The sequence below is a fragment of the Seohaeicola saemankumensis genome (assembly GCF_042678485.1).
In the GTDB taxonomy this organism is placed as follows: Bacteria; Pseudomonadota; Alphaproteobacteria; order Rhodobacterales; family Rhodobacteraceae; genus Seohaeicola; species Seohaeicola saemankumensis.
Map to the genome: position 1 here is coordinate 114,646 of NZ_JBHTKR010000002.1, position 57,067 is coordinate 171,712.

A 57,067-nucleotide genomic window follows, 5' to 3' on the forward strand; every position below is an offset into this window, starting at 1 on the left:
TGCGCGGCAAGCCCCGATGACAGCAGGCGCAGGCCCTGCACATCCTCGATCCCGGCCAGGGCCGTGCGGAACCATCCGCCAGCCTGGGGGCCGGTGTCGCCGCACAGAAACGCCTGAACGCCGAAGCTGTCATGCACCGCATCCCTGACGGCGTTGCCGCCCAGCCGGTCCAGCCAGCTTGCCATTTCCATCGCGGTCAACCCGTAGGGCATGCCCGCGAAGAATGGCAGGGCCCCTGCGCGCGATTGCCAGGCCTGCACGGGGCCGTGGCCCATGTCGGCCTGGCCCGCGATCACGGCATCCAGCGCCACGGCCTGTTGTGCCGCGCCGTTCGCCGGGACCGCCTCGACCGTCAGAAGGCCATCGCTGAGGGTGTTGATCCGCGCGGCCAGCCGCGCCGCGTCGAGGGCGGTCTCGGCCGGGCCCGTGACGGGGCTGGTCTGCATCCGCCAGAGGGTGCGGCCCTGCGCCAGGGCGGGTGCGGCCAGCGCGGGTGCAGCCGCAGCCACCGCGCCAAGCGCCGCTGTTTTCAGGAATGACCGTCTGTGCATGGGCGTTCTTTCGCTGCGGGCTGGTCCTGTGCCAGGTCTGTGCCAGGTCTGTGCCGGTGTGCAACCTTATAGGTTGCGCGCGGCGGCCAGGCAATTCCACGCCCCGCCCTTGACCGTGCCGGGCATCAGCCCTCCAGAAGCCGACGCAGCAGGGGATGCGGAAAACTGCGCCGCGCGGTGACGGCGTAGAAGCCTTCGATGATATCCAGCTCATAGGGGGCGGCTTGCAGCAGGCCCGCCCTGATTTCATCGGTCAGGACGACGGCGGGCGCGATAGCCAGCCCCATGTTTTCGCGCGCCAGCAGGCGGACCATGGCCATGTCATCGACCTCGGCCGCGATGCGGGGGGTCACGTCCAGCCGGGCGACAAGGCTGTCGAAACCGCTGCGGATCGTGCTTTCGGTGGGCAGGATCACCGGTTCGTTACGCAGCAGATCGGCCAGTGTCGCATGCGGGGCCATGCGCGCGGCGGTGCCGTAAAGCCCGATGGGCTGTTCCGAGATGCGATGCGTCACCAGATCGGCCCCGCCGTCACGATGCGGCGGCTCGTTGGTCAGTACCACATCCAGCGCAAGGGCTGTCAGTGCCTCGATCAGAACGGTGCTGCTGCCCGAGCGCAGGATGATCTCGGTCTCGCCGCCGGTCAGGACAGGGCGCAGAAACGCCAGCTGGAAGTTGCGCGACAGCGTCGATTGCGCCCCTACGCGAAGGGGCTGCTGCACCTCGCCGGTCTGGCGCAGGGTCGCGATCAACTCCTCGCCCGCGCCGAAGATGCGATCGGCATGATCCAGCGCGATGCGTCCGGCTTCGGTCAGGATCAGACGGCGCCCGCTGCGGGTGAACAGCGGATGTCCCAGCCGTTCCTCAAGTTGGCGCAACTGGATCGACAGGGCCGATTGCGACAGGTTCAGCCGTTCCGCCGCGCGGGTCAGGTTGCCCATATGGGCAATCTCGCGGAAATACCGCAGGTGATGATAGTTCAGATCAGCCATGGATTTATAAAACAGAACGTTTTTATAAAAACAATGAATTTTTTAGTGTTCTGTTGCAGTGCTACCTGACCACCAGTTCTGACAGGAGAGCCCGCGATGACCCTTCTTGCCTATCTTCCGCCTCTGGCGCTGGCCCTTGTGGCCCTCGATCTGACCCTCAGGCCGGTGGGCCGCGCCCATGCCCGTCTTCACCTGCCCGAATGGGCCGCCTTGCTGGCGATGGTCTGCGCCTTCGGCGCGGCTGTCCTGCTGGCGGTTGTCGGGCCGGTCACGCTGAGCCTGCCGGGGGTGCTGGCCCTGGCCTTTGCCGCAAGGATCGACATCGTGTCGGTCGCGATGCTGTTGACCGTGTCCTTCGTGGGCTGGATCGTGCTGCGCTTTTCGCGCAAGGCGCTGGATGGCGAGGCGGGCCAGGCCGGGTTCATGGCGATGATGGCGGCCACGCTGGCGTCGGTGTTGCTGCTGGTCAGCGCGGGCAATCTGGTGCAGCTGGTGCTGGCCTGGGCCATGGTGGGGCTTGGGTTGCACCGTCTGATCCTGTTCTATCCCGACCGCCCGCGCGCCCAGCGGGCCGCGCGCAAGAAGACCCTCAGCGGGATTGCCGGCACTGCGTCGCTGCTGCTGGCGGCCATGCTGCTGATCCAGGGGTATGGCACCGCCGATATCGCGACCATCGCACAGGCGGTGCACGCGGGCCAGACCCCCGCGACATTGTGGCTGGCGGCGCTGCTGCTGGCAGTGGCGGCGGTGTTCAAATCCGCGCTGATCCCCGCCCACGGCTGGCTGACCGAGGTGATGGAGGCGCCGACGCCGGTATCGGCCCTGCTCCATGCAGGCGTGGTCAACGCGGGTGGTTTCCTGCTGATCCGCTTTGCCGATGTGCTGCTGGCCACGCCCGGCGTACTGGCCTTGCTGGCGCTGATCGGTGGCTTCAGCGCCTTGGTGGGCGCGGCGGTGGCGCTGACGCAACCTTCGGTCAAGACGGCGCTGGCCTGGTCGACCTGCGCGCAGATGGGCTTCATGGTGCTGCAGATCGGGCTGGCGCTGTTTCCGCTGGCGCTGCTGCATATCGTGGCGCATTCGCTATACAAGGCGCATGCTTTCCTGGCCTCGGGCGGGGCGGTCGAACAGGTGGCCCGGATCCGGCGCCCCGGTCCGGTGGCCATCCCGGACCTGCGGGCGGTCTGGCGTGCCTTCGGCCTGGCGCTGGTGATCTATGCGCTGGTTGGCCTGATGTTCGGGATCCTCGACAAGCCGGTGCAGACCGTGGCCCTTGGCGCGATCCTGATTTTCGGCGTGGCCTATCTGATCGCGCAGGGACTTGCGGACATGGCGCCATGGCCGCTGACGATCCGCACGGTGGCCATGTCGGGCGCGGCCACGCTGGCTTATTTCGCGTTGCAGGCCGGTGTCACGGCCCTGTCGGTGGGCACGCTGCCCGCGCCGCCCGCAGCTGACGGGCTGATCTGGGCGACCTTGGTGCTTGCGGTCGGCAGTTTCGGGCTGGCCTCGGTGGCGCAGGCGACTTTTCCGCTCTGGGCCGGGCACCCCGCCGCGATGGGGCTGCGCGTACACCTGATGAATGGACTTTACCTCAATGCGCTGACGGACCGGATGATCGGTCAGTGGCGCGCATCGAAAGGATGATGCCGTGAACGCTCCTTCCCTGACCTTTACCGGACCTGAACTGGAACTCTTTGCGGTGGCGCGGAAGGCGGCCGGGATGATCCCGCCGGCCTTTCCGCTGGCAGCGACCGTGGCCGTCAATCCCTTTCTGGGCCAGGCGGGCCAGGACCGGGCGCAGACCGCCGCGATCCTGGCCCGTGTCGGCGGGCTGCGGATTTTCCGCGACCGCGCCGGTTTTGCCCAGAGCATGGCCGAAGGACGGATCGACCCGGCCGCGATGCAGGCGGCGGCACGGGCGCGTGGCCTGAAGACCGCCGATCTGGAGCAGGCCGTAACCAGGCCGACGCCGCAGCCGCGGGCATTCGCAACCGCAGCCGATCTGGCCGGAGATGCGGCGGCGCGCGCGTGGGCCGATCTGGCCCGCGACCGGATTGCCACATGGGCGGCGGCGCATTTCGATCAGGGGCAGGCGCTCTGGCCCGCGCTGGAAGGGTCGGCCTATGCATCCTGGCGGGCCTTTGCCAGCCGTGATCTGGTGCCCGGCATCGCCGGTCTGGGCGACAGTTGCCAGCGCGTGTCCGGCTTGCCCCATGATCCGCGTGCCGCCTTTGCCGAGGCGTGCCAGGTGCTGGGGGTGACCACGACAAGCGCGCCGGACTATTTCCATCGCCTGTTGATGGATCTGGAAGGCTGGGGCCAATATGCGCGGCATCTGGACTGGTTGGCGCAGCGGGACGGGGCGCGGGACGGGGTTCTGTTCGAATGCCTGACCATCCGGCTGCTGTGGGACATGATCCTGTTCGAGGCGCATCGCGACCTGATCGCCGCGTCATGGGCAGATACGCTGGCGGCCTATGCCGTGCCCGCGCAACCTTCCCATGACGATCTGGTCGATGCAGCCCTGCAAGACGCGTTGGAGCGGTCCGAGGAGCGTCGGCTTGTGTCACGGCTGGCCGCCGCGGCGACCCAGGCGCCTGAGACGCATGCCAATCACACACCGGCGATCCAGGCGGCGTTCTGCATCGACGTGCGGTCAGAAGTGCTGCGCCGCGCGTTGGAGGCGACGGACGCCGGCATCCGCACCATCGGTTTTGCGGGCTTTTTCGGTCTGGCCGTCGCGCATCGGGGCTTTGCCTCGGACGTGGTCGAGGCGCGCGCGCCCGTGCTGTTGCAGCCGGGTGTCGAAAGCCGGTCCTCGGGGGCGTCCGATGACGATCTGGCCGCCCGCATCGCGGCCCGGGCGACCCGCGCCTGGGGGCGGTTCCGCATGGCATCCGTCTCGGCCTTCGCCTTCGTCGAGGCCGCGGGCCCGCTTTATGTGGGCAAGCTGCTGAAAGATACGGGCACACGCGCCAAGGCGGCGCCTGGCGGACCCGCGCCCACCACCGATCTGCCGCTCGAGGCGCGGATCGGGGCGGCGGCCACGATCCTGTCGGCCATGTCGCTGACCCGCGATTTCGCACGGCTGGTTCTGATTGCCGGGCATGGCGCGGGCGTGACGAACGCGCCGCACGCCAGCGCGCTGCAATGCGGGGCCTGCGGGGGGCATGCGGGCGATGTGAACGCGCGGCTGCTGGCCGGGGTGCTGAATGACAGCGCCGTGCGCGCGGGGCTGGTGGCCAAGGGGATCGAGATCCCGGCCGACACGCGTTTTGTCGCGGGTCTGCATGACACCGTGTCGGACCGGGTCACGCTTTACGAGGATCAGGCCATTCCCGATCACGCGGCTGACCTGGCGCGGCTGCGCGCGGCGCTGGATCAGGCCGGAACGCTGGCCCGCGCCGAACGGGCCGCGCGTCTGCCGCGCGCGGATACGCCCGAGGCGCTGGCCCTGCGTGGCGGCGACTGGTCCGAGCTACGCCCCGAATGGGGGCTTGCCGGTTGCGCGGCCTTCATCGCGGCCCCGCGCGGGCATAGTGCGGGTGTGGACCTGGGCGGGCGGGCCTTCCTCCATGATTACGCCTGGCAGGCGGATAAGGGCTTTGGCGTGCTTGAGCTGATCCTGACCGCGCCTGTGGTGGTGGCAAGCTGGATTTCGCTGCAATATTACGGGTCATCCGTGGCGCCGCAGGCCTATGGGGCCGGCAACAAGCTGCTGCATAACGTCACCGGCGGGATCGGCGTGATCGAGGGCAATGGCGGCATGCTGCGCGCGGGCCTGCCCTGGCAATCGGTCCATGATGGCGACGCCCTGCAGCATGATCCGGTACGCCTGACCGTGATGATCGAAGCGCCGACGCAAGCGATCTCGGACATACTTGATCGTCATGACGGGGTGCGGGCGCTGTTTGACAACGGATGGCTGGCGCTGCTGGCCACCGATGCGGCAAAGGGTCAGGTGCTGCGCTATGAGGCAGGGACCTGGGTCAATCTGACGATCGAGGAGCGGGTGTCGCGCGCGGCCTGACGCCCGGACCACCGGACAGAAAAAAGGGCGGCCCGCGCATGTCGGGCCGCCCTTTGTCTTGAGCCGTCTGTCTTGCGCCGTCTGTCTTGCGCCGCTGTCAGTCGTAGCGCAGGTCGCGCGCCTTGCCGCGGAAGATGTAATAGGCCAGTGCCGAATAGCCCGCGATGACCGGGATCACGATCAGCGCGCCGACAAGGATGATCATCAGGCTTTCGGGCGCAGAGGCCGCCGCATAGATCGTCAGCTTTTCCGGCACCACATAGGGGTAGAAGGAATAGGCCAGACCCGTGAAGGCCAGCACGAACAGGGCGCTCGCCCCGGCAAAGGGCAGCCAGGCGAAGCTGTCATTGGCCGTGGGCAGCCGCCGCAGCACGACCCAGATCCCAAGGATCAGCGCGGCGGACATCAGCGGCAGCGGCGCCAGCAGGAAGAACTCGGGGATCGAGAACCACCGCTCCCAGATGCGGGTGCTGACAAGGGGCGTCGCAAGCGAAATCGCACCCACACCCAGCACCACGCCCCAGATTCCGCCACGCGCCCATCGGACCGCTTTCAGCTGCAATTCACCTTCGGCTTTCAGGATCAGCCAGCAGGCGCCGATGAAGCTGTAGCCCACGGTCAGGAAGACCGCCGTCAGCAGGGCGAAGGCCTGCGAGGTCCAGCTGTTGTCCAGCCCCATGACGTAAAGGCCCAGCATGTAGCCCTGCGCCATCGACGTCATGATCGAGCCTGCGAAAAACGCGACATTCCAGGCATTTTTCTTCGGCAGGGCCACCTTGGCGCGAAACTCGAACGCAGTGCCGCGCAGGATCAGACCGATCAGCATGATCGCGACCGGCAGGTAGAGCGCGGTCAGGATCGTGCCATGCGCCGCCGGAAAGGCGACCAGCAGCAGGCCGACCGCCATCACCAGCCAGGTTTCGTTCGCATCCCAGAAGGGCCCGATCGAGGCGACCATGCGATCCTTCTCGGCCTCGTTGCCCAGGGGCGTCAGGATGCCGACGCCCAGGTCAAACCCGTCCAGCACGACATAGATCAGGATCGACAGGCCCATGAGCGCCGCAAAGACCACGGGCAGCCAGACGGCGGGATCACCAAAGAGGGTCATCATGGCATTCACTCCGCCGGGATCGACTGGATCGCGCCGCTGACCGGGCGGCCTGCGACAGGTGCCGTGCCGCCCTTGGCCTTGCGCCGGGCCAGGTAGACCAGCACGCTGACATAGGCGACAAGCAGCGCGCCATAGATCATCAGATAGGCCACCAGGGTCGAGGCCACCAGCGCCGGCGCCACATCACCCACCGCGGCATCGGTGCTCAGCACACCGGTCACCAGCCAGGGCTGACGGCCGATTTCGGTCGTGTACCAACCCGCCAGCGTCGCCAGCCAGCCCGAGAAGGCCATCGGCATGAACGCCCACAGGACAGGGCGCGGCAAGCCTTCGATCCCGCGGCCACGGCGCATCAGGAACAGGGCCGCCCAGGACAGGGCCAGCATCGCCATGCCCGTGCCCACCATCACGCGGAACGACCAGAACACGGCGTTCACGGGCGGGTGCAGGATGGTGCCATCCTCGGCCACGAAATCGTTCAGGCCCGGCACCTCGCCATCCAGGCGATGGGTCAGGATCAGGCTGGCGCCCGACGGAATGCCGATTTCGAATCGGTTCTCGCGCGCGTCCTCATCGGGCAGGGCGAACAGCAGCAGCGGCACATTGCCTTGCGTCTCCCAGTTGCCCTCCATCGCGGCCACCTTGGCAGGCTGGTATTCCAGTGTGTTCAGCCCGTGCATGTCTCCGGCATAGATCTGCACCGGGATGATCGCGGCACCCATGATCACGCCCAGCCGCAGCGATTTTCGCACCTCGGCGCTGCGTTCACCCATGACCCAGCGCAGGGCGGACATGCCCGCGATCAGAAAGCCCACGGTCAGGCCCGAGGCCAGCAGCACATGGGCAAGCCGATAGGGCATCGAGGGGTTGAAGATGATCGCGAACCAGTCGGTGGCATAGGCCACGCCGTCGCGCATCTCGAAGCCCTGGGGCGTGTGCATCCAGCTGTTCAGCACAAGGATCCAGAATGTCGACATGGTCGTGCCCACGGCCACCAGAACGGTGGCACCCGTATGCGCCCAACCGGGTACGCGGCTGAAGCCGAACAGCATGATGCCAAGGAACACGGCCTCCATGAAGAAGGCGGTCATAATCTCGTAGGCCAGCAGCGGCCCCGCGATATTGCCGACGCTTTCCATGAAGCCGGGCCAGTTCGTGCCGAACTGGAAGGACATGGTGATGCCCGACACGACACCCATGGCAAAGGACAGGGCGAAGACCTTGACCCAGAAGAAATAGGCATCCATCCAGACCTGATCACTGGTCCGGGCGTAGCGCCACTTGAAGAACACCAGCACCCAGCCCAGGGCAATGGTGATCGTCGGAAAAAGGATATGGAACGAGATATTTGCCGCGAACTGGATCCGCGACAGCAACAGGGTGTCCATCATCTCCATCTGTCTGCCATTCGGCCTTGCAGGCCGCCTTTCGTTTCAAAAAAGGGGCCTAGCGGTCAAAGCCCCGAAATCGTTCACTCTTTCCCGCTGCGTCATGTCGAATATGGTCGCGCGTGGGCCAGACCGGACCGCAAGCCCGGGTTTGGAAAGGTACATATGGCGCGAAGCTTTGCGCGGTATGCGGCAGGAGCGCGCAGTCCCGCCGAAACACGCCACGAAAGGGCGTGCCACTGTGCCGTCATGGCTGAAGCGGCATGGCTGTCGTGACTGTCTGCGTCACTGCGTGGCGGCGATAAGGCGAGATTATAATTATGATCACAAAATGCAACTTAAACTGATCGCTCTGGTTTGTTAGAACGATTCCAGTATAGCTTGGGTCGATCTGTGGGGATGCGGCAGGCAGCGAAAGCCTGCGCGCCCCCCTTACTGTCCCAAGCGGCAGCCCCCGCGCCCGTTTGAGGGCACGATATCAACAAGAATCGGAGAGTAACATGGACGGAAATGACATCGGCAAATGCCCGGTCATGCATGGCGCGATCAACCCGAACGCGACGCAGAAGGGCCGCACGAATCGCGAGTGGTGGCCGAATGCGCTGAACCTCAAGATCCTCAGCCAGCATTCGTCCAAGGTCGACCCGATGGGCGAGGCCTTTTCCTACGCGCAGGAATTCAAGAAGCTGGACCTCAAGGCCCTGAAAAAGGACCTGGCCGCCCTGATGACCGACAGCAAGGATTGGTGGCCGGCGGACTGGGGCCATTACGGCGGTCTGTTCATCCGCATGGCATGGCACAGCGCCGGCACCTACCGCACCGCGGATGGTCGCGGGGGCGGCGGCACCGGATCGCAGCGTTTCGCACCGACCAGCAGCTGGCCGGACAACGCCAACCTGGACAAGGCGCGCCGCCTGCTGTGGCCGATCAAGCAGAAATACGGCAACAAGATCTCCTGGGCGGACCTGTATATCCTGGCGGGCAACGTCGCGATGGAGACCATGGGCTTCAAGACCTTCGGTTTCGGCGGCGGTCGCGCGGATATCTGGGAGCCCGAGGAAGACATCTACTGGGGCAAGGAAGACAGCTGGCTGGGCGATATGCGCTACAGCGGCGAGCGTGAGCTGGAAAACCCGCTGGCCGCCGTGCAGATGGGCCTGATCTACGTCAACCCCGAAGGCCCCAACGGCAACCCCGATCCGCTGGCCTCGGGGCGCGACGTGCGCGAAACCTTCGGCCGCATGGCGATGAACGACTATGAGACCGTGGCACTGGTGGCAGGCGGTCACACCTTCGGCAAGGCGCATGGTGCGGGCGATGCAGCCCTTGTCGGCCCCGAGCCGGAAGCGGCCCCGATGCATGAGATGGGCCTGGGCTGGATCAGCACCCATGGGTCGGGCAAGGGCGGCGACACCATCACCAGCGGCATTGAAGGTGCGTGGAAGCCGAACCCGACGACCTGGGACATGGGCTATTTCAAGGTGCTGTTCAAATATGACTGGCAGCTGTCCAAAAGCGCGGCGGGCGCGCATCAGTGGCACCCGATCAACTGCGAGGACGAGGACATGGTCGTGGACGCGCACGATCCGTCCAAGAAGCACCCGCCGATGATGACGACCGCCGACATGTCGCTGAAGATGGACCCGATCTATGGGCCGATCTCGCGGCATTTCCTGGAAAACCCGGATGAATTCGCCGATGCCTATGCCCGCGCCTGGTTCAAGCTGACCCACCGCGACATGGGCCCCAAGGCGCGCTACCTGGGCGAGGAAGTGCCGGCCGAGGATCTGATCTGGCAAGATCCGATCCCCGCCGTCGATCACCCGCTGGTCGATGCCGCCGATATCGCGGCGCTGAAGGCCAAGCTGCTGGGCGCGCTGTCGGTGGCGCAACTGGTGCAGACGGCATGGGCCTCGGCCTCGTCTTTCCGTGGGTCCGACATGCGCGGCGGTGCCAATGGCGCGCGCGTTCGTCTGGCGCCGCAGAAGGATTGGGCGGTGAACCAGCCTGAAGCTCTGGCCAAGGCGCTGGGCGTGCTGGAAGGCATCCAGGCCGATTTCAACGCCTCTGCCAAGGGTGGCAAGAAGGTCTCGCTGGCCGATCTGATCGTGCTGGGTGGCTGTGCTGCGATCGAGAAGGCCGCGAAGGATGGCGGTTTCACCATCGAGGTGCCCTTTACCCCCGGCCGGATGGACGCCAGCCAGGAGCAGACCGACGTGGACAGCTTCGAGGTGATGGAACCCATCGCCGACGGGTTCCGCAACTACGCAAAGGATGTCTATTCGGTTCCCGCCGAGGGCCTTCTGATCGACAAGGCGCAGCTGCTGACGCTGACGGCCCCCGAAATGACCGCCCTGGTCGGCGGGATGCGGGTTCTGGGCGCCAACCATGGCGGCACGGCGCATGGCGTGTTCACAACCCGTCCGGGAACGCTGAGCAATGACTTCTTCGTCAACCTGGTGGACATGGGCACCGAATGGAAGCCGGTCGACAAGGACGAGCAGATGTTCGAGGGTCGCGACCGCAAGACCGGCGCCGTGAAATGGACAGGTACCCGGGTCGATCTGGCCTTTGGCGCCAATTCCCAGCTGCGCGCCCTGTCCGAGCTTTACGCGCAGGATGACGCCAAGGAGAAGTTCGTCCGCGATTTCGTGGCGGCCTGGACCAAGGTGATGAACGCCGATCGTTTCGATCTGGCCTGATCTCCCGCGTCTCTGCCGGCGCAGCCAGCAGAGCCGCGACCATGACAGAAGGCGGCGCATGACCGGCAGGTCCTGCGCCGCCTTTCCTTTTGGCCGGGCATGGCGGCTGCCCTCTGCGCCAAGGCTTTACCCCGCAGCGTCTACGGTTGTATGTGAGGGCAGGGCGTTGCGTCCCGACAAGGCAGAAACACCGTCCCGGCGGCAGGAGTAACGATGGCGAACGATATTCAGGATCGGTTCCGGGGCCTTGCGGCGCGGATGTCCGCCCTCGTTCCCTATGTGCTGTTTCGGGCCCTGACCGGTTTGCTGAACCTTCTGCCCTATGAGATCCGGGTGCGTCTGGGCGGCTGGGTCTTTGCCCGTGTGATCGTGCCGCTTGCCGGCTACCGCCGCCGGATCGAGGATAACCTGCGCCTGATCTTTCCGGATATGCCCGCCGCGCGCCGCGATCAGGTGATTGCCGATACCTCGCGCAATATCGGGCGCATGGCGATCGAACTTCTGTCCCCCGCAGGGCTGCGCGCCCGCGCCCTGGACGCCCCCATCACCGGCCCCGGCTGGGAGGCCATGCAGCAGGCCCGCGCCGAGGGCCGCCCGATCATCCTGGTCTCGGGCCATTTCGGCAATTACGACGTGATCCGCGCCGGCACCATCGCGCGCGGGTTCCGTGTGGGCGGGATCTACCGCGCGCTGAACAACCCGTATTTCAACGCCTATTACCTGCGCAAGATCAGCGCGATCGGCGCGCCGCTGTTCGAACGCGGCCGTCGGGGGCTGGGCCAGATGGTGCGGTTTCTGCGCGAAGGCGGCACGGTCGCCATGCTGATCGACCAGCACATGCATCGTGGCGAGCCGCTGGATTTCATGGGTCAAACTGCGCTGACGGCTTTGTCGGCGGCGGAAATGGCGCTGAAATACGACGCGCTTCTGGTACCCTGCTACGGGATCCGGCGCGCCGACGGGCTGTCCTTCGATGCCGTGTTCGAGGCCCCCATCCCCCATACGACAGCCGTTCAGATGACCCAGGCGCTGAATGACAGCCTGCAGGCCAGGGTCCGGCAAGATATCGACCAGTGGTTCTGGATACATCGACGCTGGAAGGGCGGCACGCCAGATGCCTGAACATGGCCGCCTGAACCACCTGCGTGACCGGCTTCACAATTTCTGGATCGATCAGGGGATCGTGCGCCTGTTCTGGGCCAATACGGCGGTGATCGCGCCCGGTGTGATCCGGTCGAACCAGCCGGACCGGCGACGGCTTGCGCGGCTGAAGGCGCAGGGGCTGGCATCGGTTCTCTATTTGCGCGGCAGCGACGGCGGCGCACCGTTCCGGGCGGAACGCCACGCCTGCGCGGCGCTGGGGCTTCAGTTTCACAGCTTCAACATGAGCGCGCATCGCTTGCCGCCGCCCGACCGGGTGCTGGCGCTGATCGCGCTGTTCCGGCGAATCGAAAAGCCATTCCTGTTGCATTGCCGCGCGGGCGCCGATCGCACCGGTCTGGCCAGCGCAATCTATCTGCTGGCCTTAGAGGGTCGCCCCCTGGCCGAGGCGCGCGCGATGCTATCGGCGCGCTTCGGGCATTGGCGCTGGTCATCCACGGGGGTGCTGGACCAGATGGTGTTGACCTTCCAGGCCGATCACGCGGCCAACGGGATCGGGTTCGAGGACTGGATCGCCACCCGCTATGATCCGGCCGCGATCACCGCTGATTTCAAGGGGCAGACGCTGTGGAGCCGGATCAGGCTGTCGTTGCGGTAAAACGCAACTGCCCCGCGTCGAAGGCCAGCCCGATACGGCCCGCCATCTTGTGAAAGCTGCGGATCATCGCGATGCGGTTCAGCCTGCCCGAGGCAGAGCGGAACGGGATCGCGTGGATGTCGCCGAAACCGTCGATCAGTACGAACTGATCCGCGCCGCCACGTTGCCCCAGCGCGATATTCGCCGCCGTCATGTCGCCCGCCACCAGCCCATGGTGGAACATGCGCGCCGCGAACTGGTCCAGCAAGGCAATCGTCGCAGGCTCCAAAGGCCCTGCGGCGGCCATGGATTTCAGCGTCCGGCCCAGGATCTGGCCGGGCAGGGCAATCCGTTCGACGGCCAGGACCGGGCCGATGTCTGAATCGCAAAATCCGTAAAGGTTGGGGATCGGCAGATCCTGCGTGGCGATGCCGCTCAGGCGCGCGCGCAGATAGCAATCGCTTTCCTTGAAGAACGGGTGCCACAGGGTTTTGGGCGCCAGTTTCAGCATCAGCCGCCGGAAGTTGCCAAGATCAGACAGAACAAGCCGGATCGCCGTGCCCTCGGTTTGGCCAAGTGCCGCATGCAGCGATTTCGGCGCCTTGAACAGAAGATCGGGATAGTCCGGGTGATGATAGACAAGCCGATCCTGCCCGTTGGCCATTGGTGCCAGATCTGCCAGCGCAAGCGGTTTTGCGGGAAAAGGCATCGACCCTGATGGGGAGGCATGTCTCATGCGTCATACTTTATGTCAGGCGGGGCGGAGATGACACGATACCCTACCAGCAAGGCCTGCCAATCCCTGTCGGTCCAGTGCAGGCCGGGGACCTTGCCCTTTTCCTTGATCAGCGAGCGTTCCAGCCTGCGGATATTCTCTTGCGCCCAGCCCCCCTGCGGACGACGTTCGCATTTGTCGAAATCGATCAGCCAGATGCCGCCCGCGCCATCCAGCAGGATGTTGCGGCAGTTCAGGTCGGAATGATGCACGCCGGCCTTGTGAAACCGGGCGATCACGGCCCCGATCCGCATCCAGTCCCTGTCCGATAGAGGTCCTTCTGCCAGACAATCGGCCAGCGGACGGGTGTCGGGGATGCGCTCCATCAGCAGATCGGCGCGGTACCAGGGGCCAAATGGGCTGAAACGCGCGGCCACCGGGCGCGGCACCGGCAGACCCTGGCCATGCATCCAGTCCAGCAGGGTGAATTCGCGCATCGCACGGCTGCGATCAACGGGTTCGCGCAGATAAAGATCCTTGACGATCCGTCCCACCATGCCGCCACGCCAGTAATGCCGCAGCACCATCTCGCGCCCCTCGTACCGCAGGAACCACGCCGTGTTGCGCCCGGTCGAAGTGCCGGTCAGGCGTCCGGTCTGCTTGAGCCATGCGGGATCGAACAGGTCCGGTGCGAACCCAGGCACAAGGGCCGCATCGTACCAGATGACCGCGGCGCCGGTCTGGCGAGTCGTGATCTCAGCCATGCCGCCCCCTTGACCTCAGCGCCACAGCTCATCGACCCAGGCGACGGGCAGGACCCGGCGATACCATTTCCCGCTGCGCCCGATGATCGCGTCAGGCGGGTTCGGCTTGCCGTGAAACACGACGACCTTGGCGCCTTCGGGGATCCGCGCGGGCTTGAAGAACCCCATGATGCCGCGGTGCATGCAATGGCGCTTGAAGCTGACGCACCAGCCCTTGGGCCAGTAGGTCATCTTGCCCTTGCGGGAAAAATAGGTGGTCACGAATTCCTGTTCGTTGCGGAAATCGCTTTGCGCGCTGTCGAGTGACTGCGCCAGATGTGCGATCAGGTCGCCATGCGCGCCCGCCGTATAGCGAAAGACCGAGGTGTTTCCGGTCTCGTCGCGCTTGTCCCATTCCTTTATCACGATGAACTCGCCCGGCGGGTCGAAGAACGGATCCAGCGGGCCGGTGATCACGATGTCCACGTCAAGAAACAGCGTGGGGCCGGTCAGATCATAAAGGGGCGCGGCAAAGACCGTGACCTTGAGCCAGCCATGCAACCGGGTCCAGCCGGTGGCCGCATCGAATTCCGGGATGCCGATGGCGGGCAGGGGATGGGTTTCGATGGAGGGATCAATGCCCGTGGCGTCATCGGTCAGGCAGACGAAGCGATAGGGGCGCGACATGTTGCGCGACACCATCGACGCCAGCTTGTTTACATAGTCTGGGCCATACTTGGTGCCCCATTTCACACAGAGAATATTGACCGGGTCCATCTGACTGCCTTCAGGGATGCCACGGGTCCGCGCCGGGCGATTTCAGGGCTGCAACCTGTCAGGTCTTGGCCGCCGTTGCAAGGCCGGGCAGAGGCGTAAGCGGATCCGCCCCCATTGCCCCGCCGTGACGATTGGGGCAAGGTCCGACGCGATCCGCCAGGATCCGGCGACACCAGAAAGGACGAGAAACACATGACAACCGGGCAAGGTCAGGTAACGGTCATTACTGTGTCATACAACAGTGAAGCCGTCCTGCCCGCGATGTTGTCATCCGTGCCATCCGGCACCCCGGTTGTCATCGTCGACAATGCGTCTCGCGATCAGGACAGCCTGCGGCAGTTGGCCGAACACCACTCTGCCCGTCTTGTCGCACTTGAACGGAACCTTGGCTTCGGGGTTGCCTGCAATGCTGGGGCGGCCGTTGCCGAAACCGAATATCTGCTGTTCCTGAACCCTGACGCGATATTGCGTCCCGGCGCGATTGACGCATTGCTGGATGCGGCACGCCGCCATCCCGAAGCCTCTGGTTTCAATCCGCGGATCACGCATGAGGACGGGTCGCTGCATTTCAAGCGCCGCAGCAACCTTTTGCCCCGACATGAATGGCTATCCAGAAAAGGTCTTTCGGATGAAGGGGTGCTGCCTGTTCTGGTCGGATCGGCCATCTTCATGTCCAGGCAGAATTTCGAACGGATTGGTGGGTTCGATCCGAATATCTTTCTTTACTACGAAGACGACGATCTGTCCCTGCGGCTGCGCCGGGACATCGGCCCGCTTTTCTATGTGCCACAGGCAGAGGTGATGCACGCCGGCGGGGTTTCATCTGCCAGATCCGTTGATGTCGCCAGGATCAAGGGGCATCACCTGGGGCGTTCGCGGGTCTATGCCTCTGTCAAGCATGGCGTCCGCTGGGGAAGGACAAAGGCGCTGCTGGATGCGATCCTTGGGGCCGTGTCGCCGCTTGTGCTGCTGTCTGCCCGCAAGCGTGCAAAGGAATGGGCCCGTTTGTCGGCAACGGTCCGGTCGATTGCCGGTCGGCCGTGCTGAATGCTGTCCCGGCATGACTTGCCGGCGGCCGTGTCATTGCCTATCGCCCTCATGCTGCATTGCCCTGTGTCCGGTGCCGGGCCCGGCTTCCGGAATGGGGCCATGGATACGTGTCGCCATTGCAAGTGCTTCATGCCGGATCATCTCTCCGGTTTGGCCTGGCAGCAGCTGCAGAATACCCAAGGCTGTTCGGGCCGTGCTTTCTGACGCATTCAGGACCGATTTCTTGAAAAAATGCAGCTGTTCATGTGTCAGATTGTAGAAAGGCAGCGCAACGATGCTGCCGTGCCGCGCGGTCGTTGCCAGGCACAGGGAAATGCGGGCCCGCCGGCCTGCTTCACTGTGTCTGTCGATCTGCAGCACCCGCCCTCTGGTAGGTTCTAGCCGTTCCTCGAGAACCAGCAGGTTCTTCGTGACAGCGTCGAGTTCATCGTCATCAAGGCGCGCGAGGTCAACATCGAGTGTCTCCACGCTCAAGGTGGTGCCATGTGAAAATCCACGGTCGATGACCCAACGGGAAAAGCCGATCTCGCCCCGGCGCACGGTATAGTACTTGCTGTCTCGGATCTGGAGCCGCTTCCAGAATGTCATGAAACCGGGATCTCGCAGAATGGCTGGGCCAAGGCTCCATGTGTTCGAGGCAAGATGGTACTTCCGGTGCCCGTGGTCGATCTCCCACGTGATGCGCCCATGATCCTCCACGTCCACTTTCCGGATACCGAATTTCGACACTGACCCCACGAAGTCCTTGCCCAGGGCACGGGCCGCGTTGAACCAGCTGGGCGATTGATCCACCAGCCAGGCGGAATCGTTCAGGATCCACAGCCGGTCAAGCCTGGGCAGCAGATCGACGATCGACAGGATACCATCGCGGTAACCGCCAAAGTCATAGCCGACATTGGGCCGTTCGATGACACGAAAGGTCTGTTGGCGCAGACTGTCGCGGTCTGCGTCCGACAGGGGCAGGTTCGACACGACAATGGGGCTGATGCCTGCGCGCAGCATTTCCGAGAGCATGTGATGATGCGATGCCTGCACACCCTGCGGCGCATAGATCAGGTAGATCGCGACCTCGTCGCTCTGCATCAGCGCGCCTTGGCTGATGCGCATCAGCCGGGATTTGCGCAGGTCGTAAAGCGGCACGAAGGTCAGGAAACGAAAGGGTTCGGCCAGCGTTTCGAAGGTCTTGGGGACAAGCCTTCGCAACTCGCGCTTGAGTTTCCACATACGGATGGGTGTCATGTCTGGGTTACCCTTTCGGTCCCGTCCGTACCGTCACAGGGCAGCGCGATAGCAGGCAAGCCCGGCAAAGTCCACCGCAGCGTCGGGCGCGGATCGTCCGGCCTGCATGTGTGTGCGGCCTGCCCCCGACATCAGCGGGTCACTGTCTTTCCGTCGCGTAGGAATGCCGTTAGTCACGGAACAGCACGGCGCGTAGCTTCGGCTTACTGGTCGGTTAACAATTCTAAGCTAGATCAAACGCTTTAGCGCATTGCAGACACGCTCTATATCGTCTGCCGTAAGTTGGGGGTAGCTCGGCAAGCTTATCCCACGGGCAGCAATATCTTCCGACACCGGCAGTCGTAAATCTGGCCGTGCATGCGGTGGCATGTGATGCGCGCAGTAGAACACGGGCCTGGTGTCGATACCGAGATCACCCATGCTCTTCATAACCCGGTCCCGATCGATGCCTTTTGGTAGAAGCAGGCTTACAAGCCATTCTGAACTTACCACCTCATTGGGCAGTGTTTGGAACTGAACCGGAGCATTAGCCAGCTCTTTGCGATAGGCAGCCGCAATATTCCGCTTTCGGCCTAATATATCGTCCACACGTTCCATCTGTGCCGTCCCAATGGCCGCGCATAGGTTGGTCATCCGGTAGTTAAATCCTAAGACCGAATGCCAATAGCGCCGATCCAGATCTTGGCCCTGTCCCTTGGCAATCGCCATCTTTCTCAGAAGGGCAGGATCTCGCGTCGCTACCATCCCTCCCTCTCCGGTTGTGACCGTTTTGTTGCCGAAGAAACTCCAGGTAGACACATCGCCGAAGGTTCCGACGTGCTGACCCTTCCAGCTGGTGCCAAGTGCCTCCGCACAGTCCTCAATCATCCTGAGGCCGTACTCCTTGGAAATGGCACAAAGCCGGTCCATGTCGCAGGCTGCACCGTAAAGGTGTACTGGCATTATTGCTCTCGTCCGTGGCGTGATTTTTGAAATCACATCCTCTGGATCCATCAGCCAGTCGCTCGACCTGACCTCACAAAATACTGGCGTGCCGCCTGCTTGTACGATCGTATTGACCGATGCAATATAAGTGAAGGACGGTACAATCACTTCATCGCCGGGCTGAAAATCAAGGCAATGCATCGCGAGGTGAAGGGCAACCGTGCCGTTGGAGACAGCCGTAACATGGGGCGTTCCAATGAACGCCCCAAACATTTCCTCGAATCTTTTGAGGAATGAGCCCTGAGATGAGATCCAAGAGCTGTCGACAGCTTCATTCACGTATCTGCTTTCGTTCCCGCTAAGATCGGGTTGGTAAACGGGGATTGTTCGTTCATTCATCTGATTTACTCTTAATTGATCTAGTCAAAGGCGGGCGTGATCATCAGTTCCGAGCAAGGTTGCTTAGGAGAAGAGGTCTATTGAGATTTTGGACAGGCGACTGAACAAAGGATCAGTTCCATCGAGTCCCCAGGCACTGGTTTCAGCACACAAGGTGCGAGCTTCCTTCACAGTGAAGCTGACATCTATCGCCTCCTCGATCAAGTTTAGAAGTCCATCGACGTAGCAAGAGGCAGTGAAAGTTTCGAGGGCGTAAACACGAGCCCGCGCAGCCACGTCAGCCATATGGTCAGGTTTGTCAATTATTGTTTCAAGCGCCCGCACGATCGCTGGGGCTTGGGGGCGGGCAGGCAGTTTGATGACTACATCATCGGGAATTTCTGAATAAAATCCAGCGTCGCATACGATAGTTGGCCTTGCAGAAAGCAACGCTACAATTGCTGACATACTGGCTCCTTCAAGTATGGGAAACCTCAAGCAGAGCACGCAGTCTGACATGCCGATCTCGCGGAGCAAGTGTTCCTCATCTAGCCATCCGGTCATTTGAATTTTTACGTGCAAGGAATCGGCAAGACTCTCAAGTCTTGACCGAGTTTCATCGTCGATTGGGCCAAGTAAGCGATACTGGCAGTGGGTCCGGAGTCTGTGAGAGGATCCTATTGCTTGAATAATCTCCTCAGGCAGTTTGTTGCTGTTAACATGGCCAATCGTCACAATATCTATCGGATCTCCTGGCTGACGCTTTCGAGGCGCCGCGGTATTGATGTCCGAGACGGGCAACGGAAGCTCCACAACTGGGCCGGGACATGCCGTCTGAGCGAGATCAAGATAGTGTTTCGCATGGACCACCCCCCCGGTCGCCATCGCCATCGGCCAATTAACCATGGAGTTGGTCCCGATCGTTTCAGGTATTGCGTCTGGCTGAATGGGATGATTTACCAAGGTTTGCAAAAGATATTGATATGAAGCTTTGCCTAGCTCTTGCTCCCATCCAGCGCCAAGATCACGCAAAAATGCATCGTGAAGAAGAACTAGGCCTGGTCGTTGTGCCAAAATATTGATCGCACCGCCGTGGAAAAGCCAGTAATTGCCAATAGCGTAGCAGATATGGTCGTAGTCATAACCGGGTTGCAATTTGAGAAGGTCTTTGGGCCGCAAAATGGGCATGTCCGTGTTCAAAGCTTTTAATTTCGCCTGCGCGTCCATTTCACTTCGGACGATGGTAACTGCGACACCTCGTTGCACAAGCTCTTTTGCGATAAGTAGGTTAACTCCTGCTATAGCAGATTGGGTATTCCACGGCGTAACAAGAATAAGACGAAGGCCACGCGGGTTCATGACAAAAGCTTTTCGATTGTAGTTTCCCAGTTAATTCCGCGCTTCAACCAAGATTCTCTACCTTGTAAACCCATATCACGTGATGCGGACGGGGATGATGCAAGCCGGTCAATTGCATCAGCAAGTTGTTTTGCGTCTGGATCGGTGACAAATCCCGTTTCTCTCTCGCGAACAAGATCAAGGATGCCGCCGGCATCATTTACCGTTATCACTGGCTTGGAAGCTTGAGCGGCTTCCATTGTGACATAGCCAACGGAGTCTTCGTCAAACGGAATATATGCAACGCCGAGTGAGTGATTCACCAAAGACGCAATCTCTGTCCGCGGGAGGTAACGTAAATCCAGCCTTACCTTATCTCCAAGGTTATACTCTGATACTAGAGCTTCCAACTGCGCAGAGTCACTTGGCGAATCTGGTGGACCCGCCACAATTAAACGAACGTCCGACTTGACGTATCGCATCGCTTCTACAAGTAGATGCTGTCGCTTTGCGGCATTTACACGACCTCCAGCAAAAATATATCCCTCAGATTCCTTAACACCGAAAATTTCAGGATCATTCAAAGGCGGCATCAGGACTTCTGCCGTAAAGCCATTGAATCTTTTCAGTCGGTCGGCGGTGGTTGAGTGAACCGTGTACATGGATCGGCAGCCTTGGAAGCAATCATCGTCAGCTTTTTGGATAGCTCTCCGGAGAACCGCCCCACGCGCATCCTGAGCAATATTGCTTTGGCCCGCCTCCCACAAATCGTAGGCCTGCCGATACTGATGGATCAACCACATAACTTTGTTGTCATGCGGCACCAAATAGGCCGGAAATTTCAGACCGATCACCTGGTCAACATTCGTCAGCTTCAGCCCGCGACAAAGCAGCATCTGTTCTAGTATTTGTTCGGCGGGTTCCCACCGGAAGGGGATGCTGAATAATTCAGCCTCGACTCCGGCCATGTTAAGATTTTTCGTGAGATTAAATGCTAAGTCTTCAGCCCCTCCACGGATGAAAGGTGCCATGTTGTTTAGGACAAGAACTTTCATTCCATTAGCTTTCTGACGACAGTGGTCCAGTCGATGCCTAGTTCGGACACGCGATAATGGGCTGCATCTCCAAGCCTTTCCGCAAGTTTGCGGTCAGCCCAAAGTCTATCAAACGTATCGGCAATAACGCGCGGATCAGGGTCGATCACATATCCCTCAACGCCATCACGAACAAACTCAGTTACACCGCCCCCATCACTTGCAACGATTACACCTTTGCGTGCATGCGCAGCCTCCAGCGTAGGATATCCATATGAATCCTCGTCTACCGGGAAGTACACAGCGGCCAGAGATGACGCTAGCCGTTCTACCTTCTCTTCCTCTGATATCCACCTCGCTTCTATTTCCACATTTTTAGTTTTTGCAGCAGCCTTGAGTAGGGTTTTAGTGTACGGTGTTTCCGCTCCACAAAGGCGCAGTTTTACTGGAGTCTGTGTGTGCTTCATTGCCTCTATCAAAAGATGCTGGCGTTTATGGTGCTCAAGCCTGCAAATACACACAATTTCGTCGCCATAAGTGTCGCTGTGGAACCGTTCAGGTCGGTGAACTGGTGGATAAAGGGTTTCGCTTGAAAGCCCGTTGAACTCCTGCAAACGCCTGCCCACTACATTAGAATTTGTGTATAGTTTCCTCGCCTCAGAAAGCGCAGCAGTGTCGGCGCGTATAAGGCGTTTTCGAAAAGTGTCCCAATATGGATTAGGTTCTACCGGTGAATACGGCGTTTCCCATAAGTCGTAATACACCCGAGCATGATGAATGAACCACGCAACCTTGTTTGGATGTGGAATAACATGGGCCGGCGGGCGAAATGTTATCACCTGATCTGCCGTATCAGAAAGATCAAGTAACCGAAACGCCATCATCTGATCGAAAAGGGTTGCAGGGTCATCTGTTGAAGGAAGATAGACAACCTCTACACTATGCCCTTGCTCTAATAGAGCCTCTTCAAGCCACTCAACTATAAAGCGATATCCGCCAAAAACCATCGGAACGGCAGAAGATACCAATGCAACCTTCATTTACGTCACCTAATTATAGGTCGCGCGGGAACACCAACTACCGTTACGCCTGCCGCGATGTTTGATATAACTGCAGCAGCTGCTCCGACAACGGTGCCTTTTCCGATCACGTTGTTTGGGGTGACCGATGCCCCTGTCCCGACGAACACTTCGTCTTCCAACCGCACTCTACCTCCAAGAACCGAACCCGGAGCCACATGGCACGCTATCCCGACCCTGCAGTCATGTTCAACAACTGCATTCGTATTAACAATACAGTGATCGCCGATGTCTGCTTCTGCATTAATAACTGCCCCGGGCATTATCAAAATGCCTCGGCCGAGCGTTGCGGATGGAGAAACACATGCACGTGGGCTAATAGCATTTGCCAAACGAAAACCTGATATTTGCAGGTCCGCGCCCAATTTGGCACGCAGTGAGTTCTGACCGATGGCGACAAAACCCCACTTTACACCTCTGTCTAAGAATGCCCGCTGGCTATCCTCATCACGGTGCACAGGAACCCCAAGTACGTTATTTTCTTTGGCGTATGGGTCTATGCAAGCTACAGGATCAAATAACCCTCGCGCTCGAAATACTTCAATACAAACCTTAGCATGGCCGCCTGCGCCAAGCAAAATCACGGGTTCAGCAGCGCTCACGATTGCGGTATCCTTGTAATTCTCGATGAACTGCCTCGTGCGAATACCAAGTTCAAGGAATGAACCTTCGCAAGCTCGATCTCAGATCTCAATGGCCTGCAAGCAGCTGACATTTCATCTATTTCGAATATTTGATCAAAGCCGCGATCTCTAAACGCGCCCAACCATTGATTAATCGTCTTATTTATCCGTACTAGATGCGACGGACCGAACTCAACAATTAGTATTATTTCAGGGTTTTCCTCTATGACACGCGTCATGCCCTGCAATACTAGAAGTTCAGCACCCTCGACATCTACCTTGACCAAGGAGATATTATCACCAGCGGAAACAATTTCATCAATGGGGGCGGTTTGGACTTTTATTTCCCGCGACTCTTCAGAGAGCGAAACCAAAGACGAATGCCCACTTATCTCTGCAAGGTGAAAGGTTGATGTCCCGACCCTGTCTGAAGCAGCCATTTGTAAAACGTCACAATTTTTTAGAAGGCCGTTTGTTGAAAGCGTGCGTCGAATGCAGTCGACCAAGAGTTCTGAAGCTTCTATTGCGAGCACTTTACCCGATGCACCAACGGCGCGACCCATCGTCAATGTCAAAAGGCCGACTTGTGCGCCAACATCGATAACATGATCGCCAGGCTTAATTATTGATTCGATAACCCGACAAGTTCCAGGCTCGTAGGCTCCGCCCTCCAATATGTGTATAATTAGATGATATTCATTTTGGGGACATATCACATATCCATAGGGTGTTCTTACCGCTACGCGTTCATCCACAAGCTGGATAAGGTTGCGGTTGACCAGCATATCGACGCGTGCGCGAAGAACTTGCATATCTGCAGACAATGCCGAAACACCTAATTCAATATCGCGGAGCTTTTGGGTGATCTCAGCTTGACCTAAAGCAAAGCCTGACGAGGCATGCGCTTGCCTGAGTCTTGCAGCACGCCTTGCCTGCGATTTCTTGCGTACTTGGCGCAGACTATTCCGGAGTTGATTAACTCTACTAAGCAAAAAGATTTCGAATTTTCTAATAAGTTTTTTTGTTTTAGGAGCCTTTTTTCCTGCGAGTGTAGCACTAGCCGTTGAGTCTTGCGCTTGATAGCAAGTGCCAAGCGTTCTTTCGGAAACCACAGACCCAAAAACCGCAGAGCAAAACGCACGGGCTTGCGCTTTTTTATTTGCAGCAGCCATTTTCATATCACGCGTTTCGTCTGCACGATTATCACTCTGGTTGATGGTCACGTATTTTTTCCACATTTGTTCGGGCGATTGGTGTGCAACTAGCTATTTATGAAAATTTTTTTATCGGTGCGCCTAGCCGCTCAACATCCATTCTAGCGTCTGCTCAAATGGACGCAGTTTGAGAGGGCCAATTATGGCTTCGAGACGCGCCGCGTCACCCTTTAAGATTTTAACTTCATCGTAACGTACAAAAGCAGGGTTTACAACAAGCTCAATCTCGTGGCCTGTAATTTTACAGCACATATCAACTATATCTTTCAATGAGAGAGTCTGCCCCGAACAAACATTCAAGATCTTACCGTGCGCATCTCGGGATTCTAGTAGAGCGCTATAAACGCGCGCAACGTCTCGCACATCGGATAAATCACGTTGGACTTCTAGATTGCCAAGTTCGATATGCGCTGCGCGGCTGCGAAAATGCGACACGATTTTGGGAACAAGAAACTTGGGGTCCTGACCGACACCGGTGTAGTTGAAAGGGCGCGTTATCACGATGGGTAGGTCGTCGGCAAACAGCCTACTGGCATATTCCATCGCCAGCTTCGAGACGCCATAATCATTGGCTGGGCTGGCTGGTGTGTCCTCGGTTATCGGGGTCTGGCGGGCGTTGCCATAGACGTTCGCGCTGGAGGCCAGCACGACACCACGCTGGCCATGTCCGCCGCGGGAGAGCGCTTCCAGCAGGTTGCGCGTGCCAAGCAGGTTAACATGGTAGAAATCGTCAACGCTGCCATGCCCCACAAAGGCGATCCCGGCCAGATGCACCACGGCATCGGGGCGGACATCATCAACGAGTTGCGAAACAGAGACGGCATCGGTCAGGTCAGCTACTCTGTCAAGGGGGCCCATATCCTCGGTAGGATGTGAGCACGCCCCCCATACGTCCCAGCCCGCAGTCGCCAAAGCTTCTGCCACATAATGGCCAGTGAAGCCATAGCGACCTGTGACCAGTGCCCTTCCTTTCGACATCAGAATGATATTCCTTTAGCATTCCTTTCCAGATCGGCTTTCACCATCATCGCGCAAAGCTGCTCAAGGCTGGTCTTTGGCGCCCAGCCCAATTCTATCTTTGCCTTGCTCGGATCGCCGATCAGAAGGTCCACCTCGGCAGGCCGATAGAATTTTTTGCTGATGCGAACGAGGGTTCGCTTGCTCTCGACATCAATCGCCACTTCATCTTCATCTTTTCCCTCAAAGCGCAGCTCGATACCCGCAGCTTTGAAGGCCATGCTTACAAAGTCGCGCACGGTCTCGGTGCGGTTGGTGGCCAGAACGAAGGTGCTCGGTGCATCCGCCTGCAGGATGCGCCACATGCCTTCTACGTAATCCTTTGCATAGCCCCAGTCGCGCTTGGCATCGAGGTTACCCAATTCGAGACAGGCAAGCTTACCGTGTTTGATCTTGGCGACGCTGTCCGTGATCTTGCGCGTCACGAACTCCAGCCCGCGTAAAGGGCTTTCATGATTGAACAGAATTCCGGAAGAGGCAAAGATATCATAGCTTTCGCGATAGTTGATCGTCATCCAGTGCCCGTAAAGCTTGGCAACGCCATAAGGGGAGCGCGGCCAGAACGGTGTGGTTTCGCGTTGCGGAATTTCCTGAACCTTTCCGAACATCTCCGATGTGGACGCCTGATAGAAGCGGATCCTGGGGTTCACGATGCGGGTCGCTTCAAGCATATTCAGCACGCCTATTCCCGTGATCTGGGATGTCGTCTGGGGCTGATCGAAGGACACGCCCACGAAACTTTGCGCCGCCAGATTGTAGATCTCGTCAGGCTCCGTGCGCTGGAGCAGCCGAATTGCCGATCCCATATCCGTAAGGTCGAACTCTTCCAGGTGAAGGTTTGGGTGGTTCCTGATGCCCAACTCTTCAATACGCCAGAAGTTCGTGGTGACCACACGGCGGAAGGTGCCAACGACTTTGTATCCCTTTTGCAGCAGCAGTTCGGCAAGATAAGCGCCATCTTGTCCGGTGATACCTGTAACGAGGGCTGTCTTTGTCATGTTCGGCATTCCTTAGCTTGATGCAATTCAGCGATCTGTTTGTTGCGCGGATGTGTTGATGTGCTCTGGCTTGTCCAAAAGCACGTCAAAGCGCGGATTGTAATGTTTCGGCAGGAAAAATTCGGGTGTGTCACTGCCGAGAATATACATCCTCATATCGAATTATATCGTCTTCTCCCAGATAACTTCCGGTTTGGACCTCTATCAAAACCATCGGGACCTTGCCTGGATTTTCCAACCTGTGAACCGATCCGAGAGGGATATAAATGGATTGGTTTTCGGTCAGGAGTTGCACTGTCTCGTCGACGGTCACACGCGCTGTCCCGTGCACGACGATCCAATGCTCCGATCTGTGAAAGTGGCTTTGCAGGCTCAGGGCTGCCCCCGGGTGCACCACGATGCGCTTCACCTGAAAGCGGTTTCCGGACGCGATGCTTTCGAAGTGCCCCCATGGCCTGTGGTCGCTTGCAAACATCGTGGCTTGTTTCGCGCCACGCTCCTGCAACCGTTCCACCACTTCCTTCACGCGCTGGCTGTCGGATTTCCTTGCGACAAGAACAGCATCAGGCATCGCAATCGCGATCATCTCTTCAAGACCAATGCCGACCAGTTCCAGGCCCGGAACCTCACTTCTCAGGAGTGTGTCCTTGCAGTCGATCGCAGTGGCATGTTCTGACAGGGCATTGCCCGATGCGTCTTTGCCGACTTCATTGTAAACGGATTCCCAGCTGCCCAGGTCCGACCAGGAGGCATGGTAGGGCATCACGGCAAGGTTTTTCGCCTTCTCCATGATCGCATAGTCGATTGACGTGTTTTCAAGGCGCGCCCAAGGCTCTGATCCCAATCGTGTAAAGCTCAGGTCCGAAGCGGCTGTCTGGACAGCCTCACGAACGCCCGCAAGCGTTTCTGGAGCATGTTCTTGGAAGGCCTCTACCAACGCGCTGGGTTTGAACAGGAAGATGCCTGCGTTCCAAAGGAAACGCCCGCTGTCCACCATCTTTCCGGCCGCTGCCAGATTGGGCTTCTCGACGAAACGTGCAAGGGTCTGCGGCGTTTCTGCATCAGCTTTGGCACCCTCGGCCAGTTCGAGATAGCCATAGCCAGTCTCGGGGCGTGTGGGGCGAATGCCGAATGTGACAAGCCTGCCGTCCATAGCGGTCGGGGCCGCGGCAATGACGGCATTCTGGAATCTGTCCGTCTCGGCGATGACGTGATCCGAGGGCATGACCAGCATCAGGCAATCCGGGTCGCTTTCCAGCAAGGACAAAGCCGCAGCCAGAACAGATGCCGCGGTGTTGCGTGATTCCGGCTCGACCAGGATCCTGGTCGGTAGGGTTTCCATCGTGGCAAGTTGCTCAACCACTAAAAACCGGAAAGGATCGCCTGTCACCACCATGGGTGCCGCAAACTCTGGCCCGGAACAGATCGAGGCCGCTGATTGAAAGAGGCTCTTGTCATTGATCAGCTTCGAAAACTGCTTTGGATAGCTTTTCCGAGACACTGGCCAAAGACGGGTTCCAGCACCGCCACACAAGATCACGGGTACAATGCTTTTTTGGTCAACCATGCTACTTTTCTCACTTTTCAACTTTGCAATTTCATTCATGCGGCCAACAAGCCCTTTTTGTGCAGAATATTTACCATGTCGCGGCCCACGGCAGCAAAGGAATGCTTCTCGACCAGGTGGCGGAAGCCATTCTTTGCTCTTTCCCGTGCCTCGTGCGGATTTTCATAGATTGATCTGAGAAGTTTGGCTGCGTGATCAATGGAGGGTTCTGCCCATGTTGCATTTTCCGCCAAGACGTAATCTTTCGGGCCCACGTCGATGCGCGACCATTCGACAGGGAAGCCGGTTTGGGCGTTGATGAACTCGGTCGATCCGCCATAGTCCGTTGCCACAACGGCCTTGCCGGCGGTCAACGCCTCGGCGCAGGCAAGCCCCAATCCCTCTGACCGATGCAATGACAGGAAAACATCATGCTCAGCCATCATGGCGTTTATGGCATTGCGATCAAGAAGGCGATCAATGACCGTTATCCTTGGATCATCCGCCGTTTGTTCTGCAAGCCACTGTCTGCGCCCTAAATCCCTTTTGCCACGTGTTTTGACAGTCAGGCTGACATCTTCCCTGTTCGGAAATGCCTGTTTGAATGCGAAAATCGCCGCTTCAGGATTTTTTCGTGCAGGGAAAGAATCAAAGTCGAAATGAAACAGGATTTTCAATGTTCCCGTGGGATCAAAGAATTGCGGCTCTTCAGCTGGAAGATCTATTGGATGCTTTACCAGTTCCACATTCGTAAAGCCGTATCGTTTGATGGTGTCGCGGATAAAATGTGACGGCACCCAGATGCTGTCGTATTTTTTCAGGTAATCCACATATTTTGCAGGAATGCTGTCGAGCTCCCAAAACGGGTAGGCTATGTTGCGCTTCTGCTTGCAGATTTGATATCGGAGACGCTTGAAACCAGTCAGGCCATCAATCGTGATACCTGCGTTGTAAGGTGCGTTGTCCGACACGATATCACTAAAGCTTGTGTCGTTCTGGCGGCCTTCAAGTACCCGGTTGCAGGCTGCAATCCTCACGTCCTGAGTAGAAAGCGCGCGATACAGAAGCCGGGCGCTTTCGCCCAGTCCGGTTTCAGACAGAAAATAACCGTGCAAATTTATACCATTTGGGAGCCCGTCTCCCCCCCGTACCCAGCAGGGCTTTGGGGTGTCTGCGGCGCATTGCGCTCGAAAGCATTGCAGGAGTTTGGTCAGGTTATTATTCACAACGTTCACTATCCAATGTGCTGTCAGCTTCCTGACCATGACCGCAATATCGGTTTGGTCCACCTAAGCCAAGTTCTCAAACATATCAACACTCGGAGAGCGCATGAGGGCACTGAAGCCGTGTGCGACTGCGCCGTTTGCGCCGATTTTTGCCGGAGCAGCAGAATGTCAGGCCGCGCGTGCCAGCGGGAAGGCTTTATGATGATCTTGGGCATGTACTCCGAGACCTGCGACCTCGATTTGGTTCGATTGCTTTGCAAAGAACCTGCAAGTTGATTTGTGCTGGCAGGATTTTGCGCCGCTGGAGAGGGATGGAGCGAAGAAATCACGATGCTGCAATTCAATGCTTTCCGCTTTGCCCCTTCTGGAACGCGTTCCAGGTGACGGATAGGTGCCTGTTCGAAAAATTGGGACAGTGACCGGGCCATTCTCAATCCAGGCGAAGCTCATCAATCCAGTTTTTTAGCAGACACAGGCTTCGCTATTCTGACGGGGCCCAATATCGCAAGAATTGCGACCTGTTCCCAGACGGGCATACCGCGTGTCAAAGCCCGACACATGGCCCCTCGCGTTCAAGGCAACCGCTGCGTTCTTAAGGGGGCGCTCGCATCCGACAGGCACGCCGATGGTGTTGCCTGGGACGCCTTTTGCCGCGCCGCTTTGCTCTGGCCCCTCGCGGCGGGTCGCGATAGCGTGGCGCAAGGGTGCCGCAGGGGCTGCGGACAGATCAAGAGGGCAGGACATGGCGATCAAGGCGGCAATCATCGGGTTGGGGATAATGGGACGGCGGATGTTGGAGCATATGCAGCTTCACCCCGCCTATGACCCGGCATTCCTGTGGGATCCGAATGCGGCCAACGCGGCCCTTGCGCGCGACATGGCGCCTGACGCCAAGATCTGCGACAGCGCCGAGGCTGCCATCGCCGGCGCCGATGTGGTCTATCTGGCTTGCCCGCCCGCACCGCGCAAGGCATATGCGCTGGCGGCAGCGGCGCAAGGAAAGGCGTTGTTTCTGGAAAAACCCTTGGGTGTCGATATTGCGGCCAGCGCCGATCTGGTGGAACGCATTGCGGCATCCGGCGTGCCGGCGGCGGTGAATTTCACCCAGGCCGCAGGTGCCGCGCTGACGGATATCTCGGCCGAGGCGCGATCAGGCGCGATGGGCGATCTCGCGGGCGTGGATATCGTCGTGACCTATGGCGCATGGCCGCGTGGCTGGCAGCAGGCCGCCGACTGGCTGCGCCTGCGCGACGAAGGCGGCATGACCCGCGAGGTGATCTCGCATTTCCTGTTCTTTTCCGAACGCATCCTTGGCCCGTTGTCCCTGGTCTGGGCGCGCCCCAGCTATCCGGCCGATCCCGCGCTATGCGAGACGCATATGCTGGCGCGGCTGGAAAACGCGGCGGGGCAGGCGGTTTCGGTCTTGGCCAGCGTCGGGGGCGCGCAACCGGACCGGCAGGAATTCACCGTCAAGGGCAGCCGGCGCAGCCATAGGGTTGCGGATTTCTATGCCGTGTCCACCTCGGACGGGGGCGCGTTCGAACGCGTCACCCCCATGAATATCGACCCGCGCAGCACCAGCCTGCGGGCGCAGCTTGACGATCTTGAGGCGATGATCGCAGGCCGTCCGCACCGTCTGGCAACGCTGGAGGAGGCGCTGCGCGTGCAGCGGCTGATCGAGGCAATGCTGCAGGGCAAGTGATGATTTCCGCCTCTTGAACGTTGCGCGCGGGCATGGAAGCCTATGCGCCTAACGATTAAGGGAGGATCACCATGACCGAGGCGCGCCCCATCCTGTGGGAACCCGATGCCGCGCGGGCGGACAGCGCGACATTGGCGCAGTTCATCCGCTGGCTGAAGGCCGAGCGGGGGCTGGAATTTGCCGATTATCACGCGCTGTGGGAATGGTCCGTCACCGATCTGGACGGGTTCTGGACCGCGATCATCGGCTTTTTCGATCTGCCCATCTCCGGCTGGGCCGAGGTGCTGCCCGAACGCAAGATGCCTGGCGCTGATTGGTTCCCCGGCGCCGAGACGAATTTTTCGGCCCAGATCCTGCGCCATGCCGCGACGCGCGGCAAGGATCAGGCGGTGATCGTGCAATCCGAAACCTTCGGGCGTCAGGTCCTGACCTGGGATGCGTTGCAATCGCGTGTCGGTGCCGCGCAGGCTGCGTTGCGTGATATGGGCGTGGGGCAGGGCGATCGGGTTGTCGCCGTGCTGCCGAACGCGCTTGAGGCGCTTGTGGCCTTTCTGGCGACGGCCTCGCTGGGGGCGGTCTGGTCGCTTTGCGCGCCCGATATGGGGCATGTCGCGATCCTGGACCGGTTCCGGCAGATCGAACCGAAGGTGCTGATTGCACAGGATGGCTATGTTCATGCGGGCAAGCGGATCGACCGCCGCGAGATCCTTGCAGGTATCGCGGCCGGGCTGCCGACGCTGGAGCATCGTGTGATGGTACCCGCGCTGCAAGATGTGCCGCCGGGCTGGACGCCCTGGGCGGTCATGGAGGCAGCACCACAAACGCCGCAGATCGTCAGGGTCCCGTTCTCGCATCCCTTGTGGATTGTCTATTCCTCGGGAACGACCGGGAACCCCAAGCCCATCGTGCATGGCCATGGCGGTGTCATGCTGGAAGGTGCCAAGCAATCGCTGCATCAGGACCTGAGCGCAGATGACCGTTTCTGCTGGATCACCTCGTCGGGCTGGATCATGTGGAACGCCCAATGGACGGCGCTGGGGCAGGGGGCCAGGGTAGTGCTATTCGATGCAGCCCCCAACCATCCTGACATGCTGGAGGCATGGCGCATGGTGGCGCGCGAGGGTCTGACCTATTTCGGGGCGGGGGCCGCCTTTTTCATGGGCTGCCAGAAGGCGGGCATTCGGCCGGGGGCGGAGCTGGATCTTTCGGCGCTGCGGTCCATCGGGGCGACGGGATCGCCGCTCAGCCAGGAAGGCTATGACTGGATCTACGCGCAGGTAAAGCGCGATGTCTGGCTGGCGCCGATTTCGGGCGGCACCGACCTTGCCGGGGCCTTCGTCTGCGGCAATCCGATGATGCCGGTGCGCGCGGGCGAGATGCAGTGCCGCGCGCTGGGAAATGCGGTGCGCGCCTATGACGAGGCCGGGCAGGAGGTGATCGGCCAGGTGGGCGAGCTGGTCTGCACCGAACCGCTGCCATCCATGCCGCTATACTTCTGGGGCGACGATGATGGATCGCGCCTTCATGACAGCTATTTTGACACCTATCCCGGCATCTGGCGGCACGGCGACTGGATCGAGTTCACACCCGAGGGTGGATCGGTGATCTATGGACGCTCGGATGCCACGATCAACCGGCGGGGGCTGCGGCTTGGCAGTTCCGAGATCTACCGCGCGGTCGAAGGTCTGGATGCGGTGCTGGACAGCCTGGTGATCGACCTGGAATTCCTGGGCCGCGACAGTTTCATGCCGCTGTTCGTGGTACTGCGCGAAGGGCTGGTGCTGGATGACGCCTTGCGTGGCCAGATACGCGATGCGATCCGGGCTTCGGTGTCCGCCCGCTTTCTGCCTGATGACATCGTGCAGGTGGCCGAGGTGCCGCGCACATTGAGCGGCAAGAAGCTGGAAGTGCCGGTGAAGAAGCTGCTGCTGGGGGGTGACCCGGAAAAGGTCGTCAATCGCGATTCCATGGCGAACCCGAACAGTTTCGACGCTTTCATCGCCTATGCGGCGGCGCGCATGCCCGCCTGAACGGGGCTGATCTGACAGCGGGGCAAAGGAAAACCGCGCCGGAGCGATCCGGCGCGGTTTGTTGTTTCCAGACCTGTGCAGCCCGTCAGAAGCTGAGCGACAGGCTGCGATGTTTCGCGGTGCAGCTTGCCAGGAACACGGCCTGATCACGGGTCAGGCGCGGTTCATAGCGCACGCCCATCGTGGCCTTCGTGTCGTTCAGGAAGGTCTGCAAGCCGGGCAGGACCGCGGATGTTGCGGCAGCGCGCCATGCGGCTTGCGCCTCATACTCGGCCAGTGCGGTGTCGAACTCTTCCAGCGCCTTGGCACGGTCATCCGGCGTCTTTTCCAGGACGCGACGTGCCGCACCCAGATCCGAACGGATGTCACCGGCACCTTCCACATCGCGGAACTTGCTTGCCAGTTCGTCAAGCGCGGCGGCTGTCGCCTCCGGCTCTCCGGTCTCGACGGCGGCGCGCAAGCCGCGCAGCGGCTCGCCCAGCGCGTCGAAGGCTGGTGTCGCGTTCAGCATGGCGACGACCTCGGCCACGGCTTCATAGCTGTTGTCACCGATGCGGCGCATCGTGACGCGGGCCTTTTCCTCGGCGTCGGTCAGCTCCTTGAACACGTCATGCACCGGATCCCAGGTATCGGGGATCTGCGCCTGAAGTGCGGCGATCGCAGCTTCGAACTCGGCCTTCTCGATCTCCATCTCGCGGGCGCGTTCTTCGCTTGCGGCTTCACGAACGCGTCCCAACTGAACGTTCACGTCATCCAGGTCACCCTGAAGCGCGCGGATCCGCTTTTCGATGCTGCGGACCTGCTCCTGCACGGGGCGGTACTCCCCGGCAGCTTCCTCGACCTCGGCTACGGTCAGGGGGATCGCGGCGATGGCATCCTGGAACCCGGCGGCCTCATCCGCGGCGCGGCGCAGGTCGCGGGCCAGATCGTCGGGAAGCGACGACAGGTCAAGTGCGGCCAGGGCAGTGATCGCACTCGAGACGCGCGCGCCGTCCTTGTCCATACCGGCAAGCACATAGTCATCCATGCAATATTGCAGACGCGGGTTTCGCGGCGGCGGCGAGGTTTCGGACAGGTAACTGGACCTGTTCGGCAGATAGTTCACCAGCGGCGGATAAAGTCCCACGATCAGCAGGGCGATCAACTGGAGCGTGATGAAGGCGACAACACCCTTGTAGATCTGAATTGTCTTCACCGCGGCGGGGGCAACCCCGCGCAGGTAGAACAGCGCAAACCCGAAAGGTGGCGTCAGGAACGATGTCTGGATGTTCAGACCGATCATCACGCCCAGCCAGACGGCCGTGATATTGGCCGTCGGGTCGGCCAGCAGGATCGGCGCCACGATGGGCACCACGACCACGGCGATCTCGATGAAATCGAGGAAGAAGCCAAGCAGGAAGATCACCAGCATCACGATCAGGAACTGGATCCAGAACCCGCCGGGCAGGCCGGTCAGGAAGTCCCGCACCAGTTCTTCGCCGCCGAAGGCACGGAAGGCCGCCGTCAGCATCGCCGCACCCAGAAGGATCACGAAGACCAGCGACGTCGTCTTGGCTGTTTCCAGCATCACGCCGGTCAGCGTATCCTCGATCCGCAGGATGCGGATGCCCGACCAGATCAGCGAAATGATCATCAGGGTCGTGCCGAAGGCGCCGATATAGATGCCGGTCATATCCTCGGGGGTCGAGGCCGCCTTGATGTTCATCGGGTAATTGGCCAGGGCGAAGGCGATGATGGCCAGACCAACCAGCGCCATGATCGCGGGCACGAAGGTGCGCTTGCCGGTGTCGCCCAGGCGGTAGCCGGCCATGATCATGGCCCCGGCGGCACCGATGGCGCCCGCCTGGTTCACGGTGGCGATACCCGCGATGATCGAGCCGAGCACCAGGAAGATCAGGGTCAGCGGCGGGATCAGTGTCAGGGCCACGTTGCCCCAGAACGCAAGGCTGAATTCCTCGTCACGCGGGACGGAGGGGGCCTTTTTCGGGTTCAGGATCGCATAGCCCAGGATGTAGAGCATGTAGATCAGCACAAGCAGGATGCCCGGCACCAGCGCGCCCAGGAACATCTCGCCCGCACTGGTCGAGGAGACGTCGAAGACGGATGGCATCGACAGCTCGCCCGTGGCTTCCTTGTGCAGAAGCTTGCGCATGGTCGAGGCCTGATCGGTGGCCGAGGCCAGCTGGTCGGCCAGGATGATCAGCACGATCGAGGGCGGGATGATCTGCCCCAGGGTCCCCGAGGCCGCGATCGTCCCCGACGCCAGCGAGGGTGAATAGTTGTTACGCAGCATCGCAGGCAGCGAGATCAGGCCCATGGCGACCACGGTCGCACCGACGATCCCCGTTGTGGCCGCCAGAAGCGCGCCCACGAAGACCACCGAAATGCCCAGGCCACCCGGCACCGGGCCAAACAGCTTGGCCATCGTCACCAGCAGATCCTCGGCGATCTTGGACCGCTGTAGCATGATGCCCATGAAGATGAACAGCGGAATGGCGATCAGCGTATCTCGATCCACCTCCCAGTAGACGCCGCGAAGGTTGGTGACCCCCGCCGACAGCCATTGCGATGGTCCGCCGGAATGGAAATAGGCGTCAGTGCCGCCGCCAAACAGATAGCCTGCGCCAGCTGCCAGACCGATGGAGATGATGGCTGCTCCGGGAAGCGCGAAGGCGACCGGGTAGCCTGAGCCGAGGGCCCAGGCCATGATCAGCAGCAGAACGGCAAGAAATAAAAGCTCCATGTCGGTCCTCAGTGGGCAATGGGTTGATGATCGCGATGACCGGGCTCTTCCCGGTAATCAGCCACTGCTTCAAACAGGTAGCTTACGAACTGGATGATCATGCTGATCGCGAAAACCGCAAGGAAGGCTGCCATCTGGTATTTGATGAACATGCCCACCGATCCGGTCTGGGTGATTTCGAAATTCGACACGGGCGAGTTGATGATGGCGGTCTTGCCGTTCAACCCGATCACAAGGATGACCGCGCAGGTGGTGACCCCCAGGAACAGCGATCCGACGGCGTTGACCGCACCACGCTTGCGCTGGGTGAACCCGGCATAGAAGACATCGACGCGCACATGACCCTCGTCGAACAGGGTATAGGCCGAGGCGAACAGGAACAGCGCCGCATACCAGTAGCGCACAAGGTCCCCCATCAGCGCCTGCTCGTAGGAAAACACGAAACGCAGGAACACGATCAGCAATTCGGCCACCACGATCATCAGCGTCAGCCAGGTGAAACCCAGCGTGCGCGTGAACAGGGCCACGATAAAGCCAATCGCGACCAGCGGCATATGGATATAGGGGCCAACCCAGGCCGAGCGCCCCATGGCGCGGGTGATTTCCTCCGAGAAGAACAGCGGCAGCATGTTCTCGACCCGAAGCTGCGCGATGGTCGCATCGGCTATGCCGACGAAGAGCACAGACCAGAAACAGCCGCGTATGAAATAAAGGTTGAAGCGGTGCAGGCGCTGCCCGTCTGTCCGCAGCACGGTCGACCTGGTCCCCAGCACGAAAGCGATCGCGATCCCCAGGCAGACGGCATAGATGCCGATGGGCACGATGGCGCCGGATTGTGTCATGTCACCGAGCGCGGCCGCCAGGACCGGCGTGCCATAGGCAACATTCAGCACGTTGTTGATCAGAAAGGCCGTCATGAGGGCCAGGATGATCCAGCCCAGAAGCCGGATACCCGGCGCTGCTCGTCCATGGCCCGCAGCCTGAGCGGCTGTCATTGTCTGTGCCATGCTTTCCCCCGTTGGTTATGGGTCTTGACCCGCGTCACTTTTCTGTCCCTGCCACCCGTCCCGCGCAGAGCGGAACGACAGGCCAGATCAACACATCAAGCGGGGCACACCAAAGTGCCCCGCTTGTGTTCAGTCTGACCGCTCAGTCTCAGCCGAGGCCGAGGATACGGTTACGCTGGTTCAGGAAGTTGCCTTCGAACTTTGCGATGGTGCCGCCGATTTCGCGCAGCTTTTCCTGGAAGTTGTCGTCGATCTTCTTGGCCAGATCGGAGTGGTCGCGCACTTCCACGAACACTTCTGCGGCGGCTTCACCGAAGGCGTCCCAGACGTCGTCGTTGAAGGTCTTCACCTCGACGCCGTGATCGTTCACCAGCTTGCCCAGGTATTCGCCGTTCTTGGCCATGGCTTCGGAATGCGACATCTCGTGCTCTTGGGCGCAAGCGGCCTCGATCACGGCCTTTTCCCAATCGCTCAGGCTGCCCCACCATGCTGCGTTCGTGCCGAAGGCCAGACCGCCGCCCGGCTCGTGCATGCCGCCGGTGTAGTAGATCTTGGCGGCCTCGTAGAACTTCATGAAGTAGTCGTTGAACGGACCCACCCACTCGGTTGCTTCGATGGCGCCGGACACCAGGTTTTCATAGATCTGGCCACCGGGAAGCGACACGGTCGAGGCGCCCAGCTTGGACATCACGGTACCGCCGAGGCCCGGAATACGCATCTTCAGACCCTTCAGGTCGTCTGCCGATTCGATTTCCTTGTTGAACCAGCCACCGGCCTGCGTACCGGTCGAGCCGCATGCGATGGACTTCAGGCCGAAAGAACCTGCCAGCTCGTCCCACAGTTCCTGACCGCCGCCGAAACGGATCCATGCGGTCCATTCCTGGGTGCTCATGCCGAAGGGCACAGAGGTGAAATAGGCATAGGCCGGGTGCTTGCCGGTCCAGTAGTAGTCAGCGCCGATATACGCCTGCGAGTTGCCGGATGCGACTTCGTCAAAGGCGTCGAACGCGCCCACGCGCTCACCGGCGGCAAAATATTCGGTGGTCAGAGCACCGTCCGACAGTGCGGTGATGTTTGCGGCAAGGCGCTGCGCCGAAATCCCGAGACCGGGAAAGTCGCGCGGCCAGGTCGAAACGATGGTGATGGTCTTGGTGCCCTGTGCGATCGCGGGCGCTGCCAAAGCTGCGCCGGCGCCGGCAATAGCGGCACCTTTCAGAAACTTACGACGTTCCAATGGTAATCTCCTCCGAGTTGGTTGACACCCGGCCTGGTGACGGCGGGGTTGTCACACAAAAGACAGCGATGCGACGAAAGAGGCAATAGTTTTCTTGATGCAGCCGATCAAACTTGATGATGCGGGCGCGGAAAATGATCATGGACAGTGCGCGGTGACGTGCACGCGGCGCAAAATGCGCGGCGGGATGTCGCAAGACTGCCGGCTTTGGTCGTTTATCTGCGTTGCAGGTGGGGGCGGCAGCGATTCCCTGTGCCTCTCTGGCCCTCGCGGCGATGGCTGCGCGTAAGATGGCTGCGCGTGACCGGATCACCCGCGCGGTCCAGCTGTTCCCGGCCGCGGCTGCTTCAGGCGATGGCCTGCAGCGCGGCGCGTCTGAAGTCAGCGCGACCCTTGGCCGGCTGCCACCGGCGCAGCTGGGCGACCTGTCCATCCATCCCGCGCAAACGGCCGCCGCAACATGCTTGAGGGCACCCATGCCGGGACGACGTTCCGCTGTCAGCTTGGGGCAAGTCGATATGTTTTGTGAAGTTTTGATGGTGCTGTGAGAGAGGATTGAACTCTCGACCTCTCCCTTACCAAGGGAGTGCTCTGCCACTGAGCTACCACAGCATCCGTCGGTTCCCAAGGGCGCACCCTTGACCGTGGCCGGGTGATTAGACTCAAATTCCGCAGGGCGCAAGCGCAATCTGGACGCAATTTGCGCTGTGCTGTAGGAAGGCGAAATGGAGCAGAAACACACCGGCAAGACACCGCCCGCAAAAGGCGGCGCACGCGAAGAACGGTTGAAGGCCGCGCTCAAGGCCAATATGGCACGGCGCAAGGCGCAGGCGCGCGCGCGGGCTGCACAACAGTCGGCGGCCGCGGATGACGCGCCGGGGCAAGAACAACAGAACGAGTAAAAAGGGCAGGCCAATGGATTCGATCATCGTGACGGGCAATGGCCCCTTGAAGGGGCAGATCCCGATCGCCGGGGCCAAGAATGCCTGCCTGACCCTGATGCCGGCCACGCTGTTGTCGGAAGAACCGCTGACGCTGACCAATGCGCCGCGCCTGTCTGATATCCGCACCATGACGCAGCTTCTGCAATCGCTGGGGGCCGAAGTCACCTCGATGCAGGATGGCAAGGTGCTGGCGATGTCCAGCCATGACATCCACAATCACACGGCCGATTATGACATCGTGCGCAAGATGCGCGCCTCGATCCTGGTGCTGGGGCCGATGCTGGCGCGCGATGGTCACGCGGTTGTCTCATTGCCGGGCGGTTGTGCCATTGGTGCGCGGCCCGTGGACCTGCATCTGAGGGCGCTGGAGGCGATGGGGGCGGAGCTGGACCTGCGCGAGGGCTATGTGCATGCACGCGCACCCGGCGGGCTGAAGGGCGGGATCGTGGATTTCCCCTTCGTGTCGGTGGGTGCCACGGAAAACGCGCTGATGGCGGCAACGCTGGCCAAGGGCACGACGGTTCTGAAGAACGCCGCGCGCGAGCCCGAGATCGTGGATCTGGCCCAATGCCTGCGCAAGATGGGCGCGCAGATCGAGGGCGAGGGCACATCGACCATCACCATCCAGGGTGTGGACCGTCTGGGCGGGGCCACGCATCCCGTGGTCACCGACCGTATCGAACTGGGCACCTACATGCTGGCCCCCGCGATCTGCGGCGGCGAGGTGGAATTGCTGGGCGGGCGTATCGATCTTGTCGGGGCCTTCTGTGAAAAGCTGGATGCGGCCGGCATCAGCGTCGAGGAGACCGCAACCGGGCTGAAAGTCTCGCGCGGCAATGGCCGTGTGCGCGCCGTCGATGTCACGACCGAACCCTTCCCCGGGTTCCCCACGGACCTGCAGGCGCAGATGATGGCGCTGCTATGCACCGCCGAGGGCGTGTCGGTGCTGGAAGAAAAGATATTCGAGAACCGTTTCATGCATGCGCCCGAACTGATGCGGATGGGCGCGCGGATCGACGTGCATGGCGGCACCGCGACGGTTACGGGCGTGGACCGTCTGAAAGGCGCGCCCGTCATGGCGACCGATCTGCGGGCGAGCGTGTCGCTGATCCTGGCAGGGCTGGCGGCGGAAGGCGAAACCATCGTGAACCGCGTCTATCACCTGGATCGCGGCTATGAGCGGGTCGAGGAAAAGCTGGGCGCGGTCGGCGCGCGGATCGAACGGGTGTCGGGCCGATGACCGACGCCAGGTTCGAAGATGCGCGCGAGACCCCGCTGAACCTGGGCGCCCTTGAGGGCGAAGACCTCAAGATCATCTCGGCGCTGGTGCAGGATGCCGTCTTTCCGGCCACGGCAATGACATGGCGGCCGGGCCAGCATCGCTTTGGCCTGCTGCTGAACCGGTTTCGCTGGGAAGATGTGGAGGCCGCGAAAAAGCGCGGCCGTCCGGTCGAACGCGTCCAGTCGCTGCTGGTGGTGGAAAACGTGCTGGGCGTGTCATCGAACGGGGTGGACCGGCGCGACCCCGACCTGGTGCTGTCGCTGTTGTCGGCGGACTGGCATCCGGGCACCGATGCCGAAGGCGAGCTGCATCTGATCCTGGCCGGCGACGGGGCGATCCGTCTGCGCGTCGAGGCCCTGGAGGTGACGCTGAAGGATGTCACGCGCCCCTATGTCGCCCCCTCGCGCAAGGTGCCGGGGCACGACATCTGACAGCGGATCACCCTGCCGACAGATGCGCCTCCGGCGGGGATATTTCGGGCAAGAAGAAACGGCCGGCCCCCTGATGGTCGAAGGTTCTTGGCGGCAGGGGCTTGAGCCGCAGGCATGGCAAAGCTATGTCCCGCCCCAGACCCGGAGGGACCATGCCCGTTTTCCTGAATGCAACCGACCCCGATTTCGAAACCGCCTTTGCTGCCCTGCTGGGCGCAAAGCGTGAAGACAGCGTGGATGTGGACGATGTCGTGGCGGGCATCATCGCCGATGTGCGCGCGCGCGGTGACGCGGCGGTGATCGAGCTGACCGCGAAATTCGACCGGCTTGAGCTGACGCCCGAGACGCTGCGGTTCTCGGAGGCCGAGGTGGAGGCGCTGGTGGCGCAGGTACCCGACCATGAACGCGCGGCGCTGGAACTGGCGGCTGAACGCATCCGCGCCTATCACGTGCGCCAGATGCCGCAGGATCACAGCTGGACCGATCCCGAAGGCGCGATGCTGGGCTGGCGCTGGACGCCGGTATCGGCGGCGGGGCTCTATGTGCCGGGGGGGCTTGCTTCTTATCCCTCGTCGGTGCTGATGAATGCGATCCCGGCCAAGGTGGCCGGGGTGGAACGTCTGGCCATTGTCGTGCCGACACCGAACGGGGTGGCCAATCCGCTGGTGCTGCTGGCCGCGCGTATCGCCGGGGTGAACGAGATCTACCGGATCGGTGGCGCGCAGGCGGTGGCGGCGCTGGCTTACGGCACGCAGACCATCGCGCCGGTGGACAAGATCACCGGACCCGGCAATGCATTCGTGGCGGCGGCCAAGCGGCGGGTCTTCGGCAAGGTGGGCATCGACATGATCGCGGGCCCCTCGGAGATCCTGGTGATCGCCGATGCGGATAATGACCCCGACTGGCTTGCGCTGGACCTGCTGTCACAGGCCGAGCATGACGAAAGCGCCCAGAGCATCCTGATCACCGATAGCCCCGCCATGGCCAAGGCTGTTGCCGCCGCTGTGGAACGCAACCTTGCGACGCTGGAGCGCCGCGCCATCGCCGGCCCCAGCTGGCGCGATTTCGGCGCGATCATCACCGTGCCGGATCTGGATATGGCCGTGGAACTGTCCAACCGTATCGCGCCCGAACATCTGGAATTATGCGTGGCCGATGCCGACGCCATGTCTGCCAGGATCACCCATGCGGGCGCGATTTTCCTGGGGGCCTGGACGCCCGAAGCGATCGGCGACTACGTGGGCGGCCCCAACCATGTGCTGCCCACCGCACGGTCGGCGCGGTTCTCGAGCGGTCTGTCGGTTCTTGATTTCCTCAAACGGACCACGCTGGCCCGGATGACCCCCGCCGCCCTGCGCGCGATCGGGCCCGCCGCGGAAACGCTGGCGATTTCGGAAAGCCTTGAGGCGCATGGCCTGAGCGTGCGGGCGCGGCTGAACCGGCTGAACGAGTGATGCCGCGACCCATGACGCAATGATGCGAATTTGCTGCGTTGCAGCAATCCGCGCAGATGCCCGATTGTGCGAGGGCCCGCGCTGCGCTAGTCAGGGGCAGGAATAGGACCTTGCCCATGACACGTATCTGCGAAATCGAACTTGACGATTCCAACCTGCCGCCGCCGACCCCCGAGATCGAGCAGGAGCGAAAGGTGGCGATGTTCGACCTGCTCGAGGACAACTCCTTCGAGCTTCCTGCCCGCGATGACAGGGTCGCGCCGCAGGGGCCCTACCGCGTGGGCCTGGCTATCCGCGAGAAGCGCCTGGTCTTTGATATCAGCACCCAAGCAGGTGAAAAGGCGGCTGAATTCCATCTGTCTCTCAGCCCGTTCCGCCAGGTGATCAAGGATTACTGGGCGATTTGCGAAAGCTATTTCGACGCGGTCAAGACCATGCCGCCCAGCCAGATCGAGACGATCGACATGGCCCGGCGCGGTATCCATAACGAAGGTGCGCGTGTCCTGCAGGAACGGCTGGAAGGCAAGGCGGTCATCGACACCGATACCGCGCGCCGCCTGTTCACGCTGGTCTGTGTCCTGCATTTCGGAGGCTGACCCGGTGCCCGTTCCCTTGCCCCAGTCCGTGCTGTTCTGCTGCGATCATAACGCCGTCAGATCGCCCATGGCCGAAGGGATCATGAAGAAATTCTACGGCGCCGAAACCTATGTCCAGTCGGTCGGCGTCTACAACGACATGGAAATCGACGGCTTCGCCATTGCCGTGTGCCAGGAAATCGGGGTGGAACTGTCGCGTCACCGCAGCCGTTCCTTCGACGAGATGGAGGAATGGGGCGAGCATCTTTCATCCTTCGACCTGGTCGTGGCGCTGTCCCCCGCCAGTCAGCGCCGGGCGCTGGAATTGACCCGGATCTATCACCTGGATGTGGAATACTGGCCCATCATGGACCCGACCGGTCTTGGCGAAAGCCGCGAAGTGAAACTGAACGCCTATCGGCAGACCCGCGACCAGATCATCGCGCATCTGACCGGGCTTTGGGGGCCGCCGACCCATCCCGCGTGAAGGCCGGCGGGCGGGGCAGGATGGCGGATGATATGCAAAGCGCCGCAGCCCACTTGGAGCAGGCGCGCGCCGCTGCTAGGACTGCGTCGAAACAGGAGGCATGACCATGACAGATATCGCCGGCACCACGATCCGCACCTATTTCGACGCTTTCAACGCAGGCGATACAGCGGGCATGCTGGCCTGCCTTGCCGATGACGTGGCGCATCATGTCAACGAGGGCAAGGTGCGTCGGGGCAAGGCGGCTTTCGCGGAATTCTGCGACCACATGAGCCGCTGCTATGCCGAGAACCTGACCGATATGGTGATCTTCACCAGCCCCGACGGCACACGCGCGGCGGCCGAATTCATCGTCAACGGCACCTACCTGGCGACCGATCCGGGCCTGCCCGCGGCCCATGGGCAGACATACCGCCTGCCGGCCGGATCCTTCTTCAGCCTGGCTGATGGCAAGATCACCCGGGTCGTGACCTATTACAACCTGGCCGACTGGGTGGCACAGGTTTCGGCATGATCCGGGTCGCGTCCCTGACCGGGGCAGAACTGGAGGCCGCGCTGGATGATGTGGCCCGCCTGAGGATCGCGGTGTTTCGCGACTGGCCCTATCTCTATGATGGAAATCTGGAATATGAGCGCGATTACCTGTCGGTCTATCGCGACAACCCCCGCGCGGTCGTGGTGGGCGCCTTCGATCAGGGTCGCCTTGTCGGCGCGGCCACCGGCATGCCGATGCAGGATCACGCGGACGATTTCTCTGCCGCCTTCGACGGCACCGGGGAAAGGCTGCAAAGCATCTTCTATTGTGCCGAATCGGTGCTGCTGCCCGCGTATCGCGGCCAAGGCGTCGGGCACCGGTTCTTCGACCTGCGCGAGGACCACGCCCGCAGGCTTGGCCTTGTAAAATCGGCATTCTGCGGCGTGATCCGGCCCGAGGATCATCCGATGCGCCCGGCGGACCATGGCGCGCTGGATCCGTTCTGGCGCAAGCGGGGGTACCGCCCGCTGGCCGGGGTGGTCGCGCGGTTTCGCTGGAAGGATATCGGCGACGCGCAGGAGACCGAAAAACCGCTGCAATTCTGGATCCGCACGCTCTAGCGCCGACAACCGGAGCGGGCAATGCGTTTGAACCTGCCAAGGCTTTGCGGCAAGATGGCCCCTGACAAAAGCATCGGGGTACCACAGCATGAAGATCGCGACATCCGCCTATCCGTTGGACTGGTTCCAGGACTGGTCCGACTACGAGGCCAAACTGACCGCATGGGTCGGCGAGGCGGCGCAGGCGGGCGCAAACCTGCTGGTATTCCCGGAATATGGCGCGATGGAGCTTGCCTCGCTTGACGGGGTCAAGGTGGCGGGCGATCTGAAAGGGTCGATCCGCGCGGTCGCGGGCCGGGTCGGGGCCAGCTACAACCTGCATGCGGCGCTGGCCGCGCGCTTTGGTGTGTATATCCTGTCCGCATCGGCCCCGGTGATGGAAAAGGGCGCGGTTGTGAACCGTGCGGCGCTGTTCGGGCCCGAAGGCCTGATCGGGGTGCAGGACAAGCAGATCATGACCCGTTTCGAACGCGAGGAATGGGGCATCGCGGGGGCCGAGGGCGCCGCCGGCCCCTTGCGCGTTTTCGACACGGATCTTGGCCGTATCGGCATCCTGATCTGCTATGATTGCGAGTTTCCCCTGCTGGCGCGTGACCTGGCCGAACGTGGCGTCGAGATCCTGCTGATCCCAAGCTGTACCGAGGCCCTTGAAGGCTATTGGCGCGTCCGCATCGGCGCCATGGCCCGTGCGCTGGAAAACCAATGCGTGACCGTCATGGCATCGCTTGTCGGGGATGCGCCACGGCTTTACGCGGTCGAACAGAATACCGGCGCGGGCGGCGTGTTCGGCCCACCCGATCGCGGCTTTCCCCCGACCGGCGTGATCGCCGAAGGCACGCTGAACCGCCCCGGCTGGACCTATGCCGATGTCGCACTGGAAAATGTGCGCGATGTGCGTGCCGATGGGCATGTCCTGAACCTGACGCATTGGGACGAACAGGCACCCGCCGTGGCGCGCCGGGCGCAAAAGCCCGCTGCCTAGAGATTCCCCTTGAAAATCCGCGCGGATAGGACCATTTAAGCGCCTGTCCCGCAGATTGGCGGGGCGATTGACGAAGGAGAGACCATGGCCAAGGAAGATACGCTCGAATTTCCCGGTGTCGTGAAAGAACTCCTGCCCAATGCGACGTTCCGGGTCGAGCTTGAAAATGGCCATGAGATCATCGCACATACGGCAGGCAAGATGCGCAAGAACCGCATCCGCGTTCTGGCAGGCGACAAGGTTCAGGTGGAAATGACCCCCTATGATCTGACCAAGGGTCGGATCAACTATCGCTTCAAGTAACTGTTTTCAAAGTGAAACTTATACTCGGATCCGGCAGTCCGCGCCGCAGGGAACTGCTGGCGCAGATCGGCGTTGTCGCCGATGACATACGTGCGCCCGATATCGACGAAACCCCGCGACAGGCCGAACTGCCGCGCCCCTATTGCGCGCGCATGGCACTGCAAAAGGCCCGCGCCGTGCCGGCAGAGCCCGATGATATCGTGCTTTGCGCCGATACGACCGTCGCACTGGGGCGCAGGATTCTGGGCAAGCCCGAGTCTGTCGCACAAGCGGCAGAGTTCCTGCTGGCCCTGTCAGGCCGCCGTCACCGGGTGATCACCGCTGTCGCCGTGCGGCGCGGCGACCGGGTCTGGCAGCGCGATGTGGTGACCACGGTACAGATGAAGCGCCTCTCGGACGAGGAGTTGAACGCCTATCTTGCAACGAATGACTGGCAGGGCAAGGCGGGCGGCTATGCCATCCAGGGGCCGGCGGGGGCGTTCATTCCCTGGATCAACGGATCCTTCACCGGCGTGGTGGGCCTGCCGCTTGCCGAAACCGCGGGCCTGCTGCAGGCTGCGGGTTACCCCCTTTGGAAGGACCGCGCATGAAGGGCCGTCAGATCATCCTCGACCATGTGAACGGGCGCGAAGCCGCGGCCCTGATCGTGGATGGCCGTCTTGAAGACCTGCTGATCGACGGTGACGATCCGCGCCCCGGTGCGATCTACCGCGCCGTGGCCGATCGTCCCGTGAAGGGGCAGGGCGGGCTGTTTCTGCGTACGCCCGACGGCACCGCCTTTCTGCGCCAGGTCAAGGGCATCGCCCCCGGAGATACGATGCTGGTCCAGGTCACCGGCCATGCCGAAGACGGCAAGGCACTGCCGGTCACCCAGAAGCTGCTGTTCAAAAGCCGCTATGCCATCGTGACACCCGACGCACCGGGCCTGAATGTCAGCCGCTCGATCAAGGATGACGATCTGCGCGATACGCTTCTGGCCATCGCACATGAGGTGATGGGCGATAGCAAGATGGGCCTGATCCTGCGCTCAAGCTGCGCCGAGGCCGATCCCGAAGACATCGGCGAGGATATTGCCGAAATGGCGGATCTGGCAGTGGCGGTACTGGCCGATACCGAGGGTGAGGCGGAATGCCTGACCGAAGGTGACGGGCCCCATGCCGTCGCCTGGCGGGATTGGGTGGAACCGGCCGAGATCATCACCCAGGCGGGCAGCTTCGCCAGCCATGGCGTGCTCGAGATGATCGACGCGCTGCTGGATCCCCGCGTGACCCTTGCCGGGGGCGGCCACGCCTTCATCGAACCTACCCGCGCGCTTGTGGCGGTGGATGTGAACACCGGGGCGGATACAAGCCCGGCCGCCGCCCTCAAGGCCAATATCACCCTGGGCCGTGACCTGCCGCGCCTGCTGCGCCTGCGCGGGTTGGGTGGCCAGATCACGCTTGACCTGGCGCCCATGCCGAAAAAGGATCGCCGCGCGTTTGAAATGGCGATCAAGGCGGCGTTTCGGGCCGACAGTATCGAAACCGTTCTGGCCGGATGGACCCCGTTGGGCCATTACGAATTGCAGCGCCAAAGGGTGCGCCAACCTCTGACAACCTTGCTGGAGCCGCGTGGATGACCTGTCCGATCTGCCAGCGCAAACCTGATCAGGCCTATCGTCCGTTCTGTTCGAAACGCTGCGCCGACGTGGATCTGGCGCGCTGGTTCAGCGGATCCTATGCCGTGCCCTCGCAGGATCCTGACGATATCGAGGCCGCGCTGGACGCCATGGATGAGGCGTTGCGCGACCTGCCGCACAAACCCCACTAGCCTGGCCCGCCACCCCTGGGTCGGGCCTTGCGGATCCATCTGCAAAACCTTTGCCTTGGCAAGGTGAAATTTTTCCGCAAACCCACTGGACAGCCCGCAGCACCTCGCCTAGAACGCTGCAACCCGAACGCCTCGCGTTCTCCCGTGCCCGGGTAGCTCAGGGGTAGAGCAGTGGATTGAAAATCCTCGTGTCGGTGGTTCGATTCCGCCCCCGGGCACCACTTTTAAAAGCAAAGTCAACACACTAGCCATCACACAGTTTTTTGTTCCTGCGTTGCACACTCATCGCACAGTTTTACCATGCGTTGCTGACTGGATTAGAGGGCTAAGAAGCTGTGTCGAACACAGTGTATGGAATCGTTGTGTTGAACACAGTCTTCACAGCACACTGTTTGCCCACAGTAACTGCAGCACAGTTCTTCCCCACATTGTATTCCAGCTAGCTCCACTGTGCTGCCGCCGGGATCGGTCAAGTGGTCAATGGAATGAGTAAGACGTCCAGTACAGCTGCCGTTGTCGCTCCTATTCCTGCGTCCACAAGAAATGAGCGTATCTGCGACCCTGTGAGGTGCTGACCACGGGCAGCTTTTCCTGCGATGATTGCTGTACTCACCAATGCTGATGTGGCAAGCCCTTCGCTTATCTCATCAAAAAGTCCATCGCCCTTCAGTTCAGCAAGCCTGGCATAGACATCGCGTGTCAGCTCGTCGTTTGAGAACCCTGAGCTCTCAATGCCGGGCATTCTAGCGGCCACTTCTTCAGTCACCCTGATTTCTATCTCAGGGTATCGCGCCAAGTGTTCCAGAACTTGGGCTTCGGATGCCACCGCTTTCAGTTGGACCTCACCGATAGAGTTTCCATCGACAACGAACTCAACGTCACCGCCCGGATGGTTGGTGAATTCCTTTACCTTGGCTTGAACCTGATCCCAGTCACCGTTCTCCGCCTGCACGAACAAGAGCTCGTGGTAGATGCCCTTTGTCTGACCCTAAGCAGCATATCGCCTGGGCGTTCTTGCTGGCCGCGTGTAACAAAGTAAATTCAGGCCATCATCGGGCCGAAGCCCGCTTCCATTCAAGGAAAAAGCCGTGACCACAGAGCAAGTGAAAGTCTATGTCTGGACCGATTTCGTTTGCCCCTATTGCCTGATCGGCGAAAGCACGATCCATGCGGCGGTCGAGGCCGAGGGTGCCGCGCTGGTATGGCTGCCGTTCGAGTTGCGCCCACATCCGACCCCGACGCTGCACCCCGAAGATGACTATCTGCAGACGACTTGGAAGCAGAGTGTCTACCCAACGGCAGAAAGGCTTGGTGTAGGCATCCGCCTGCCTACAATCTCACCACAGCCCTATACGCGGACGGCCTTTATCGGGATGCAATGGGCAGCCGATCAGGGCAAAGCGAACACCTATGTCGAAGCCGTCCTGCGATCCTTCTTCCAAGAAAATCGAGACATTGGTGACGTCGCGGTCCTGAAGCAGATCGTTAGCGGTCTCGGTCTTGATGCGGACGATTTTGAAGTGGCGCTGGTTCAGTCGGAATATGCTCGCCGCCACGACGCGGCGCTGGCCCTAGCCCGGAACGTTGGGGTGCAGGCCGTGCCGTCGGTACTGATCGGAGACCACCTCACATCTGGAATGCGAGATGTGGGTAGCCTGCGTGCCATGATCCGCGCAGCGACGTTTAACCTATTATAGGTCTGGCCATCATCTTGCCCGCGCGATGCGGGGGGCTGCTTCGTCCGCTCAGTTGCCATTCGTATAAAGCACCGCGAACGACCGATTTCCGACCATCGTGTGGACCAGGCCGGTACGGGATTGGGGGCCTAGCTAATGTCCGCTTCTGCAGCAGGCCAAGGGAACGCTCGCACACGCGGCGAAGGGCTGCAATCCGCCCGATTGTTGGATAATCGCGAATGGCCCAAAGCTGCCGTTTGGTCGTGGGGCGCTCTGCCGTAGCGCAGTCCGCCAGGGCAGGTGTCTGTGACGCAAACGTGACGGGCACTGTCGAACGAAGAGAGAAAACCTCGTGCGGCTGCAGGCCGTCCAAGTTGGTCATGCACAGCGACCCTTGATTTGCCGCGAGTCAGACCTGTGAGCGGATGGCGGGCATCTGTGGTAAACTTAAAGCAGGAGCTTGGCAGCGCCGAACACGGGTTGCGCGCCGTACGGGAAGGAGGGGCTCATGAGAGATACGAAGGCCTTTGCGGAACTGGAAAAGAGGGAATGGTCAAAACCTGGCGTCGCCGGCGCCTATGCGAAGGGGTTCTCAAAAGCTGCGGACATGGTCGTCCCGCACCTCGTGGCTGCCGTGCAGGCGGGGCCGGGCACGGATGCACTCGATCTCTGCTGCGGGCACGGCAACGTCTCTGCGGGCCTTCTTGTTGCCAAGGCGCGGGTGACCGGCCTCGATTTCTCCGCTGCCATGCTCGAGCTTGCCCGTGCAGCGGTGCCAGGCGCCAGTTTCGTCGAAGGCGATGCGATGCAGCTTGCATTTGACGATGCCACCTTTGACGCGGTGACGATCGGGTTTGGCATGCCGCACGTTCCCGAACCGCCGCGCGTCCTGGCGGAGGCGCGCCGCGTGTTGCGTCCGGGCGGGAGGATCGCATTTTCGACTTGGTGCGGTCCCGATGTTGAGGGTGCATTCGGCTATGTCTTCGGCGCGATCAGAGCACATGGATCGCCCGACATCGTTCTACCTCCAGGGCCTGGCGCCAACGACTACGCCGACCCCGACATCGCCTACCCGGTGCTGCAAGCCGCGGGCTTCGGGGCGTTCCACTGCGAGACGGTAGCCTCCAGTTGGCACGCCGACGACCCGGGTCTCGCCTTCGATTTTTTCCGCGACGGAACCGCCAGGGGGGGTGCGCTTCTTCGTCCGCAACCCGAGGTCCATGCGCGACGCATCCGAGACGCGGTGGTTGAGAGAGTGATTGAGAACCATGGCGATGGCCCGGAATGGACGATTCCGATGCCGGCCGTCGTCATTTCCGCTCAAGCCATTTGAGCCGGAGTGGATCTTTACCCGTCCATAGTTCGCTGCCAACTTTGGACGCGTTGCACCATTAAGGCGAGGTAGTGAATTAGCAGCTACAGAGACGGCCCGGAGCGGTCTTTCAAAAACCGCGCTGCAAGGGTCGGCTTGGAGCCCAAAGCGGACGCAGAGTGATCCGGTGCTTAAGCACTAAGCAACGATGTCTGGACACTTTGTTTCGCTAGGTGACGGCTTCGAAAGGTTTCATCGCAGTGAAAAACGCTTGATGCACGGGAGCGTTTATTTTGTGCTTTCGTGCCAGTTCGACAATCTTTCCTGACAACCATGCGTTTTCCAACGGTCTGCCATTTTGCAAGTCTGTCAGCATTGAAGACTGCGCATTCGCACCCATGCCCATAGCAAACGCCATTGTCTTCTCTACAAATCCGTCGTCGAGCATAATGGCCTCTGCTTGGGCGACAGCGACAGCCTCCCTCAGAGCGTGTTCAAATAGTTCTCTTGCGAACGGGTCTTCTTGAGTGAAACCGATTGGTTGCCTTGTCAAACAAGTAATCCCGGAAAAGCTGGCCAGGAACACGAACTTCTCCCATAACACCTGTGTTATGTTTTCGCTCATGGAGGCTTCGATTTCCGCCGCGCGACAGGCTGAGACGAATGACTGCAGCCTTTCGCTGCGTGCGCCGGACAATTCACCCACGGTAAGGCGCGCTAGATTTCCAGTGTGTCGGATAATGCCGGGAGCTTCGATTGCAAGTGGCGCATAGACAATCCCACCTATCGCATGGCCAGGCCCAAGAATGTCATCAATTCTTTCTTCACTGCCGATACCATTCTGGAAGGATATGACGCCTGTTTGCTCGGATACCAACGGGCGACATTGCTCTGCCGCTTCATCCACACTGTATAGTTTTACAGCAAAAACCACGATGTCGACCGGTCCGATGTCTTTTGGGTTGTCCGTGGCTTGAGCAGGAAAAACGACCGTCTCTCCCACCTCACTCTTAACCTGCAGGCCGTTCTCTCGGATGGCCTGGAGATGGGGGCCGCGCGCAACAAACCAAACGTCGTTATCTGTTTTTTGGGCAAGTTGCGCGCCAAAGTAGCCGCCTATGCCGCCACTGCCCATAATTGCTATCTTCATTGCAGCATCTATCCTAGAGATGAAGGATGAGACTATATACGAAAATCACACTCTTAATCATCTAAACTTTTAACCGAGCTCGACCCGAAAGCCGAAGTTGCGCGAGAAAGACTTTCATCCGGCGGCCCTTCTCTCGTGCCTTCTATTGTCAGGTAACTGCCTGATCGGTGCTGGCAAACGAACTCGAACCAGTCTCTGCTTGGACAGTGACACTGTCTTTATGCCGCGCAAAGACCGCGCCACTCGGCGAGAGCGGCGGCACGGTTGAGCTTGAAATCGGGTCGAGTTGAGAGGCTGCGTTCCTGATTGAAGTGGTTGTGAACCGAGGATTGGACAGCAGCGAATTTCTGCAAATATCGCATCTGTCGGAAACGGAGCATCGCACGCTCCCGTCGTCGAAATGGCAGGTGGGAATTCTCTGCCCGATTGTTAAGCCAGCACCCTGTTTCCTGTTTCAAGATGTTGCCAACGGCTTTCATCGCAGCACCATAGGATCTCAGCCGTGGTCTATTCGCTGAGAAACGAAGAAACCCAACCCGATTAGTAGGTGCAAGAAGTAGCTTAATTTACGCCAGATCCTGTCCAATTAATGGGGAGTAGCTCATTCCATCATTCGAGATAGCCGTCACTTTCGGGCCAGAGCGGTCATTTCGTTGCCGAAGCGGCGAAGGTCTGCTTCGAACCCATTTTTCCTAATGCTGTGAGCTGCCCCAAAGAGCGCAAAGCTTCTATTGCGGTCTTTGGGGGCTGAAAGTCGAGGCTGATTAGCGGTGACTGCCAGCGTGAACAAATCCGCTGGCCGCATTTTGCATTGTGACCTACATCATAACGCCCATATCAGGCATGTTGCTGCTGCCGGTTTTGGCAGGTTTGTCTGCTACCATGGCCTCCGTGGTGATCAATAGCCCGGCGACTGACGCAGCATATTCCAACGCGATCCGCACGACTTTGGTTGGGTCAATTACACCGGCCTTTAGCATGTCCCCGTATTGCTCTGATTGTGCATCATATCCAAACGTCTTGCTGCCGTTCTCGATGATCTTGCCAGCGACTACGGACCCGTCAACACCGGCGTTTTCGGCGATCTGACGCAGGGGTGCCTGAAGCGCTTTGCGGATAATTGCGATACCTGCAACCTGGTCTGCGTTGTCGCCCTTGAGCGCTTCAAGCACTTTGCCCGCATGCACCAATGCAACACCGCCACCGGGCACAACGCCTTCTTGGACAGCGGCACGGGTCGCGTTCAGAGCATCGTCGACGCGGTCTTTGCGCTCTTTCACTTCAATCTCTGTGGCCCCGCCGACTTTGATTACCGCAACACCGCCCGCAAGTTTCGCGAGCCGTTCTTGCAATTTCTCTTTGTCGTAATCGGACGACGTCTCTTCGATCTGCGCACGGATCTGGGTCGCGCGGGCCGCAATAGCAGCCTTATCGCCAGCCCCGTCGATCACAGTTGTTGTGTCTTTGGTGATGGTGATCTTCCGGGCATTGCCGAGCATGTCCATCGTGACATTTTCTAGCTTGATCCCGAGTTCTTCGGAAATCACTTGCCCGCCGGTCAGCACCGCAAGGTCTTGCAGCATTGCCTTCCTGCGGTCACCAAAACCTGGGGCTTTGACTGCAGCGACCTTCAGACCACCACGCAATTTGTTGACCACAAGAGTCGCCAGTGCTTCGCCTTCGATGTCTTCGGCGATGATGAGCAGTTGCTTATCAGCCTGCATGACGGCCTCAAGCAGCGGCACCATGGATGCCAAAGAGGACAGTTTTTTCTCGTGAAGTAGAATGACGCAGTCCTCAAGGTTTGCTGTCATCTTGGCAGGATCAGTCACGAAATAGGGGCTGAGATAGCCGCGATCAAACTGCATCCCTTCAACCACTTCGGTTTCAGTCTCAAGGCCCTTGTTTTCTTCGACTGTAATGACGCCTTCAATGCCGACCTTGGCCATTGCATCTGCAATCTGCTGACCGATTGCTGCTTCGCCATTGGCGGAGATTGTGCCGACTTTTGCGATCTCGGCCGTGTCGCCCACTGGCCGGGACATTGCCTTGACCTCTGCAACAACGGCTGTGACGGCTTTGTCGATGCCGCGCTTGAGGTCCATCGGGTTCATGCCTGCAGCGACAGCCTTCATGCCTTCTTTGACAATAGCTTGGGCCAGAACCGTAGCGGTGGTTGTGCCATCACCTGCTTCATCATTGGTGCGCGATGCAACGTCTTTGACTAGCTGCGCGCCCATGTTTTCAAAGGGATCGGAGAGTTCGATTTCCTTGGCGACAGTCACACCGTCCTTCGTGATGCGCGGGGCACCGTAAGATTTGTCGATAACCACGTTGCGCCCTTTGGGGCCGAGTGTGACTTTGACGGCATTGGCGAGTGTATTGATGCCCTTGAGCATGCGGTCACGGGAGTCCGTGCCGAATTTGACGTCTTTTGCAGACATGTCGGTATTCCTAATTGAATGTGTAAACAGGCAGCGTTGTTCAGGCCAAAATGCCCAGAATGTCGCTTTCTTTCATGATCAGCAGCTCTTCGCCGTCGAGTTTGACTTCGGCGCCGGACCATTTGCCGAACAGGATTTTATCACCCGCTTTGACATCCATGGCAATGCGCGCACCGGCGTCATCTTTTGCACCCGCGCCGACAGACACAACCTCGCCTTCTTGTGGTTTTTCCTTAGCGCTGTCGGGGATGATAAGACCGCCCGCAGTTTTTTCGTCGCCTTCAATGCGGCGTACAAGAACACGGTCATGTAAAGGGATAAACGTCATGGAAATGCTCCTTCTCGAGATTTCCGGTAGGGGTGGCATGTGTAGAAACGCATTGGCACTCGCCACGCCTGAGTGCCAATGTTGTTGAGGTGGCTATCGCTGCAGGCTGCCGCAAGTGTCTGTAGAACTATATTTCATCGGGAACAATTGTCCTGAATTCAGCGAGACAGTGGGCGGCCCTGACGTCAGACACGGATACCGCCACCTGCGAAATGGTGGCGACCGATACTACGACCGGTAGCCAGCCGTCGGGAAGGGCTTCGCGCCTCTGCCGGTTCAAGTAGAACAGGATCGACAGGCATATTGCCCCAATCGGAGCTACCCCAATCAGCGACAACGGAAACAGGCAAAACCATGCGCTCGCGTCGCAGCCCCAAGGTGCGAACCAGTAAATTGAATACGCTAGGGCTATTGGGGTAGACGCCGTCAAAACGGCCGCAACAAGATAGTCAAACCTGCTGAGCGAGCAGAAATGAGACCAGATCATCACAATATTTCGCCGATTGCATATGGCGAATTATGGGGATCATTGTTCCAATGGGCGCCTTTCAAGTCATGGCAATGAAATATCTTAGCTCGCCTGCGTGACAACACCATGACCTATCGAGGTATTGGCACGCCCTGTGGTTCTCGGAGGGTCTGTTTTGTCCGCGTTGCTGACACCTAGTAGCCGAGCAATGCTGCGCGGCGTCGGCGACGGCCGCTTTTAGAACACTGCGCTGCTGCACCGGCAAGCTGCCCGAAAGCCCGGAATGGGCCGCTTTTGTCGGTGATTCATGCCAGCGGTCGGTTGGTTCCTAACGCTTACGCTGCATCTCTGAAGCTATGGGTGGAGTTGAGCAGCCGCACCCTTTCCTCTGACTTATTTGCAGGCCTGAAGCCACGACAAAGAATAAGTAGCTTGGGTTTCAATCGGGTAGCAAAAAAGTGTGGTTGTGGGAAATCAAAAGGAAAGAGTTGTGACAAAGTGGAATAACAAAAAAATAACAATTTTAGTACTCTAAGTTACCCGTTGAGCGGTTTTGAGACGAAACGCATAGACTTAAAGACTAATTGAAAATCCTCGTGTCGGTGGTTCGATTCCGTCTACGGGAACCACTTTTCAAAGCAAAAACAGCGCATTAGCCATCACACAGTTTTCACTTTGTGCGTTAGAAACTCATCGCACAGTTTTGCCGTGCGTTGCTGGGTGGGTTTGCGGGCTGAAAAGCTATGTTGAACACAGTGTTTGGAATCGTTGTGTTGAACACACTGTTCGCAACACACTCTTTACTCCACACTGTTTGTCACATGGTTCTACAATACAGTGTTTGGGAAGACGGTCGAAGACAGCGTTTTGGAGCCTGTGGTCGAAGTTATTAGAGAGCGCACTGCCGTTACTCTTGCATCAGCTCATCACTTCCGCCCGATCGACCGGGCATGTCCCGGTATTTAGGTAGGCCATCGTTCATCCGAATGATCGCCTCGCCGTAGTTGATGTGTGTATTTGGCTGAAACGGGAAATCTCTGAACGCACCGACGAATATGTCTATCGCGCCTCGTTCTGTAAGATGTGCCCCAATCGCGCACCCACAAACCTTGCAAGACATCCACTTGCTTGCCTCCGGTTTATCAAGCTTTGGAAACCGATTGATAAGGTCCTTGCCTTCTCTGAAGGTCACAGCAGTCTCCAGCCAAATCGTGTACCCGATCATGGGGGCCGCCGACCTTTGCCGACACGATGAGCAGTGGCAATACCCCTGCAGCAAAGGTTCTCCTTCGGCTTCAAGTTTAACTGCGCCGCAATAGCATTGAGCGTGGAAGATGGGAGCAGGTTCCGGCATGCCTTTCCTCAATTTGGCAGCGATATAGTCGACAATAGCGGTAACACACCGTTTGCCCACAGTGTTTTGCAAAAGGTTCTTCCCCACAGTGTTTTGGAACAGGTTTGAAGACGGCGGTTCTCCGGCTCAGATTGAAAAAGATTATTCCAAATTCGTCGACATGTTTAATTCATGATGTAAGAAGGTGAGAAGCAGATTGCAGCTTCTGGATTTGTGGACAACATTCAAGAGCCACACATATTGGAGAAAATCTATGAAAAACAAACAGATTATTGTCGCTGTTCTGCTTTGCCTTGTTGCTTCAAGCGCTTCTGCAGACTGTCCTGAAGGAAGTTGGGCTAGCAATCTTTATTCGGGACCAGGTGGAGGCCTATACGAGGGGCCTGGAGGAGGTATGTATGAAGGTCCAGGAGGGGGTTTGTATGAAGGCCCAGGGGGAGGCCTATACGCGGGGCCTGGCGGTGGTATGTATGAAGGCCCAGGGGGTGGGCTGTACCAAGGTCCAGGCGGTGGCTTGTATGCAGGGCCAGGAGGCGGGCTTTACGATGGGCCAGGAGGCGGGTTGTACAGAGGACCTGGTGGAGGTCTTTATCGTGGTCCGGGCGGCGGCCTCTATGAAGGACCTGAAGAGTATTGTAGCAACCGCCCCCCGCTACCCGCGTTTGCAATTATCCTCGAGAAGTTAGGATACTCTGAAGAAGCAGCACTGATCCGCACTCATCTCAGGTAGAAACCTTGCTCGTTGGCACTCCTTGTGTTGTTGGTTCGGTCCCGACCTTAGCGGAACTTCCAATAGCTAAATCAATACAATAGAGATCGCGCAGTTTTCACTTCCTGCGTTGCACACTCGCCGCACAGTTTTTCGTGCGTTGCTGGGTGGGGTTGTGAGCTTAAAGACAGTTGTGAACACAGTGTTTGGAATCGTTGTGTTGAACACAGTGTTTGCAACACACTGTTTGCCTACAGTGTTTTGGAACACGGTCAACAACAGAGCTTGTCATGCCGTTGCCGTGTTCACCAAGCCACCCACATCTTGGTCTCATCGGGGCCATCAAACTCCTGATCCCGGAACAGAGTCTCCATGGTGGCTTGATACTTAGCCACGGGCACCGCGTCGTAGATGTAGTGTATTGTGAAGTGGTCGCCCAATATCCTGCCGCACTTCGGGCATCCGCAGCTTAGGTAGCTTTCTTCCATCGTCCGCGAGTAGCGTTCCTTGACGTGTTCCCAACCGCCAAGATCATCTAGACCCTTGAGAAGCTTTTCTTTGGCAACGGGATAGCGACCTATCTTAGAGAGACTTATTCCAAGCTTCAGGGCCATTGGGTCGGAGTACTTGGGGTTGCCAATCGTGATCCCAAGCATCGGGATCATTTTGTAAACTCCATCGCATTCCCGATGCCAACATTCCGCCTCCGCCTGCAGGACATAAACGTTGATTGGGTCGCTTGACGAAAATCCAAACTTTATGCTGCCATTGAGTGCCGCTTTGACAAAGTCGGCAGCGGGCAGTGTCTGACCAGGATACCCCTCAAGAAACACTTCGTATCTACCTTCGGCTGTCTCGTGGACGCGGCCCTCCATGACCTGGGCTGATGGCCTTAGTTTATTCGTACGGTGCATCCACACAACCTCGACGCCTGAGGCGGCATAGACGTCCTGACGCCTAATGTACGCTTCGTGAGATTGGGGCGACCATTGGACTTCCACAGCAACACGTCGACCGTCACGCTCGAGCAATACATCTGCGATCCAGCGCTTACCGGTTAGTGTCGTTTCAGAGGCTTCCAGAGTTGCGGTCCATCCTTCAGACTCTCCGACGGCAGCAACCAGTTGCTTC

Annotated in this window: 51 protein-coding genes, 2 tRNA genes and 1 pseudogene (2 of these 54 running past the window's edge); 24 read left to right on the forward strand and 30 right to left on the reverse strand. The window is 60.0% G+C overall.

The features are described 5' to 3' along the window. Together ACFQ3C_RS04355 and ACFQ3C_RS04360 are read right to left on the reverse strand one after the other, a co-directional pair. Positions 1 to 551: the 5' portion of an ABC transporter substrate-binding protein gene (locus ACFQ3C_RS04355; protein ID WP_380789239.1), read on the reverse strand. 547 nt of this gene lie to the left of the window's left edge; the window shows 551 of its 1,098 coding nt (coding positions 1–551); its start codon is at positions 549 to 551; its stop codon lies off the left edge, out of view. Between the two features lie 125 nt (positions 552 to 676). Further along, positions 677 to 1,543, reverse strand: coding sequence for a LysR family transcriptional regulator (locus ACFQ3C_RS04360; protein ID WP_380789240.1), 867 nt, complete (start codon positions 1,541 to 1,543; stop codon positions 677 to 679). Positions 1,544 to 1,639: 96 nt separating this feature from the next. On the opposite strand from ACFQ3C_RS04360, the gene ACFQ3C_RS04365 reads away from it, so the two are divergent. After that, positions 1,640 to 3,190: a proton-conducting transporter transmembrane domain-containing protein gene (locus ACFQ3C_RS04365; RefSeq protein ID WP_380789241.1), complete on the forward strand. Its 1,551-nt coding sequence runs from the start codon at positions 1,640 to 1,642 to the stop codon at positions 3,188 to 3,190. Positions 3,191 to 3,194: 4 nt separating this feature from the next. Beyond that, positions 3,195 to 5,576 (forward strand): YbcC family protein, encoded by a 2,382-nt coding sequence (locus ACFQ3C_RS04370; RefSeq protein WP_380789242.1) that lies wholly within the window; start codon positions 3,195 to 3,197, stop codon positions 5,574 to 5,576. Between the two features lie 97 nt (positions 5,577 to 5,673). Here the strand turns inward: ACFQ3C_RS04370 and ACFQ3C_RS04375 are convergent, their stop codons facing one another. Further along, the gene (locus ACFQ3C_RS04375; RefSeq protein WP_380789803.1) at positions 5,674 to 6,684 is read right to left on the reverse strand and encodes a cytochrome d ubiquinol oxidase subunit II; all 1,011 of its coding nucleotides are present in this window, start codon (positions 6,682 to 6,684) and stop codon (positions 5,674 to 5,676) included. 8 nt (positions 6,685 to 6,692) lie between these two features. Beyond that, complete coding sequence (locus ACFQ3C_RS04380; protein WP_380789243.1) at positions 6,693 to 8,084, reverse strand: cytochrome ubiquinol oxidase subunit I; 1,392 nt, start codon at positions 8,082 to 8,084, stop codon at positions 6,693 to 6,695. Between the two features lie 491 nt (positions 8,085 to 8,575). On the opposite strand from ACFQ3C_RS04380, the gene katG reads away from it, so the two are divergent. The 3 genes from katG to ACFQ3C_RS04395 all read left to right on the forward strand — a co-directional run bounded on the left by katG (position 8,576) and on the right by ACFQ3C_RS04395 (position 12,536). Beyond that, complete coding sequence (katG, locus tag ACFQ3C_RS04385; protein WP_380789244.1) at positions 8,576 to 10,777, forward strand: catalase/peroxidase HPI; 2,202 nt, start codon at positions 8,576 to 8,578, stop codon at positions 10,775 to 10,777. 258 nt (positions 10,778 to 11,035) lie between these two features. Next, positions 11,036 to 11,899, forward strand: coding sequence for a lysophospholipid acyltransferase family protein (locus ACFQ3C_RS04390; protein WP_380789804.1), 864 nt, complete (start codon positions 11,036 to 11,038; stop codon positions 11,897 to 11,899). Further along, positions 11,892 to 12,536: a tyrosine-protein phosphatase gene (locus ACFQ3C_RS04395; protein ID WP_380789245.1), complete on the forward strand. Its 645-nt coding sequence runs from the start codon at positions 11,892 to 11,894 to the stop codon at positions 12,534 to 12,536. Before ACFQ3C_RS04390 ends, ACFQ3C_RS04395 begins: the two co-directional genes overlap by 8 nt. Here the strand turns inward: ACFQ3C_RS04395 and ACFQ3C_RS04400 are convergent. Genes ACFQ3C_RS04400 through ACFQ3C_RS04410 form a run of 3 tightly spaced genes read right to left on the reverse strand, consistent with a single transcriptional unit; the run spans position 12,517 to position 14,750 of the window. Next, a complete protein-coding gene (locus ACFQ3C_RS04400) occupies positions 12,517 to 13,224 on the reverse strand; it encodes a YrbL family protein (protein WP_380789246.1) in 708 nt (235 codons plus the stop codon). The genes ACFQ3C_RS04395 and ACFQ3C_RS04400 overlap by 20 nt on opposite strands. Positions 13,225 to 13,247: 23 nt before the next feature. Beyond that, the gene (locus ACFQ3C_RS04405) at positions 13,248 to 13,994 is read right to left on the reverse strand and encodes a 3-deoxy-D-manno-octulosonic acid kinase (protein WP_380789247.1); all 747 of its coding nucleotides are present in this window, start codon (positions 13,992 to 13,994) and stop codon (positions 13,248 to 13,250) included. A gap of 15 nt (positions 13,995 to 14,009) precedes the next feature. Further along, positions 14,010 to 14,750, reverse strand: a complete 741-nt coding sequence (locus tag ACFQ3C_RS04410; RefSeq protein WP_380789248.1) for a glycosyltransferase — start codon at positions 14,748 to 14,750, stop codon at positions 14,010 to 14,012. Between the two features lie 192 nt (positions 14,751 to 14,942). Between ACFQ3C_RS04410 and ACFQ3C_RS04415 the strand changes: the two genes are divergently transcribed. Continuing rightward, positions 14,943 to 15,797, forward strand: coding sequence for a glycosyltransferase family 2 protein (locus ACFQ3C_RS04415; RefSeq protein ID WP_380789249.1), 855 nt, complete (start codon positions 14,943 to 14,945; stop codon positions 15,795 to 15,797). A 33-nt stretch (positions 15,798 to 15,830) separates the two neighbouring features. Here the strand turns inward: ACFQ3C_RS04415 and ACFQ3C_RS04420 are convergent, their stop codons facing one another. The 12 genes from ACFQ3C_RS04420 to ACFQ3C_RS04475 all read right to left on the reverse strand — a co-directional run bounded on the left by ACFQ3C_RS04420 (position 15,831) and on the right by ACFQ3C_RS04475 (position 28,866). After that, entirely contained in the window at positions 15,831 to 17,039 is a 1,209-nt protein-coding gene (locus ACFQ3C_RS04420) for a rhamnan synthesis F family protein (protein WP_380789250.1), read from the reverse strand. Positions 17,040 to 17,267: 228 nt separating this feature from the next. Then, the gene (locus ACFQ3C_RS04425; RefSeq protein WP_380789251.1) at positions 17,268 to 18,362 is read right to left on the reverse strand and encodes a DegT/DnrJ/EryC1/StrS family aminotransferase; all 1,095 of its coding nucleotides are present in this window, start codon (positions 18,360 to 18,362) and stop codon (positions 17,268 to 17,270) included. Between the two features lie 63 nt (positions 18,363 to 18,425). Continuing rightward, a complete protein-coding gene (locus ACFQ3C_RS04430) occupies positions 18,426 to 19,700 on the reverse strand; it encodes a glycosyltransferase (RefSeq protein WP_380789252.1) in 1,275 nt (424 codons plus the stop codon). Continuing rightward, on the reverse strand, positions 19,697 to 20,710 hold the full coding sequence (locus ACFQ3C_RS04435; protein WP_380789253.1) for a glycosyltransferase family 4 protein: 1,014 nt from the start codon (positions 20,708 to 20,710) through the stop codon (positions 19,697 to 19,699). Before ACFQ3C_RS04435 ends, ACFQ3C_RS04430 begins: the two co-directional genes overlap by 4 nt. Positions 20,711 to 20,730: 20 nt before the next feature. Beyond that, positions 20,731 to 21,753 (reverse strand): glycosyltransferase family 4 protein, encoded by a 1,023-nt coding sequence (locus ACFQ3C_RS04440; protein WP_380789254.1) that lies wholly within the window; start codon positions 21,751 to 21,753, stop codon positions 20,731 to 20,733. Positions 21,754 to 21,758: 5 nt separating this feature from the next. Next, positions 21,759 to 22,394, reverse strand: a complete 636-nt coding sequence (locus tag ACFQ3C_RS04445; protein ID WP_380789255.1) for an acetyltransferase — start codon at positions 22,392 to 22,394, stop codon at positions 21,759 to 21,761. After that, on the reverse strand, positions 22,391 to 23,638 hold the full coding sequence (locus tag ACFQ3C_RS04450; protein ID WP_380789256.1) for an FkbM family methyltransferase: 1,248 nt from the start codon (positions 23,636 to 23,638) through the stop codon (positions 22,391 to 22,393). The genes ACFQ3C_RS04445 and ACFQ3C_RS04450 overlap by 4 nt, the downstream gene beginning before the upstream one ends. A 72-nt stretch (positions 23,639 to 23,710) precedes the next feature. Next, the gene (locus ACFQ3C_RS04455; protein WP_380789257.1) at positions 23,711 to 24,607 is read right to left on the reverse strand and encodes an NAD-dependent epimerase/dehydratase family protein; all 897 of its coding nucleotides are present in this window, start codon (positions 24,605 to 24,607) and stop codon (positions 23,711 to 23,713) included. Further along, positions 24,607 to 25,644, reverse strand: coding sequence for a GDP-mannose 4,6-dehydratase (gmd, locus tag ACFQ3C_RS04460; RefSeq protein WP_380789258.1), 1,038 nt, complete (start codon positions 25,642 to 25,644; stop codon positions 24,607 to 24,609). The genes ACFQ3C_RS04455 and gmd overlap by 1 nt, the downstream gene beginning before the upstream one ends. 130 nt (positions 25,645 to 25,774) lie before the next feature. Beyond that, complete coding sequence (locus ACFQ3C_RS04465; protein WP_380789260.1) at positions 25,775 to 27,250, reverse strand: mannose-1-phosphate guanylyltransferase/mannose-6-phosphate isomerase; 1,476 nt, start codon at positions 27,248 to 27,250, stop codon at positions 25,775 to 25,777. After that, the gene (locus tag ACFQ3C_RS04470; protein WP_380789261.1) at positions 27,247 to 28,479 is read right to left on the reverse strand and encodes a glycosyltransferase family 4 protein; all 1,233 of its coding nucleotides are present in this window, start codon (positions 28,477 to 28,479) and stop codon (positions 27,247 to 27,249) included. The genes ACFQ3C_RS04465 and ACFQ3C_RS04470 overlap by 4 nt, the downstream gene beginning before the upstream one ends. Positions 28,480 to 28,584: 105 nt before the next feature. Continuing rightward, a complete protein-coding gene (locus ACFQ3C_RS04475) occupies positions 28,585 to 28,866 on the reverse strand; it encodes a hypothetical protein (RefSeq protein WP_380789262.1) in 282 nt (93 codons plus the stop codon). Between the two features lie 292 nt (positions 28,867 to 29,158). Between ACFQ3C_RS04475 and ACFQ3C_RS04480 the strand changes: the two genes are divergently transcribed. Together ACFQ3C_RS04480 and ACFQ3C_RS04485 are read left to right on the forward strand one after the other, a co-directional pair. Then, a complete protein-coding gene (locus ACFQ3C_RS04480) occupies positions 29,159 to 30,118 on the forward strand; it encodes a Gfo/Idh/MocA family protein (protein ID WP_380789263.1) in 960 nt (319 codons plus the stop codon). Positions 30,119 to 30,189: 71 nt separating this feature from the next. Continuing rightward, positions 30,190 to 32,148 carry an acetoacetate--CoA ligase gene (locus tag ACFQ3C_RS04485; protein ID WP_380789264.1) on the forward strand — a complete coding sequence of 653 codons (1,959 nt, stop codon included), beginning with the start codon at positions 30,190 to 30,192 and terminating at the stop codon, positions 32,146 to 32,148. Between the two features lie 85 nt (positions 32,149 to 32,233). Here the strand turns inward: ACFQ3C_RS04485 and ACFQ3C_RS04490 are convergent, their stop codons facing one another. The 4 genes from ACFQ3C_RS04490 to ACFQ3C_RS04505 all read right to left on the reverse strand — a co-directional run bounded on the left by ACFQ3C_RS04490 (position 32,234) and on the right by ACFQ3C_RS04505 (position 37,744). Next, positions 32,234 to 34,891 (reverse strand): TRAP transporter large permease subunit, encoded by a 2,658-nt coding sequence (locus ACFQ3C_RS04490; RefSeq protein ID WP_380789265.1) that lies wholly within the window; start codon positions 34,889 to 34,891, stop codon positions 32,234 to 32,236. Positions 34,892 to 34,899: 8 nt separating this feature from the next. Next, complete coding sequence (locus tag ACFQ3C_RS04495) at positions 34,900 to 35,898, reverse strand: TRAP transporter small permease subunit (protein ID WP_380789267.1); 999 nt, start codon at positions 35,896 to 35,898, stop codon at positions 34,900 to 34,902. Positions 35,899 to 36,046: 148 nt separating this feature from the next. Next, positions 36,047 to 37,132 (reverse strand): TRAP transporter substrate-binding protein, encoded by a 1,086-nt coding sequence (locus ACFQ3C_RS04500; RefSeq protein ID WP_380789269.1) that lies wholly within the window; start codon positions 37,130 to 37,132, stop codon positions 36,047 to 36,049. A 537-nt stretch (positions 37,133 to 37,669) separates the two neighbouring features. Continuing rightward, positions 37,670 to 37,744 (reverse strand) — tRNA-Thr (locus tag ACFQ3C_RS04505). A 113-nt stretch (positions 37,745 to 37,857) separates the two neighbouring features. Between ACFQ3C_RS04505 and ACFQ3C_RS04510 the strand changes: the two genes are divergently transcribed. From ACFQ3C_RS04510 to ACFQ3C_RS04575, 14 genes are all read left to right on the forward strand, one after another. Next, positions 37,858 to 38,034 carry a hypothetical protein gene (locus ACFQ3C_RS04510; protein WP_380789271.1) on the forward strand — a complete coding sequence of 59 codons (177 nt, stop codon included), beginning with the start codon at positions 37,858 to 37,860 and terminating at the stop codon, positions 38,032 to 38,034. A gap of 13 nt (positions 38,035 to 38,047) precedes the next feature. Next, complete coding sequence (gene murA / locus ACFQ3C_RS04515) at positions 38,048 to 39,316, forward strand: UDP-N-acetylglucosamine 1-carboxyvinyltransferase (RefSeq protein WP_380789272.1); 1,269 nt, start codon at positions 38,048 to 38,050, stop codon at positions 39,314 to 39,316. Beyond that, complete coding sequence (locus ACFQ3C_RS04520) at positions 39,313 to 39,789, forward strand: DUF2948 family protein (protein ID WP_380789273.1); 477 nt, start codon at positions 39,313 to 39,315, stop codon at positions 39,787 to 39,789. Before murA ends, ACFQ3C_RS04520 begins: the two co-directional genes overlap by 4 nt. A gap of 152 nt (positions 39,790 to 39,941) precedes the next feature. Further along, positions 39,942 to 41,243 carry a histidinol dehydrogenase gene (hisD, locus tag ACFQ3C_RS04525; protein ID WP_380789274.1) on the forward strand — a complete coding sequence of 434 codons (1,302 nt, stop codon included), beginning with the start codon at positions 39,942 to 39,944 and terminating at the stop codon, positions 41,241 to 41,243. A gap of 116 nt (positions 41,244 to 41,359) precedes the next feature. After that, positions 41,360 to 41,839 carry a UPF0262 family protein gene (locus ACFQ3C_RS04530; protein WP_380789275.1) on the forward strand — a complete coding sequence of 160 codons (480 nt, stop codon included), beginning with the start codon at positions 41,360 to 41,362 and terminating at the stop codon, positions 41,837 to 41,839. 4 nt (positions 41,840 to 41,843) lie between these two features. Next, positions 41,844 to 42,305, forward strand: coding sequence for an arsenate-mycothiol transferase ArsC (locus tag ACFQ3C_RS04535; protein ID WP_380789276.1), 462 nt, complete (start codon positions 41,844 to 41,846; stop codon positions 42,303 to 42,305). A 106-nt stretch (positions 42,306 to 42,411) separates the two neighbouring features. Next, positions 42,412 to 42,819, forward strand: coding sequence for a ketosteroid isomerase-related protein (locus ACFQ3C_RS04540; protein WP_380789277.1), 408 nt, complete (start codon positions 42,412 to 42,414; stop codon positions 42,817 to 42,819). Beyond that, positions 42,816 to 43,400, forward strand: a complete 585-nt coding sequence (locus ACFQ3C_RS04545) for a GNAT family N-acetyltransferase (protein ID WP_380789278.1) — start codon at positions 42,816 to 42,818, stop codon at positions 43,398 to 43,400. Before ACFQ3C_RS04540 ends, ACFQ3C_RS04545 begins: the two co-directional genes overlap by 4 nt. A gap of 88 nt (positions 43,401 to 43,488) precedes the next feature. Continuing rightward, positions 43,489 to 44,382, forward strand: coding sequence for a carbon-nitrogen hydrolase family protein (locus ACFQ3C_RS04550; protein WP_380789279.1), 894 nt, complete (start codon positions 43,489 to 43,491; stop codon positions 44,380 to 44,382). 84 nt (positions 44,383 to 44,466) lie between these two features. Further along, a complete protein-coding gene (gene infA / locus ACFQ3C_RS04555) occupies positions 44,467 to 44,685 on the forward strand; it encodes a translation initiation factor IF-1 (RefSeq protein ID WP_005978431.1) in 219 nt (72 codons plus the stop codon). Between the two features lie 11 nt (positions 44,686 to 44,696). After that, complete coding sequence (locus ACFQ3C_RS04560; RefSeq protein WP_380789280.1) at positions 44,697 to 45,275, forward strand: Maf family protein; 579 nt, start codon at positions 44,697 to 44,699, stop codon at positions 45,273 to 45,275. Continuing rightward, on the forward strand, positions 45,272 to 46,303 hold the full coding sequence (locus ACFQ3C_RS04565) for a ribonuclease E/G (protein ID WP_380789281.1): 1,032 nt from the start codon (positions 45,272 to 45,274) through the stop codon (positions 46,301 to 46,303). Before ACFQ3C_RS04560 ends, ACFQ3C_RS04565 begins: the two co-directional genes overlap by 4 nt. Beyond that, positions 46,300 to 46,494, forward strand: a complete 195-nt coding sequence (locus ACFQ3C_RS04570) for a DNA gyrase inhibitor YacG (protein ID WP_380789282.1) — start codon at positions 46,300 to 46,302, stop codon at positions 46,492 to 46,494. The genes ACFQ3C_RS04565 and ACFQ3C_RS04570 overlap by 4 nt, the downstream gene beginning before the upstream one ends. Before the next feature lie 146 nt (positions 46,495 to 46,640). Further along, positions 46,641 to 46,715 (forward strand) — tRNA-Phe (locus ACFQ3C_RS04575). 248 nt (positions 46,716 to 46,963) lie between these two features. Here the strand turns inward: ACFQ3C_RS04575 and ACFQ3C_RS04580 are convergent. Then, positions 46,964 to 47,446 carry a hypothetical protein gene (locus ACFQ3C_RS04580; protein WP_380789283.1) on the reverse strand — a complete coding sequence of 161 codons (483 nt, stop codon included), beginning with the start codon at positions 47,444 to 47,446 and terminating at the stop codon, positions 46,964 to 46,966. Between the two features lie 136 nt (positions 47,447 to 47,582). Here ACFQ3C_RS04580 and ACFQ3C_RS04585 point away from each other — a divergent pair, with 136 nt between their 5' ends. Then, entirely contained in the window at positions 47,583 to 48,191 is a 609-nt protein-coding gene (locus ACFQ3C_RS04585) for a DsbA family oxidoreductase (RefSeq protein WP_380789284.1), read from the forward strand. A gap of 487 nt (positions 48,192 to 48,678) precedes the next feature. After that, positions 48,679 to 49,503, forward strand: a complete 825-nt coding sequence (locus ACFQ3C_RS04590; RefSeq protein WP_380789285.1) for a class I SAM-dependent methyltransferase — start codon at positions 48,679 to 48,681, stop codon at positions 49,501 to 49,503. Positions 49,504 to 49,711: 208 nt separating this feature from the next. Here the strand turns inward: ACFQ3C_RS04590 and ACFQ3C_RS04595 are convergent, their stop codons facing one another. The 6 genes and pseudogenes from ACFQ3C_RS04595 to ACFQ3C_RS04620 form a co-directional block, all read right to left on the reverse strand. Next, positions 49,712 to 50,632, reverse strand: a complete 921-nt coding sequence (locus ACFQ3C_RS04595) for a ketopantoate reductase family protein (RefSeq protein WP_380789287.1) — start codon at positions 50,630 to 50,632, stop codon at positions 49,712 to 49,714. Positions 50,633 to 50,850: 218 nt separating this feature from the next. After that, positions 50,851 to 51,135, reverse strand: a pseudogene (locus ACFQ3C_RS04600) (DDE-type integrase/transposase/recombinase); the annotation flags it as partial. A gap of 315 nt (positions 51,136 to 51,450) precedes the next feature. Next, a complete protein-coding gene (gene groL / locus ACFQ3C_RS04605) occupies positions 51,451 to 53,076 on the reverse strand; it encodes a chaperonin GroEL (protein ID WP_380789288.1) in 1,626 nt (541 codons plus the stop codon). Between the two features lie 40 nt (positions 53,077 to 53,116). Further along, positions 53,117 to 53,404, reverse strand: a complete 288-nt coding sequence (locus tag ACFQ3C_RS04610; protein ID WP_380789290.1) for a co-chaperone GroES — start codon at positions 53,402 to 53,404, stop codon at positions 53,117 to 53,119. A 1,376-nt stretch (positions 53,405 to 54,780) separates the two neighbouring features. Beyond that, on the reverse strand, positions 54,781 to 55,227 hold the full coding sequence (locus ACFQ3C_RS04615) for a GFA family protein (protein ID WP_380789291.1): 447 nt from the start codon (positions 55,225 to 55,227) through the stop codon (positions 54,781 to 54,783). 1,014 nt (positions 55,228 to 56,241) lie between these two features. Continuing rightward, positions 56,242 to 57,067, reverse strand: the 3' portion of a protein-coding gene (locus tag ACFQ3C_RS04620; protein ID WP_380789292.1) for a competence protein CoiA family protein. 29 nt of this gene lie beyond the right edge of the window; the window shows 826 of its 855 coding nt (coding positions 30–855); its start codon lies off the right edge, out of view — the gene reads right to left on this strand; its stop codon occupies positions 56,242 to 56,244.

Bases quoted from the DNA above. Each gene is read 5' to 3' on its own strand.
- gmd (WP_380789258.1), bottom strand. From the start codon at position 25,644: ATGACAAAGACAGCCCTCGTTACAGGTATCACCGGACAAGATGGCGCT.
- ACFQ3C_RS04545 (WP_380789278.1), top strand. From the start codon at position 42,816: ATGATCCGGGTCGCGTCCCTGACCGGGGCAGAACTGGAGGCCGCGCTG.
- murA (WP_380789272.1), top strand. From the start codon at position 38,048: ATGGATTCGATCATCGTGACGGGCAATGGCCCCTTGAAGGGGCAGATC.
- ACFQ3C_RS04490 (WP_380789265.1), bottom strand. From the start codon at position 34,891: ATGGAGCTTTTATTTCTTGCCGTTCTGCTGCTGATCATGGCCTGGGCC.
- ACFQ3C_RS04495 (WP_380789267.1), bottom strand. From the start codon at position 35,898: ATGGCACAGACAATGACAGCCGCTCAGGCTGCGGGCCATGGACGAGCA.
- ACFQ3C_RS04520 (WP_380789273.1), top strand. From the start codon at position 39,313: ATGACCGACGCCAGGTTCGAAGATGCGCGCGAGACCCCGCTGAACCTG.
- ACFQ3C_RS04390 (WP_380789804.1), top strand. From the start codon at position 11,036: ATGTCCGCCCTCGTTCCCTATGTGCTGTTTCGGGCCCTGACCGGTTTG.
- ACFQ3C_RS04565 (WP_380789281.1), top strand. From the start codon at position 45,272: ATGAAGGGCCGTCAGATCATCCTCGACCATGTGAACGGGCGCGAAGCC.
- ACFQ3C_RS04485 (WP_380789264.1), top strand. From the start codon at position 30,190: ATGACCGAGGCGCGCCCCATCCTGTGGGAACCCGATGCCGCGCGGGCG.
- ACFQ3C_RS04400 (WP_380789246.1), bottom strand. From the start codon at position 13,224: ATGCCTTTTCCCGCAAAACCGCTTGCGCTGGCAGATCTGGCACCAATG.
- ACFQ3C_RS04475 (WP_380789262.1), bottom strand. From the start codon at position 28,866: ATGAGCTTCGCCTGGATTGAGAATGGCCCGGTCACTGTCCCAATTTTT.
- katG (WP_380789244.1), top strand. From the start codon at position 8,576: ATGGACGGAAATGACATCGGCAAATGCCCGGTCATGCATGGCGCGATC.
- ACFQ3C_RS04615 (WP_380789291.1), bottom strand. From the start codon at position 55,227: ATGCCGGAACCTGCTCCCATCTTCCACGCTCAATGCTATTGCGGCGCA.
- ACFQ3C_RS04380 (WP_380789243.1), bottom strand. From the start codon at position 8,084: ATGGAGATGATGGACACCCTGTTGCTGTCGCGGATCCAGTTCGCGGCA.
- ACFQ3C_RS04465 (WP_380789260.1), bottom strand. From the start codon at position 27,250: ATGAATGAAATTGCAAAGTTGAAAAGTGAGAAAAGTAGCATGGTTGAC.
- ACFQ3C_RS04410 (WP_380789248.1), bottom strand. From the start codon at position 14,750: ATGGACCCGGTCAATATTCTCTGTGTGAAATGGGGCACCAAGTATGGC.
- ACFQ3C_RS04365 (WP_380789241.1), top strand. From the start codon at position 1,640: ATGACCCTTCTTGCCTATCTTCCGCCTCTGGCGCTGGCCCTTGTGGCC.
- hisD (WP_380789274.1), top strand. From the start codon at position 39,942: ATGCCCGTTTTCCTGAATGCAACCGACCCCGATTTCGAAACCGCCTTT.
- ACFQ3C_RS04570 (WP_380789282.1), top strand. From the start codon at position 46,300: ATGACCTGTCCGATCTGCCAGCGCAAACCTGATCAGGCCTATCGTCCG.
- ACFQ3C_RS04395 (WP_380789245.1), top strand. From the start codon at position 11,892: ATGCCTGAACATGGCCGCCTGAACCACCTGCGTGACCGGCTTCACAAT.
- ACFQ3C_RS04540 (WP_380789277.1), top strand. From the start codon at position 42,412: ATGACAGATATCGCCGGCACCACGATCCGCACCTATTTCGACGCTTTC.
- ACFQ3C_RS04455 (WP_380789257.1), bottom strand. From the start codon at position 24,607: ATGTCGAAAGGAAGGGCACTGGTCACAGGTCGCTATGGCTTCACTGGC.
- ACFQ3C_RS04405 (WP_380789247.1), bottom strand. From the start codon at position 13,994: ATGGCTGAGATCACGACTCGCCAGACCGGCGCCGCGGTCATCTGGTAC.
- ACFQ3C_RS04430 (WP_380789252.1), bottom strand. From the start codon at position 19,700: ATGAACCCGCGTGGCCTTCGTCTTATTCTTGTTACGCCGTGGAATACC.
- ACFQ3C_RS04590 (WP_380789285.1), top strand. From the start codon at position 48,679: ATGAGAGATACGAAGGCCTTTGCGGAACTGGAAAAGAGGGAATGGTCA.
- ACFQ3C_RS04415 (WP_380789249.1), top strand. From the start codon at position 14,943: ATGACAACCGGGCAAGGTCAGGTAACGGTCATTACTGTGTCATACAAC.
- ACFQ3C_RS04510 (WP_380789271.1), top strand. From the start codon at position 37,858: ATGGAGCAGAAACACACCGGCAAGACACCGCCCGCAAAAGGCGGCGCA.
- ACFQ3C_RS04425 (WP_380789251.1), bottom strand. From the start codon at position 18,362: ATGAATGAACGAACAATCCCCGTTTACCAACCCGATCTTAGCGGGAAC.
- ACFQ3C_RS04550 (WP_380789279.1), top strand. From the start codon at position 43,489: ATGAAGATCGCGACATCCGCCTATCCGTTGGACTGGTTCCAGGACTGG.
- ACFQ3C_RS04435 (WP_380789253.1), bottom strand. From the start codon at position 20,710: ATGGCACCTTTCATCCGTGGAGGGGCTGAAGACTTAGCATTTAATCTC.
- ACFQ3C_RS04420 (WP_380789250.1), bottom strand. From the start codon at position 17,039: ATGACACCCATCCGTATGTGGAAACTCAAGCGCGAGTTGCGAAGGCTT.
- ACFQ3C_RS04375 (WP_380789803.1), bottom strand. From the start codon at position 6,684: ATGACCCTCTTTGGTGATCCCGCCGTCTGGCTGCCCGTGGTCTTTGCG.
- ACFQ3C_RS04595 (WP_380789287.1), bottom strand. From the start codon at position 50,632: ATGAAGATAGCAATTATGGGCAGTGGCGGCATAGGCGGCTACTTTGGC.
- ACFQ3C_RS04530 (WP_380789275.1), top strand. From the start codon at position 41,360: ATGACACGTATCTGCGAAATCGAACTTGACGATTCCAACCTGCCGCCG.
- ACFQ3C_RS04480 (WP_380789263.1), top strand. From the start codon at position 29,159: ATGGCGATCAAGGCGGCAATCATCGGGTTGGGGATAATGGGACGGCGG.
- ACFQ3C_RS04440 (WP_380789254.1), bottom strand. From the start codon at position 21,753: ATGAAGGTTGCATTGGTATCTTCTGCCGTTCCGATGGTTTTTGGCGGA.
- groL (WP_380789288.1), bottom strand. From the start codon at position 53,076: ATGTCTGCAAAAGACGTCAAATTCGGCACGGACTCCCGTGACCGCATG.
- ACFQ3C_RS04360 (WP_380789240.1), bottom strand. From the start codon at position 1,543: ATGGCTGATCTGAACTATCATCACCTGCGGTATTTCCGCGAGATTGCC.
- ACFQ3C_RS04610 (WP_380789290.1), bottom strand. From the start codon at position 53,404: ATGACGTTTATCCCTTTACATGACCGTGTTCTTGTACGCCGCATTGAA.
- infA (WP_005978431.1), top strand. From the start codon at position 44,467: ATGGCCAAGGAAGATACGCTCGAATTTCCCGGTGTCGTGAAAGAACTC.